Raw genomic sequence first — 56,608 nt, 5'->3', positions numbered from 1 at the left:
GCAACCTCACCGCCGTCGGCGCGAGTGCGAACGTCGTGATGCTGGGTATCGCAGCCCGGGAGGGATACCCCATCAGCTTCTGGGAGTTCACCCGCAAAGGCGCGATTGTGACCGCGTTGACGGTGGGGGTCGCGGTGCCCTACGTGTGGTTGCGCTACTTCGTGTTCGGCTGACCGGGCCGATTCTGCCTTGTTCCTGGGAAACCATCCGCCCCGCGTTTGATCGGTTTGGCCGCGGGTACGTCCGCCCCACCGCAGCGGCATAACGTCAGCCGGCAGCCCGGCAGGTGGCACCAAGCGCTGAGGCACGCTGCTCAGCCGAAGACGACCGCGGCGGCCAGCGCCGCACCGAACACCACTGTCGGGGCGGCCATGCCTGCGACGAACCCCAACCCGAAGCGGCGCCCGCCGGCGGTGAAGGCGAGCACGACTTTCACCAGCAGGTTGGACCCGAGCGCGGCGGCGATCGCGACCAATGCGGTGTCGACGCTGATATCGCCTTTGGCGGCCAGGCTTGCCGCCGCGACCGAACCGGCGTGTGCGTCGGCGAGCCCCGCTGCGAACGCGGCGAGCACCGCGCCCTGCGGCCCCAATACGTCTGCGCCCCAACGTCCGACGAGCAGGGCCACGGTCAGCACCGCGGCCAGGATGAGAGCGGGTCGCAGTGCGAACGGCCGGGCGGCCGGCGTGGACCCGGCCGCACCGTCGGGCGCCGGGGCCTGGCGGCGGTCCTGTGCGGCGCTCCGGTACACCGCCAGCGCCACGCCGACGAGGACGACGGCTCCCGCGACGGCGGGAAGCCACAGCCTGCGCAGCACGTCGATGTCGACCAGGCCGATCACCAGGAGAAGTTGGGCAAAGGTGGCGCCACTGGCCAGCAGGGCGCCCGCCAGCGGTGCGCGTAGGCCGGCATCGGTGCGGCTGGCCCGGCCCATGGACGCCGTGGTCGCGCTGGCCGACACGAAGCCGCCCGCCAAACCGGTGACGAGGAGCCCGCGCTGGGGACCCAGGGCGCGAACACCGATGTAGCCGAGCCAGCCGATGCCGGTCAGCAGCACGACCAGCAGCCACACCTTCGACGGGTTGAGAACCCCATAGGGCCCGATCTGTCGATCCGGCAGCAGGGGCAGAATCACGAAGGCGACCACGAAGAACTTGATGGCGTCCTCGAGTTCGATCTCGCTGACGATTTCCCGGGCGAACCGATGGATCCGGGTTTTCGACACCAGCAGCAGTGTCACGATCACCGCGAGCGCCACGGACACCGCGGGACGGGTGTAGGCCAGGGCGCCGAGCAGGTAGGCCACAAACGCGGCTATCTCGGTGGTGGTTCCGGGATCGTCCTGGCTGGTACGGAGATAGGCAAGAGTGAAAAGCGCTGCGACGCAGACCATCCCGGCGACGACTGCCCATGTGTTGAAGCTGGCCGCGACCGCGCCGGCCAGCGACAGCAGCGCGAACGAGCGCGAACCGGCGGGCAGCCGGCGGCTGTGGCTACGTTCACGCTCGAAACCGAGCAGCAATCCGATGGCCAACGCCACCAGGAACGGCTCCAGCTGCTGCACGTTCACAGCGAAGCCCCCCGCAACACCGTCACCGGGCAATCCTATGGCGAGGTCGTGCGGCCCGGTAGGAGTGATCGCGTGGCGCGGGCCGCGCCGTCACTGTCCCGGAGCCGGGCGGGATGCTTCGGCGGCGGCCATGGGTTCGGTGGCCTGGATGCTCCGCTGCTGCTCGTGGCGTTCCGCGCCCCACCCCGCGTACCCCAGTGCCACGGCCAGCGCGGTGTACACCGCCGCTTCTGACCACATGAAGCCAACGCCCCAGCGCCGGCCGAGGAAGACAGGTTCGTTGATGATTCCGCGGGATGTCGCCACCGCATATGCGGCGTGGGCGTAACCCAGGGCGGCGAACGATCCCGAAAAGAACTTGCACGCTTCGCGATTCATGGTGGGCTCCTATCCTCGAGCGGTATTACTTGTGCGGCCGGGTGCAGCCGTTCACGTATCAACGGGAATTCGGTGTGCACGTGCCGGTCCATCGCGCTGGTGAAGTCCGCCGAGAAGTACATCCGCAGAAGCGGGTCCAACAGGCGTCCCGGACCCGTCCATCCGGCCGTAATCGTGTGGCGAACATCCACGCTGCCGGCGCGGTCGGTGACCTCGATCGTCAGCCAAGCCGGCAGCCGGACGCCTTTCTTCATCTGCCACACGATCTTTCGGCCGGGTTCGGCCTCGATGACCACCGCCGTCATCCGGAGGCGATGCTTACCGATGAACTCGTCCATGAACACCGCATCACCTACGTGGCCGGATCGTCCCGCGCCGACTGGGTGCAGGTGAAGATGCACGCCGGGCCACCACTTCTGGTACGCCGCATCGGTCCAGTCGGACAGGAACCCGGTGACCTCGGCTGCGGTCAACCCCGGAACCGTTACTTCGGATCGGATCGTCAGCACCGTGGGACCTCCCGCAATATCACGTTCCATCAACACTATTGCCGCTGAGGTGACGACATGAGTCCGCTGTCCTCTCCGCCCCGGGGTCCTCAGCGTCGGTGAGGGTGAAATAGTTCTCTTCCTCCTGCAGGAAGTGCAGACGCAGCAACGCGTGCAGCCCGTAGAGGCAGGCACGAAGGTCGTCGAGCTGGTCGAACTGGACGGCTCCGGCGTTTCGGGCCAGTTCGAGATGGTTGCCGATCCGATCGGTCAGGCGATGGATCTCGGCATGTGTCCTGCTCATGGTGGCGGTCGCTTCGGTGCTGCCCAGGGGTCCGGCCAGTGCCGGGTAGAGGTCGTTCTGTTCGGCATCCTCGTGGGGCAGCAACTGGTCGGTGAGGAACCGGTAGGCACGGTCGAGCGCGTCGATGGCCGGGCCGTCGCGCTGGCTGTCGAGTTGGGAGGCGGCATCGCGAAGCTGGGAGAGCGCGTCTCGCAGGACGTCGTGTTCGGCGGCGAATCGGAGCAGAAGGGCTTCGGTCTCGTGAGGAAGTGCAACCCCGACCGCGGGGTTACCGCGAAGCGCGCGTAACGCATTCAGGATCACGGCGACGTCGATGGCCTCCTGCAGGAGCGCGCCTGCCGCGGGCGGCAGCCAACCGAACGCGGCGACGCCCATTGCCAGCAACGACAAGGTCATTCCGACGACCGCGCTCTGCACCGCGATGTGGCGCGACCAGCGGGCGATATCCATCGCGTCGGCCAGACGATCCAGTCGATCCGTGGTCAACACGATATCGGCGGCTTCCGATGACGCGGTGGCGCCGCGTGCGCCGATGGCTACACCGACTGTGGCCGCCGCCAGGGCGGGGGCGTCGTTGACGCCGTCGCCCACCATGACCGTCACCGCCTTTTCCCGTTCGGCGCGTACGGCGGACACCTTGTCCGCGGGGCTTTGATCCGCGTACACCTCGTCCAACCCGAGGACGGTGCCTACCTCGCGCGCGGGCGCGGCCCGGTCGCCGGTCAGCATGACCAGCCGGGTGAAACCCGCCGCGCGTAGCCGGCGCATGGTTCGGGGCGCGCTGCGGCGCAGCGGATCTCGTAGCAAGACTGCGCCGATCACATCGGCGTCGACACCGACCCACGCAATAGCGGCGGTATCGAGGCTCGCGCGGTTGACCGCCGCGCGCGCCCACCCCGCTTCCGGAACGGCGGTGGCGAGTTTGCCCACGGATACCTGCGCGCCATCGACGGTGGCGGCGACGCCCCGCCCCGGTTGCTCGATCATGTTGACTGGCAACGACAACGGTATTTCCTGCGCGAGCGCTTCGGTGACGATCGCCTCGGCCAGCACATGGGGGGACATCTGATCGACGGATGCGGCCAGGCGCAGAACCTCCCTGCGGTCGTAGCCGGGCGCGGGCAGGACATCGACCACGACAGGGCGGCCGGCGGTGAGCGTGCCGGTCTTGTCCATCACCAATGTTTGTGCATGCCCCAGGTTTTCGAGTGCGCCGCCGCTGCGGACGACGACACCATGGCGAGATGCGCGCGACAATCCGGACACGATCGCCACCGGCGCGGCCAGCAGCAGTGGGCACGGGGTCGCCACCACCAGCACCGCCACCGCGCGGACCCATGAACCGCTGGCCAGCCCCGCGGCGGCCGCTACCGCCAGCGCCACCGGCAGAAAAGCTGCCGCATAGCGGTCAGCGAGCCGAACGATAGGTGCGCTTTCGGAGCCTGCCTGCTCGGCCAATCGCACGATCCCGGCGTAGGTGCTGTTGGCGGCGGTGGCCGTCGCGCGGATGTCGAAGGCAGTGGCGGCATTCACCACACCGCTGCGGACCGGCTCACCGATCGCACGTTCGACCTGCAAGGGCTCACCGGTCAGGACCGATTCGTCGAGAATCGCCTCGGCGCCCTCGATGCGGCCATCCACCGGCACCACCTCGCCGGGACCGACCACCAGCACGTCACCGACCGCGACGTCCACCAGTGGGACGACCGTGATTGCGTCGCCGGTCTTGCGCCGTGCAAAACGCGGCGCGTGCTCGAGCAGGGCCCGCAGATCCTTCGATGCTCGGCGCTGCGCGGCAGCATCCAGAAAGCGGCCCGTGGACAGCATCACCGCGATCAAGGCGCCGGCCACATACTCGCCCACCCACAGCGTGCCGACCAGGGAGAGCACGGCCAGCAGATCAACCCCGGCACGGCCCCGGTACAGCGAAAGGACAACCCAGACCAGGGCGGGCACCACTGCGGACAGTGTTCCCGCGACCCAGATGCCGTCGGCGATCCCGCGCAGGCCGATCAGCCAGGCGAGGCCGCCCAGCAGCAGAGCCGTCACCGTGACCGCCAACAGAACCGGCTCGACCAGCGGCCGGATCCGAAGCCACAACGGCCGCTCGGCGCGCGCGGTGTCACTCACGGCCCGGCCCCGGCACGTTCGCGAGCGGGCACGGCAGTTCGGATCACTTGCCCTCCTCGAGCCTCTTGCCGTCATCCTCATGACGGCCGGGCCGTGCGTTAAGAGGACAAGGTCACCATCTTTGAGCGCTGAAAGAACTTGTGTTCGGCGGCGACGAGTCGTGTTGCGTGGCAGGCTCGCTGAGTGCCCACACCGAGCGTCGCCCCCGCGGTTCTGGTCGTCGAGGACGATCACGCGCTCAGTGCGATGCTGGCGGGGCTGCTGACCGAGGAGGGGTATCGCGTCGACACCGCATACGACGGACAGCAGGGGTTGCATCGCGGGCTGACGGGGGATTACGACGCTTTGATCGTGGACCGTGGACTGCCGGTGATGGACGGCGCGGACCTGATCGCGCTTCTCCGGTCGAAGGGGATTGCCACACCTGCGCTGATCTTGACGGCGCGCGGAGCGGTGGACGATCGGGTGGAGGGCCTCGATGCGGGCGCGCAGGACTACCTGGTGAAGCCCTTCGAGGTCCCCGAGCTGCTGGCCCGGGTGCGCGCGCTGCTGCGGCGAATCGACAACTCCGCCACCGTCGTCGCCGCAGGCGGACTGCGGCTGGACCGGGTGACCCGCCGGGTGTCGGGGGCCGGCACGGACGGCCGGGATGTCGAGTTGTCCGAGCGGGAAGCCTCCCTGCTGGCGACGCTGATGTCCGCACCCAAACGGGTGTACAGCCGGGCGCAGTTGCTCGACTTGGTGTTCGAAGGCGCCGAGTCCGGCGGGGCGGTGGATCTCTACGTGCACTATCTGCGGCGCAAGCTCGGCAAGCAGGTGATCCGCACGGTCCACGGCGCCGGCTACCGATTCGGGTACGAATGACTCCGGCGGGTGATCTCGCCGTGGTGCGGCGGGCCGGCCGCATCGCCGCGATTCAGGCGTCGGTTGCCCTTGCCCTGGTGCTGCTGGTCGTGGGCGGGGTGGTGTTCACGGTCTATGTGCGTGCCCAGAACCGTCAGATCGACGCCGAGTTGCGGACGTTGGCCATGTCGGCTGACGACGCCGGCGACCCGCCGCCGGATATGGAACTCGCACTGCGCGAGAACAACGGTGAGGTGTCGGTCAGCGATGGCGGGCAGCCCGGCGTTGCGCTTCTGTCCGGGCCAGCGGGGTTCGGCGACCTGCACACCGAGGGGCGCCAGTACCGAACGTTCGTGGTGGACCGGCCCGAGGGTCGGGTGGTGGCGATGATGGATCTCGCCCCCTACCACGCGGGCCGCAACCGTCTGCTGATGTCGGTGGCCTTCGCCGAACTGGCCGGCATCCTGGCATCGATCGCGGTGGTGGTGTTGTTCACCCGCCGGTCGGTGCGCCCGCTGGCCCAGGCGTTGGCGTTGCAGCGCAGGTTCGTCGCGGACGCGTCGCATGAACTGCGGGCGCCGTTGACGGTGTTGCACACTCGCGCCCAGATACTGGCCCAGCGGGCCGGCGCCGCGGACGCTCAGGCGGTCCGCGCCGACGCCGAGGCGCTGGTCGCCGACACCCGGGCGCTCAGCGACATCGTCGACGATCTGCTGGCTTCGGCGACGATGACGGCCGGCGAGTCGCCACGCGACCGGGTCGACCTGGCCTCGGTGGCAAACGACGTCTACCACAGCCTGGCGCCATACGCCGACGCACTTGGTGTCAGTCTGCGTTACGAAAAGCCAAGCAGTACAGGTTCTTTCGAGATCATCGGCTCCAGTGCTGCATTGCGCCGGGCGCTCACCGCGCTGGTGGACAACGCCTTGAGTCACGAGCATTCCGGCGGGGTCGTCGACATCCGTCTGAGCCGGCACGGCTCGATGATCAAGGCTGAGGTCGCCGACGACGGTGTCGGCATCGACCCCGACGCGATGGCCACGTTGTTCACCCGGTTCGCGCGCGGCACCGAGCACACCACACGCACCCAGCGGCAGTCGTACGGGATCGGGTTGGCGCTGGTGCGTGAGATCGCCCATGCGCACGGCGGGGAGGTGAGCGTCGAGTCGACCTCCGGGCAGGGCGCGACTTTCACCCTGACTCTTCCGGCCGCCCCGGTCGGCTAGCGGGGTGCGCGCGCGTCGATTGCCAGCCGCTCGCCGTCGTGGCGAGACAGCACCAGATCCAATCGTGATACCCGGGCGGTGAGCGGACCGCGCAGCCGGATCGCGTCGCGTACGTCATTGGGCCACAGGTACCGCCACGCCGAGTAGCTGTTGGTCATCTCGTACACGTTGAATCCGGCCTCGATGAACGGGCGCAGGACGTCCACCGGTCGCAGCTGCCGGTCGGGCCACCATCGGGGCGAGAGTTCGACGACGATCTCCGCGTCGTCCCGCAGGGTGCCGATGATGTTGCGCATCCCGGCCAGGACATCGGGTTCGGCGCCCTCCACGTCGATCTTGATCAGCCGCGCCGACGTGATCTCGCGGAACGTGAGGATCTCCTCGAGCGGCTTGGCCTCGATCGTCGACTCGGCGTGCAGGCCGCGCGACGGCAAGGTGGTCGACATTCCGGCGTTGTTCCGCGGACCGGCGTACACGGTCAACGTCCCCGACTTCGCGGCTGCTGCCATATTCACCTCACGGATGCGATCGCGATGGCCGCTGACATCGACGTTCTGGTGCAGATCGTCGAACATTGCCGGCGATGCCTCGACCGCCACGACCCCGCCGTGGGCGCCCACCGGGCCGGCCGCGAGGAGTGAGTAGTAGCCGATGTTGGCGCCGACATCGATGAAAACGTCCCCGTCACCGAGCCGGCTCGCGATGAACCGGGTCAGGTCCGGCTCCCACTCGTGGAAAACCCAGATGTAGGTGGCGATGAGATCGGGCAGCCGGCACATCATGGTCGCGTCGAAACCGGTGCGTCCCGGCAGCTTCACGGCGTGCCCCAGACGGCCATAGCCGCGCAGCAGCAGTGACAGCGCCGCGAACACGGGTATCAGCAACGCGGCCCGGAGCACCCTTTCTGCGCGTGGAACTGATTGCTTGGGAGTGCCGAGCCGCCGTGCAACGTTGCGCATACCGCATGCCGTCGCGACAACCATCAGCTCCAGAGGTGACCGGGTCGAAACCATGCGTTACAAATTCATGTCGCATTCTTTGAGCCCGCAAAGAACATCCGAGCGGCACCGGTGGCGGGGCATCCGAAGCTGCCAGATCGTGCCAAAGGCGCAGATTCCCAAGCAAATTCGCGGCGAATTTGCCAGACAACTCACGCCCATCGCTCAGGTTATTGTCAGCCCCGCCGGACGCGGGCCCCACCGCGTGCGGTGCCGGCCCAATTCTTCGAGGTTTCAAAAAACCGGCTGTGAGCATGCAGTCATGGACTCACCCGGTTCCGCGCTACCTCGCGCCGTGGCCGCATCAGGTGCGGTAGCCGAGACGCCGGCTGCGCGCAGGGGTATGGCGACCGCGGAAAGCCATTGGCAGCGTTGGACGATGGATATGCAGATCATCGTCACGGACCCCGATGCCCTCGCCGCCGCGCGGTGCGCGGTGGACGCGGAACTCGACGCCATCGACGCTGCGGCCTCACGATTCAACCCGGATTCGGAGATCAACGCCCTCACGCGGTCTGGTCGGCCGACGAAGGTCAGTGAACTACTCGCCGAACTGCTCGGCGCGGCGCTGCTGGCGGCACAGCAGACCGATGGCGACATCGATCCGACGATCGGCGCTCGCCTGATCGATCTCGGTTACGACCGTGACATCGCTGACGTGGATTCGTCTGCGCCGCTGGCGATGTCGGTCAGTCAGTCGGCCGACTGGTCGATGGTCAGCCTCGACGGTCGAATGGTCGCGGTGCCGCTCGGGGTGGTACTCGACCTGGGGTCGACGGCCAAGGCGGTCGCCGCTGATCGCTGTGCGGCACAGGCGCACCGGATCACCGGCGCGGGCGTGCTGGTGAATCTGGGCGGCGACATCGCGACGGCCGGTGCTGCTCCCGACGAAGGGTGGCAGGTGCTGGTCTGCGACGGCGACGACCAACCGGCGGCGATGGTCGCCTTGTCGCCGGGCGTGGCATTGGCCACGTCCAGCACGCTGCGTCGCCGATGGCGGCATGGGAAGCGGGCGATGCACCACATCGTGGACCCGCGGTCCGGGTGGCCGGCGGAGCCGGTGTGGCGCACGGTCAGCGTCGTCGCTGCAAGCTGTCTGGCGGCCAACACGGTGAGCACCGCGGCGGTGATCCGCGGCTGGCGTGCCGTCGACTGGATCCGGGCACAGCGGTTACCCGCTCGGCTGGTGGACAGCGACGGGATCGTGCACACGCTCGGCGGCTGGCCGGCGGAGAATTCGGGTGGGCGGAGATGACGGAGAACGCGAGGCAGGCGACTATGTTGCGGCTGCACATCGATTGGACACGCTGCGACGGGCGCGGGCTGTGCAGCGAACTGCTGCCACAGCTGCTGAGCCGCGACGATTGGGGCTATCCGCGCAGCCGCGACAATTCCCGGGAACCCGCCGTGCCCGGGCCGGTGGTGAAGTACGCGCGTCGTGCCGTTGCCCGATGTCCGCGGTTGGCCCTGACTCTGGTCGAGGACGCCTGACGACGGTCACTGCCCGGTTCCCATCCGGTAGCCCACGCCCCGCACGGTCAACACGAACTTCGGTTCGGCGGGGTTGTCGCCGAGTTTGCGCCGCACGTGCCCGACATGGACGTCGACGAGGTGGTCGTTACCCACCCACGGTTCACCCCAGACCTCGTCGATGAGGTGCCGACGGGTCCAGACCACACCGGGCCGGGAGGATAGTGCGGCCAATATGTCGAACTCGGTGCGGGTCAACGAGATCGGTTGTGCGTCGACGAACACCTGACGACTGGCAACGTCAATGGAGAGCGGTCCGAACACCCGCGGCGGCGATTCGGTATGCGGTTCGCCGGCGGGTGCGGCAGGCACGGCCACCGAGCGTGGGCGGCGCAGCATCGCCCGGATCCTGGCGACCAGTTCCCGGGGGCTGAACGGCTTGGTCACGTAGTCGTCGGCTCCGACCGATAGTCCGACGATGGTGTCGACTTCGGTGTCGCGGGCGGTCAGCATCACCACGTATGCGTCGGAGAACGTCCGCAGCTGGCGGCACACTTCGAGGCCGTCGATGCCCGGCAGGCCGAGGTCGAGCACCACTACATCTGGATCGACCTGCCGTGCCACGTCCAGCGCTTCGAGCCCGGACAGACACACCGTCACCTCGAAATGCTCTCGTTCCAGATAACTGGCTACCACCTCGGCCAGCGGCTTCTCGTCGTCCACCACCAGGGCGCGATAACCCGGGTCAGCGTTGTGCGGGGCTGCCTGCGATCTGGGGTCCATGTCTTCATCGTGCCGTGCCGCTGAGCCGGGTTGGGGTCTTGGGACAATCTTTACCGAACCAACACCGAACCCGCCTCGGCCCGGCGCGCTCAGCCTGGCTGGCCGAGCCGACCGCCATGACTGAAACGTGCTGCCCGGCGGCCGATTCGGTGGTCGCGACCGCGGACGCGCAATGGCGGCCCGGCCGGATGAACCGGCTCGGCGTAGAACACCCGTTTGGTGATCTCCACGAGAATCAGGTAGGCGACGGTGAGCAGGGCCAGCGCGCCGTAGAACTGCCACGGCAGCGGTGTGAAACCGAGCGTGCGGGCCACCGGCGAGATGGTCAGCACGACACCGACGGTGATGGCGGTGACGGTCGCCGCGGACAGTAGAGCCCCTGGCCGGCTACGTAGGAACGGCACCCGCCGGGTACGGATCGCAAAGATGATCAGTGTCTGGGTGGCCAGCGACTCGACGAACCATCCCGTTCGGAACTCGGTGGGACCCGCGTGCAGCACACCGAGCATCAGTCCGAACGTCATGAAGTCGAACAGCGAACTGATGGGTCCGAACGTCAGCATGAATCGACGGATGAACGCGATGTTCCAGTGCGACGGTGCGTGTAGCTGCTCCTCGTCGACCCGGTCGCTGGGGATGGCCAGCTGAGACGAGTCATAGAGCAGATTGTTGAGCAGGATCTGGCTGGGCAGCATGGGCAGGAACGTCAGAACCGCCGAGGCGGCGGCTGCCGAGAACATGTTGCCGAAGTTGCTCGATGTGCCCATCAGGACGTACTTGATGGTGTTGGCGAAGATCCGCCGGCCCTCGGCGACGCCGGTGGCCAATACCCCGAGGTCCTTCTCCAGCAGCACGACGTCCGCGGCGTCCTTGGCGACGTCGGTGGCGGTGTCGACCGAGATGCCGACGTCGGCGGAGTGCAGCGCCAACGCGTCGTTGACGCCGTCGCCGAGGAATCCCACCGACCGCCCGGTTCGCCGGAGCACCGTGATCAGGCGGGCCTTCTGCTCCGGTGAGATCCGGGCGAACACGTTCGCGCTGCGGGCGGCCGCCTCGAAACCGGCGTCGTCGAGGGCGGCCAACTCGGCGCCCGACACCGTGCCCTTGGATGCCAAACCGAGTTCCGCACAGACCGTTTCGGCGACCGTCGCGTTGTCGCCGGTGGCGACCTTCACCTCGATGCCCAGTTCGGCCAGCCGAGCCAACGACTCGCGGGCCGCCGCCTTGGGTGGGTCGGCGAACACGAGGAAGCCGTCCAGCGTCAACCGGGTCTCATCGGCCTGGGTGATCGTGGACAGTTCGGGAGCGGGCCTGCCGGCGACCGCGACCACGCGCCGGCCCTGACTGAACAGCCGGTCCAGCAGCGGTCTCGCGGTGTCCGGCACTGCCGCGCAATGCGCGAGAACCTGTTCAGGGGCGCCCTTGACGATCAGTGCCCGGTTGCCGGCGTCGTCGATCAACGCCGAGGTGGCGCGACGGGTGTGGTCGAACGGAAGTTCGGCGATCCGGCGGGCGCCCTTGGTGACCACCTGCCGTCCCGCGTCGCAGTCCCATAGGGCGGCGTCCATTTCGTTGGCACTTGTCCCACCGCATTCGGGGTCGACATCGGTTGCCAGTAAGCCCTTGCGCAGCACCACATCCGAAACCGCACCGGCGGGGTCGACGGCCTCGATCAGGGTGATCCGTCCCTCGGTCAGGGTGCCGGTCTTGTCGGTGATGAGGATGTCGATGTCGCCGAGATCCTCGATGCACACCAGCCGCTTGACCAGAACCTTGAGTTGGGCCAGCCGTCGCGACCCGGTGGCCAGGCTGGTGCTGACGACGGCGGGCAGCAGCTGCGGTGTGATGCCGACGGCGATCGCCAGGGCGAACAGCACCGAGTCGATGAGTGGTCGGCGCAGGAGCAGGTTGATGGCGAGGATCATCACCGTCAGCGTGATCGCCACGTGCAGAAGCAGATACGAGAACCGGCGCAGGCCGATCTGGAAGTCGGTTTCCGGCTGGCGCTCACCGAGTCCGGCCGCGATCTTGCCGAATTGTGCCTTCAGTCCGGTCGCGTAGACCACCGCGGTCGCGTCCCCGGCGGACACGACGGTGCCCATGAACGCCAGATCGGTGAAGTCCGCCATGGACGCGTCGCGGGGTGCCGGTGTGGCGGACTTCTCGGCGGCGGTGGATTCGCCGGTCAGGATGCTCTCGTTGCATTCGAATCCGTTGACGGTGATCAGCCGCACGTCGGCGGGCACCAACTCGCCGAGGGTGAGCGCAATGACGTCCCCGGGGACCAACTCGTTGACATCTCGCTTGACGTACTGACCGTCGCGGCGGACCACCGCGTGATGCCGAACCCTGGAGTGCAATGCGGCGGTGGCCCGTTCGGCGCGGTACTCGTTGAGGAATCCCAGCCCGATGCTGACGACCAGGATGACACCGATGATCAGGGCCTGGGTGGAGTCACCGAGGAAGAACGACACCACCGCGGTTGCCGCCAGAAGCGCCAGAACCGCGTTGTTCAGCTGTCGCCGCAGAACCGCCCAGGCGCTGACCCGATGTGTCCGAAGCGAATTGGGGCCGTAGCGGTCCAAGCGGGCGGCGGCCTCGGTATTGGTCAATCCCTGGGCCGAGGTCTCCAGTTCGTCGAGGACAGCGGCCAGCGGCGCCGCGGCGATCGCCGCGGCTGTCAGAGCCGCGGCGCCACCGAGTTCATCGGGAACGGTTGCCGTCACCAGCTCGCGCCGATTCCAGGAACAGGCGACGCTCGGCCGTGGCGATGGTGCGCCGGGCCTGCCCGACCGCATCGCGCACGGCCGCGTCCGATTCGTCGAACAGTTCCGGGCACACTGCCGAGTCACGATCGACACCCAGCATCAGCTGGGTCAGATCGTTGCTGCCGATCGATACCCCGTCGATGCCCATTCCCACGTACTCCGGCAGCCAGTGCACCACCGACGGCACCTCTGCCATCACCCAGCGGTGCAGCCCGCGCTGCCGGCCCAGGGGACTGGCATCGACGTAGCGGCTCGACATCGTGAAAACCTCCAATTATTCGACCGGTCACACGGCCAGGACGCAGATCTCCTTGGCCCGGGCCACGGAGTGGGCCTGTGGGCCGGTGGTGTCGACGCGATGTGCGTCCGTCCAGGCGTCGTCGCCGCGATCGGCGAGGGCGACGGCGATCTCGGGTGTCACCTGCGACGTGGTCTGGGTGCGCTCGCTGACTCGGGTGACGGTGGCATCCAGCGGGGCGGTGCAGGCGAACTCGATCTCCACCGCGCCGCTGTCGGCGGCCACCCGCCGGGCCAGTTCGCGGTGGCGGTGGTCGAGCCAGGTGCCGTCGAGTACCACGCTGCGGCCCTCGCACAGCTTCAGGTGAGCTTGGCGGAGCACACTGTCGTAGACAGCGCCGACGTTCTCGCGGCTGTACAGGCCGTCGTCGAGCACCCCTGGTACGCCGGCGATCTCGCCACGCCGGACCATGTCGGCGCGCACATCGTCGGTCGAGATCACCTGAGCGCCGATCTCTTTTGCCAACGACTGCGACAGGGTGGTCTTGCCGGTGCCGGGGCCACCGCCCACCAGGATCAGCCGGACCGCCGCGGCACGCAGATGGTCCAGGGCGATCTCCAGATGGCGCCGCGCGTCGTCGGCGGCGCTCCCATCCTGCTGGGTGTGGCGGATGCAGTCGACCTTGGCGCGAACGACCGCCCGGTAGGCAATGTAAAAGTGGCACAGTGAGTCCGGCGCGTCGTCGCCGGACAGCTCTCGGTAGCGCCGGAGAAACAGGGTGGCCAGATCCGCCCGGTCCAGGAATTCCAGATCCATCGCCAGGAATGCGGCGTCGTCGATGACGTCGACGTAACGCAGGTGGTCGTCGAACTCCAGGCAGTCCAGCAGTGCCGGTCCTTCCGGCAAGCAGAAGATGTCGTCGGCGCGCAGGTCGGCGTGGCCGTCGACGATCTTGTGGTCGCCGAGACGACGAGCGAACAGCACTGCGCGCCCGGCTATGAATTGATGTGAGAGTCTTGCTATTTCAGCGACCACATCCGAGTCGATGCCAACCTCGCCGTTCTGGGCGTACCGCTGCAGCTCGACCAGGTTCTCCTGCCAACGTGTGGCGATCGCGTCCACCCGGCCCTGGGCGTCCACGTCCCGTCCGCGAGGAGCCGCGGCGTGGAATCGCGAGAGCACCAGCGCGACCGCCGCGAGCTGATCCTCGACCGGTTCTCCGTGGCGCACCATGGTCGCCAGGCGCCGGTCGTCGGGATGGCGGCGCATGACGATGACGGGTTCGGGGTCCCCGCCCGGGGCGCTGAAGTGTGCGACGCCGAGGTAGCTGTCGGGTGCCAGGCGGCGGTTGAGCGCCACCTCGCTGGCGCAGGCGTGTTCGCGCTGCTCGAGGGTGGAGAAGTCGAGGAAATCGTTGACGACGGGCTTCTTGATCTTGTAGGCCCGGTCTCCGATCAAGAACACCATTCCAGTGTGGGTTTCAGCGATCCGCGGGTGCCATCCCATACTGTCGATCCTCGCCTCCCGACCCCGGCGAACACAGCGGTACTCAGGCCACTGCGTGTGGGTGCAAGGTCCCTGCCCGCAGAGCACAAAGGCCTTCAAGCTAGGTCCCCAGCCAGATGACTTCCGGCCCCTGGCACGCGCGCCGAACGGACATAGGGTTGTCGCAGACAGAAGGCGGTGATTGCCGATGGTCATGTCGACGCTCGATCCCCAGGTGATCGCGAACGCGGTGGAGTTGGCGTGCCGGGCGCCCTCGGTGCACAACAGCCAACCGTGGCGGTGGGTCGCGCAAGGGCCTTCGCTGAAACTCTTTCTCGACGCCGACCGGGTGCCGCACGCCACGGACCGGTCCGGCCGGGAGGCCGTAATCAGTTGCGGCGCCGTGCTCGATCATCTGCGGGTGGCCGTCGCCGCCGCAGGCTGGCAGGCGATCATCGCGCGGTTTCCCAATCCGAACGAACCCGAGCACCTGGCGACCATCGATTTCAGTCCGTTGGAGTTCGTCACCGACGCTGTCCGCAGTCGCGCGGACGCGATCCTGGCCCGCCGCACCGACCGGCTGCCGTTGGCGCCGCCGCCGGACTGGACGTCCTTCGAGTCGGTGCTGCGAGCCACGATCGATACCGACCGCGTGGCGATTCGGGTGCTGCCTGAGTCGGTGCGTCCGCAGTTGGCCCAGGCCTCGCGGCTGACCGAGTCGCTGCGCCGCTACGACGCCTCGTATCACGCTGAATTGGCCTGGTGGACAGCCCCGTACGAGGTATCTGACGGTGTACCGCACAGCAGCCTGGTGTCGGTCACCGAGCGTGATCGGGTCGATGTCGCCCGGGTATTTCCGGCGGCCGAGCACGCCGACCGGCGTCCAGAGGTCGATCGGGACCGCTCAACGATCCTGGTGCTCACAACGTTCGGTGATTCGCGCCGCGACGCCCTGGACTGTGGCGAGGTGCTCTCCGATGTGCTGCTCGAGGCAACCCTCGCGGGCTTGGCCACCTGCACGCTGACCCACATGACGGAGTTGGCGGCCAGCCGAGACGTGGTCCGTGCGCTCACCGGCACCGAGGACGATCCGCAACTGCTGATCCGCGTCGGGCTGGCGCCGGTGATCGCGCCGTCACCCCCTGCCACGCCACGCCGGCCGCTGTCGGACGTGCTCGAATTTCGCGGCTGAACCTTCGGTATCGGCCACAGGACGAACGGAGCAAATCATGACCACCGCGCCCACGACACCGCCGCAACATCCGCGGCGTGTCTTCCGAGATCGGCGAGAAGCCGGTCGGGTTCTGGCCCACCTGTTGGATGGCTACCGCGGCCGGGGCGGCATTGTGGTGCTCGGGCTGGCTCGCGGCGGCGTGCCGGTGGCCTGGGAGGTTGCGGCCGCACTGGGCGCTCCTCTGGATGCCTTCATCGTGCGCAAGCTCGGCGCACCGGGCCACACCGAATTCGCGATGGGTGCGCTGGCGTCGGGCGGGCGGGTGGTGGTCAACGACGACGTCATCCGTGCGTTGCGGGTGACACCGCAGGAATTGCGCGACGCCACCGAGCGGGAAGCCCGCGAACTCGCTCGGCGCGAAGGCGCCTACCGTGGCGGACGTCCACCGCTGGACGTGACGGGCAAGACGGTGATCCTCGTCGATGATGGCCTGGCCACCGGGGCGAGCATGCTCGCCGCCGTCCAGGCCTTGCGGGAGATGGAACCCGCCGAGATCGTGGTCGCCGTTCCCGCGGCGCCGCAATCGACCTGCCGCGAATTCGCCTCTCTGGTGGACGATCTCGTCTGTGCGTCGATGCCCACCCCGTTCTTGGCGGTCGGCGAGTCCTTCTGGAACTTCGAGCAGGTCAGTGACACCGAGGTGCGGAATCTGCTGGCCACTCCGACCACCGGAATCGGCACCGCGCGGTTGCGCATCGCGGAAACTCCCGCTGAGGTGATCGGCCGCTGCGCGGTCGACGCCCCCTCGGGCGTGCCGCCGCGGGAAGCGCTGGAGGAGATGGTCGGTGATGCGCGGGTGGTGCTGATCGGGGAGAGCTCCCACGGCACCCGCGAGTTCTACGAAGCGCGCGCCGAAATCACCAAATGGCTGATCGAGGAGAAGGGCTTCTGCGCGGTGGCAGTTGAAGCCGACTGGCCAGACGCCTACCGGGTCAACCGGTATGTCCGCGGCCGCGGCGACGACGACACGGCCGAGAGTGCGTTGAAGGGGTTCGAGCGATTTCCCGCCTGGATGTGGCGCAACACCACCGTCCGGGACTTCACGGCCTGGCTGCATGCCCACAACACCCAGTGCCGCAACGACGGCCGGCGCGAAGCCGGCTTTTACGGACTGGATCTCTACAGTCTGCATCGCTCGATGCAGGAGGTGATCGACTACCTGGACAACGTCGACCCGGTCGCGGCGCAGCGGGCGCGAGAGCGCTACGCCTGCTTCGATCATGCCGGCGGAGACGACGGTCAGGCATACGGGTACGCCGCCGCGTTCGGTGCGGGGATGTCCTGCGAGGCGGAGGTTGTCGAGCAATTGGTCGAACTGCAGCGCACGGGCCTGCAGTACGCGCGCCGCGACGGACTTCTCGCCGAAGACGAACTGTTTTATGCACAGCAGAATGCACAGACCGTTCGCAACGCGGAGGTCTACTACCGCTCGATGTTCGGGAGCCGGGTGTCGTCGTGGAATCTGCGCGACCAGCACATGTTCCAGACGTTGAGAGCGTTGCGCGCGCATCTGCACCAACGCAACGGTGAGCCGGCCCGAATCGTGGTGTGGGCCCACAACTCCCATGTCGGTGACGCCCGGGCAACCGAGGTGGGCGCCGACGGGCAGCTGACCCTGGGGCAGCTGGTACGGGAGGGGTACGGCGAGCAGGCGCTGCTGATCGGATTCACCACCTACTCGGGCACCGTGACCGCCGCGAGTGAATGGGGCGCCATGGCCGAGCGGAAAGTGGTTCGCCCCGCACTCAACGGCAGTGTCGAGGAACTGCTGCACGAGGTCGACCGACCGGAGTTCCTGGTGTCGCCGCTCATCAGCCGGGAAGCGGCCGGGCCACTGGACACGGTGCGCCTCGGCCGGGCGATCGGGGTGATCTATCAACCCGCCACCGAACGGCAGAGCCACTACTACCACGTGCGGCCGGGCGAACAGTTCGACGCGATCATTCACATCGACCGCACAACGGCCCTGGAACCGTTGGAGCTCAACAGTGTCTGGGTCGCGGCGCAGACACCCGAGACCTACCCGACCGGCCTGTGAGCGCCCCCGTGATCGTCACGGTGACGATGAATCCCGCCCTCGACATCACCGTGGACGCCGAACGCGTGGGCCCGACCGACAAAGTCCGTTGTTGCGCCGATCGTTACGATGCCGGCGGCGGCGGACTCAATGTCGCCCGGTTCGCGCGGGCGTTGGGTGCTCCCGTCTCCGCCGTGCTCACGGCGGGCGGCCCGATAGGAGCGCGCCTGGTCGAGCTCCTCGACGACGCCATCGTGCCCAACACGTTCATCGCTCTGCGCGGCGACACCCGGGAGAGCTTCACGGTCAACGAACGCTCTACGGGTAGGCAGTACCGGTTCGTGTTGCCCGGACCGGTGCTGACCACCGACGAGCAGCAGCGCTGCCTCGAGGTGATCGACGCCAGTGCGACCGGCGCCGCGTTCGTGGTCGCGAGCGGCAGCCTTCCGCCCGGCGTTCCCGCCGACTTCTATCAACGGATCGCCGACATCTGCCGCACGCGGCAGGTCCGGCTTGTCCTCGACACCTCGGGTGGAGGCCTCGAGCACATCACTTCGGGTGTGTTCTTGCTGAAACCCAGTGTGCGAGAACTACGGGAGTGCGTCGGCAGCCCGCTGGTCACCGAGGGTGAGCAGATAGCCGCGGCCCGGCATCTGATCGATCGAGGCGTCGCCGAGGTGATCGTGGTCTCCTTGGGCGCCGACGGTGCCTTACTCGTCACGGGGGATCGGTGCCGGCGTTTAGCTCCGGTTGCCGTTCCCACTGTCAGCGGTGTGGGCGCCGGGGACGCGATGGTCGCCGGCATCGTGGTCGGACTGTCTCGCGAATGGGGGATGGAGAGCGCGGTTCGCTACGGTATCGCCGCCGCGACGGCGAAGCTTCAGACACCGGGCACCTCGACATTCGACAAAGCCGACGTCGACCGTTATCTCGACCAGGTTCCGGCTCCGACGTCAGTGGTCGCTCAGTGCAGTGACCTCGGGCTCTGACGACACCACAAGGCGCACAGCACAAAGCAAGGGGCTCATGATGATCGAGACGACGCAGGGGACGGCCCCGGATGCCCGTCGCGGTATTCCGACCTGGCTCAACTGGTTTCTGGCGCTGCTGACCATTCCGGCTGCGGTCGTGGTCATGCTTGTTGCTTTCGGCGCCGTGATGGGCATCGCGCGGTGTACCGACACGGCGGCCTGCCCACACATGGGTCCAGGAGAGTTCTGGTTCGGGATCCTCGCGTACGGCCCGCCTGTGGTGGCGCTGCTGACGATCGTCGCGTCGGCGTTCGCCGCGAATCGCAGGTACGGAATCGTGGTTCCGCTGTTGGGGCTGGGACTCCTGCTGGCAGACGCCGCCATCCTGGCGATCACCTTTCGGCCGTAGGTGCCGCCGTGGACGTTCACGCCGCTGAACTGTCTGGTGCCGTCGTCGTAGGGGTCGACGGCTCCCCATGGTCTCTGAACGCGCTCACCTGGGCGGTGCCCGAAGCCGTCAGCCGCGGCGTGACGTTGCGGCTGGTTCATGCCGTTCCGACGGCTCTTCCGGGCGCGTCCGGCGGTGAGTGTGACTGGGACGCAGTACTTGTCGAGGCCCAGGATGTGGTGGACCAGACGCATCGTGATGTCGGTGTCGAGACAGCATCGGTGGTGGGATCACCCGCCACGGTGCTGGAGCGGGAGTCCGCCGGCGCCGCGATGGTGTGCATCGGCGCCCGGCCACCGCACGTGGCTGAGGGACGGCTGTTCGGCGCAACCGCGAGTCACCTCGCCGACCACGCTCGGTGTCCGGTGGCCATCATCCGCAGTGGCGACGACGGCCGGGCACGCGTCGGGGGCGTGGTGTCAGTGGTGCTGTCCGATGATCCCGACAACGACGATGTCGTACACCTGGCCATGCAGGAAGGACGATTGCGCGACGCCACCGTCCGGCAGATCGATCGGCGGGTGGACAGCTGGATTCGGCGGTATCCCGATGTTCACGTCGAGATCGTATCGGCCGGCACCGGGTGGGTGGGCAGCCACGATGAGGATCCGCATGAACGGAAGATCGGTCTCGCGGTCGTCGGCGCTTCGGATGCGGACACCCTCACTTCGCTCAGCATGCCCAATTGCCATCCGATCCTGGGCTATCCGGACTGCTCGGTCCTGCTGGTGAGGCAGGCAGCCCGGCCCGCTGATGTGCCGTTCGGCTAGTAGCCGCCGTGTTCGTGGGTTGGGTGATCCAGTTTCGCGACGAACACCGCCGCCTGGGTGCGTCGCTCCATTCCCAGCTTCGCCAGGAGCCGTGACACATAGTTCTTGATGGTCTTCTCGGTGAGGAACATCCGGTCGGCGATCTGTTTGTTGGTCAGGCCCTCGCCGAGCAGAGTCAGTAACGACCGTTCCTGGTCGGTCAGGCCGGACAGCGGATCGGATCTCATTGTCGCACCGCGCAACTTGGCCATCAGCGCCGCGGCGGCCCGGTTGTCCAACAGCGAGCGCCCCGCGCCGACGTCCTTGACGGCCTGGGCCAACTGCATACCCTTGATGTCTTTGACAACGTATCCGCTGGCGCCGGCCAGGACCGCGTCCAACATGGCCTCGTCGGAGGTGTACGAGGTCAGCATCAAACAGCGCAGGTCGGAGAGCACGGACAGCAGGTCCCGACACAGCTCGACACCGTTACCGTCGGGCAGCTGCACATCGAGCACCGCGACGTCGGGCTTCGCCGCGGGAATCCGTGCCATCGCCTGGGCGACGGAGCCGGCCTCACCGACGATTTCCAGATCCGGATCCGCGCTCAGAAGGTCGATGAGCCCGCGGCGGACCACCTCGTGGTCATCTACCAGAAAGACTTTCACCATGCCGGCCTCCAGAAATCGGGGATCAGTGTTTTGCGCGGTCTACAACAGGTTCTGCGGCTCGCAGACCAATACCGAGCAATCGGCCTGCGCCAGCACCGCATTTCCGGCTGCGCCGAGCAGTTCTGCGATGCCTTCGCCCCGTTCGTGGGCCACGACCAACAACTGGATCGAGTCCCCATGCTTGAGCAGGTAACTCAACGAGTTGCCGTGCAGCGCCACTGTGGCGACGTCCACCTCGGGATACCGTGCGCGCCAGCATTTCAGGCGACGCTCCAGTGCCGCCCTGGCATCTCGGTTTCCGGCGGCAACGGCGTTGCCATCGTGGATGTCGGGGTAACGCGACCGCCAGGTCGTCAGCACCCGCAACGGCGCACCGCGCGAACGAGCCTCATCGAAGCCGTGGCGCAGGGCCGCGTCACTGGTTGACCCGTCCAGTTCGACGGCCACACATCGCTGGGTCGAGGCCACCGGGTCATGCCCCCTGACGACGGCTACCGGGCAGTGCGCTGCTGTTGCCAGTGCAGTCGCGGTGGACCCGATGTGCCGGTCGCGGAAGTGGTTCAACCCGATGGCACCCACGCAGAGCATGGCGGCACCTCTGGACGCGTCGAGCAACGCCGCCACGGGATGTTGCTGCACGATCTCTGCCTCGATCTTGACCGGTCTATCGGTCGACTCGACGGCGGCGGCGGTGCAGCGGACCGCGGTTTGGGCCGCAGCGAATTGGCGGGCGATCCGTTGTGCATCGTCGGTGTCTTCTCCGGAGTCGACGGCATAGACCAAGCGCAGGGGAATGGCGCGCCGGACCGCTTCGTCGACGGCCCAACAGGCCGCCTCGGTGGCCCATCGCGAACCGTCCACGCCCACGACCACAGACGGCGCGACACGCTCTCGTTCGGGCATTGGCCGGTTCCTGTCAACTTGCCGGGATGATTCGACGCTATCGTCAGAAACTGGCCTCACGCAGGGGCGAAAGTCCCTGTCGAAAGGCCACTAGTCCTCTCCGACACCCCGTCGAGCTCGTGGTCCGGTGGTGGAAATCCGCAGGGAGAACGGTGGATCGGGGCAACTCCGACGGGACCGTGCCGGCACACCACCGGTCATCAACTTTGGGGACTTGCGGCTCTGTTTCACCGTGCACACGACCGGCATCGTCGGTGCACCAGCATCATGCACCGAAGGCGGTGGGCGGCGATGACGACCAATTTCCCTGACGACGCCACCGTGCGGGCAGCCTTGGATTTGGCCGCCCGTGCCCCGTCGATCCACAACACCCAGCCCTGGGAGTGGAGAGTCGGCCCGCACAGCATCAACCTCTATTCGCGCCGCGAGTTGCGTCTCCCGCACACCGACCCCGACGGCCGCGACCTGATCGTGAGCTGCGGGGCCGCCCTGCACCACGCCACTGTCGCCCTGGCAGCACTGGGCTGGCGCGCCTCGGTCCATCGGGTCCCGAATCCTGACCAGCCCAATCACCTGGCGTCAGTGCAGGTGCATCGCGGATCGCCGGGCGAGGCCGATATCGCCATGGCGGCGGCCATTCCCCGGCGGCGAACCGACCGGCGTACCTACAGTTCGTGGCCGGTCGCGATGGGAGACGTCGCGCTGATGGGTGCGCGTGCGGCGCGCTTCGGCGTCACCATGCGCCGGGTCGAAACGACAGGCGAATTCGCCGAATTGGTGGAGCAGGCGGCGCGCCGGCATATCGACGACACCGGTTACGTCGCCGAGTTGATGGCATGGAGCGGGCGTTATGCTGCGGCGGAAGGTGTTCCTGCGCATAACGTTCCACCGATAGACGGCGCTGCTGCGGTGCCTGGCCGGATTTTCTCCGGTACCGCACTCGACCAGCCCGACGAAGCCTCGGCGGCCGAAGACAACGGTGTGCTGCTGGCCTTCGGGACCGTGATCGACGATATCGCGTGTCAGTTACGTGCTGGTGAAGCCGCCAGCGTCGTCATGCTCACCGCGACCGTTCAGGGTCTGGCCTCGTGCGCGGTGTCGGAGGTGCTCGAGGTCCCCGATACCCGAGAGGCCTTACGGGCGGACGTGTTCGGCAGTGAGCAGTTTCCCCAGATATTGCTGCGAGTCGGGTGGTCACCCCTGAACGCCGACCCGTTACCGGCCACGCCGCGGCGACCGTTGGCCGATGCCCTGCGCCGCCTGGACGGCTCGGCGTTCTTCGGTTAGGGCACTCGCCACACCCGGTCACGCCTCGGGAAGGGCCCCCGGCGCGGGGACTTTTGGCACTTGTTGGTGGCGGGCTTGCGCGCGGATCGTGGGGACAGATCGGAAGGAGATCACCGATGACGAGCGCAGCCACGTATTCACCTCTGGCACACAAACTTCTTGCCATCCGAGGCCCGGTCGCCTCGGTGTACTACGACGACTCCCATGACACACAGGATGCGGCCGAGCGCCTCGGGGTTCTCGAGCGGGACGTCGCGCGTGAGTTGGAGCAACAGGGCGCGCCGCAGGCGCTCGTCGCGTCGGTCACCCGAGCGATGAACGAGCGGCCGGCAACTGAGCATCGGAGTGGGCGCGGGTTGATCGTCGGCCCGGACGGGGTGGCGGTCGACGAACACCTCGTCGTGCCGCCTGTCACCCCGGTCATCCGGGCCTCGGAGCTTCCATACGTCGTTCCGCTCGTCGAGAACGGATCGGTCTCGGGGCCTTATCTGGTCGTCGTCGTCGATCAGGTCGGCGCCGATCTCACGCGCTACCAGGGAAAGTCGACCTTCTCGGAGACCGTCGTGGGGGAGGGTTTTCCGGTCCACAAGGCGGCCTCGGCGGGCTTGAACGCGTGGGGAGATTCGCAACATCGGGTGGAGGAGGAGGTGCGCAAGAACCTCCGCGCGGTCGCCGAGCGGCTCACCGCGGAGATGGACGACCACTCGCTGGACTTTATCGTTCTCATCGGCCAGGACCGCGTGCGGGCCGAACTGGTGTCCGAGCTTCCGCATCGGGTTGCCGACCGTGTCGTCCAACCAGGAGTCGGGTCTCGCCAGACCGGGGTGGACCGTGTTGTCCGGGTGGCCGTCGGCCAGGAGTTGAACAACAGGCGCAACGTCCACAGCGGCAGGATCCTGGAACAGTACGATGCCGAAGTCGGGCGTGGATCAGGTCTCGCGGTGGCCGGGCTCGCGGCGGTGACCGCGGCACTGCGCGATCGTTCGGTCGCCACGCTGATCATCGGACAGATGCATGACGAAACAGTGCTTGCCGGCGACGATTTGACGCTTCTGGGTTCCGATCCCGAGACGCTGTCCGACTTCGGTATCGCGCCGACCCATACCCTGCGAGCCGACGAGGCGCTCCCGTATGCGGCGCTGGCCATCGGCGCCGACCTCGTCTGCGCTCCAGAACATCTGCAACTGACTGATGGCGTGGGCGCGTTGCTGCGCCACGCGCCGATTCAGGGCTGACGACGGACTTCGGCGAGAACAGCCTCGACGGCCGCGGGCACAGCGTCGGCGACCGGCGGTGAGAGCCCGACCCCATGACTGACGTCCTCGATCTCGACGGTGAGCACCACCAACCGCCGAGGAAGTCGGCCAAGCGCCTGGCCCAGAGCGTAGATCTCCGGCAGCCCAAGTGAATGCGAGCTCACCACCATGGGCTCGTGGTCGTCGCCGGGAATCCAGTGCCGAATCCTTCCGGCGACGGCGTCGGGTCCGCTGGCTGCGTCGACGACGACGACCAGCGGCACATCCGCCCACGCGTCGAGGATCTGTCCGGGATCGGACGCCGCCGAGAGCACCTCGACGCCCGGTGGACGCCGGCTGGCGACTTCGGCTGCGACCGCGAGGCCGACCCCGTCGTCGGACCGAAAGTCGTTGCCGATGCCGATGACGAGGGCGCTGCCCGTCATGCCCGATGGATGTTCAGCGTCAGGAAGTGTGCCGAACACGAGATGCACGGGTCATGATTGCGAATGGACTTCTCGCACAACGACGTCAATGAGGCGTCGTCCAGTGACAGGTTCGCGGCCACGAGCTCGGCCATCTCGTGCTCGATCGCACCCTGGTTCTGCGAGGTCGGCGGCACCAGTGTCGCCGCGCGGACCAGTCCGTCACCGCCGATCTCATACCGGTGATACAGCAGCCCTCGCGGGGCCTCACTGACCCCGTGCCCAATGCCCGCGCGCACCGGCACGTCGACGAACGGCCTCGGCGGGCGCTCATATTCGGCGATGATCCGCAGTGACTCTTCGATGGCGTAGACCACCTCGACGGCGCGAACCACGATGCTGCGAAACGGGTTTCGACACACCGGGCCCAGCCCTGCGGCGGCGGCAGCCTCGCGGGCGACCGTCGACAGCGTGGCCGAGTTGAGCGAATACCGTGCCAGTGGACCGGTCAGGTACCGGTTGCCGTCCAGCGTCGCTTGCAGGGCGGTGGAATGCTCGACCTGCGCTTCGACGACGTGGGCACTGAAGTCGGCGACGGCGAATGCCGGACCGTCGCTGCGCGCGATGACGCCGTTCTCGATGGGATATCGGTCACCGTCGGACAGCGAAAGAAATTCGTGGTCGAACTCGACATCGGGAAACTCGAGGTCGGCGAGCGCCCGCACGGTGTCCAAGGCGTCGTCGAGCGAGCGCCGCAACATCTCGGTCAGTGGTTCGAGGTCGCGCGCGCGGGGGACCGAATAGAAGCCGCCCAACCGGACGTTGATGGGGTGAATTGCTCGCCCGCCGACCACTTCCATCAGCCGGTTGCCGGTCTTCTTGATTGCCAGACCGCGATTGACGAGGTCGGGATGATCCTTGGCCATGCTGATGGCGTCCGGATACCCCAAGAAATCGGGGGCGTGCAGCAGAAAGATGTGCAAGGCGTGACTGTGTATCCATTCGCCGCAGTACATCAGCCGGCGCAGGGCGGTGAGTTCGGGATCGATCGTTATCCCGCAGGCGTTTTCGATCGCGTTGCACGCGCTCACCTGGTAGGCGACCGGGCAGATGCCGCACACCCGTGCGGTGAGGTCCGGCGGCTCGGTGTAGGCCCGGCCGCGCAGGAAGGCTTCGAAGAAGCGCGGCGCCTCGTAGATGTTGAGCTCGACGCTGTCCACGGCGCCGTCGACCAACGTGACATGCAGTGCGCCTTCGCCTTCGACACGGGTCAAGGCGCCCACGGACAGGGTGCGTGTCTCAGCAGTCATCCGTCATTCCGTTCGGCGGCGAATCGGGTGACGTTGAATGTCGAGAAGACGCGCTCCACGCCTGCTTCCGACATTCCGTCACGGTTCAGCAGTGGGATCAGGGCCGCGGTGTTGGGTGTCGAGGCGGGCCCGAAACAGCCGTAGCAGCCGCGGTGATGCGCCGGGCACAGTGCGCCGCAGCCGGCATGGGTCACGGGACCGAGGCATGGAATGCCCTCGGCCACTGCGACACACGTGACGCCCCGCAGTTTGCATTCGGTGCAGACTGTCTTGGCGGGCAACCGCGGTTCACGTCCCACCAGCAGCGCTGCGAGCGTGTCGAGGAGCTGATTGCGGTCGATCGGGCAGCCCTGCAACTGGTAGTCGACCTGCACGTGCGCGGACGCCGGGGTGGATGTTGCGAGGGTGTCGACGTACTCGGGCTTTGCGTAGACGACCGAGGCGAATTCGTCGATGTCGGCGAAGTTGCGCAGCGCCTGGATGCCGCCTGCGGTGGCGCAGGCGCCGATCGTGACGAGGATGTGGGACTGATCGCGAATCTCCCGGATACGTCGCTCGTCTGCGGCGGTGGTGATCGACCCTTCGACGAGTGACACGTCGTAGGGCCCGGGGATGATCTCGCTGGATGCTTCCAGAAAGGTTGCGATGCGCACCTGCCCGGCGAGGGTGAGCAGTTCGTCCTCGCAGTCCAGCAACGTCAGCTGGCAGCCGTCGCAGGAAGCGAACTTCCACACCGCCAGTGAGGGAGGTCCGCTCATCTACAACTCCTTCACTGCGAGTAAGGGCTGGGCGGCGTCATATCCGACGACCGGTCCGTCCCGGCACAACAGCAACGGGCCCAACTGGCAGTGGCCGCACCAGCCGATCCCGCATTGCATGTTGCGTTCGAGGGATACTCGGATAGCGCTGGCGGGCAGTCCCTTTCGGATCAGCTCGATAGCGCAGTTGTGCATCATCACTTCGGGGCCGCAGAGGAAGGCGGTGGTGTTCTGGGCCCGCAGCGGCAATCTGCGCAGCGGTTCGGTGACGAAGCCGATCTCACCCGACCACCCCTGCACCGGCACGTCGACGGTCAGATGCACATCGATCGCGTCGCGCTCGGACCACTGCCGCAACTCGTCACCGAACAAGAAGTCGTCGCGGGAGCGGGCGCCCGCGATCAGGGTGACCGTGCCGTAGGCGTCCCGGTCGGCAAGGATTCCGAGCACGACGGGGCGCAGCGGGGCCAGGCCGACACCGCCGGCCACGATGACCACATCGCCTCCGGCCGCGGCCCGCAGACCCCAATCCGTGCCGAACGGACCGCGGATCCCGACCACCGCGCCGGGCTGCGCGTCGTGCAGCGCGCGGCTCACCGCGCCTACCGATCGGATCGTATGGGTGATGGTGGCGTCGGTGCCGGTGGTGAATCCGCTGACGGAGATGGCGATCTCGCCGATCCCGAACGCGTACATCATCATGAATTGGCCCGGCAGCGGCGCTGGTAGCGGCCTGCCCACCGGTTCCAGCTCCACCGTTGATGAATCGCGGTTCTCGGATACCCGGCGGCGCACGCGGTACGGGACCGGGCTCATCGCGCGCGGTGATGTGGGGAAGGCTGCCGTGTCAGTCGTCGCCATCGCGCTCCTGAGCCAGGGTGTGCATTTCTTGGGTGATGTCGATTCCCGTCGGACACCAGGCGATGCACCGTCCGCAGCCCACACAGCCGCTGCTGCCGAACTGGTCGTGCCAGGTCCCCAGTTTGTGTGAGATCCAATGTCGGTATCGCGACGGTCCGGATTGCCGCACGCTGCCCTCGTGAACGAACGTGAAGTCGAATTCGAAGCACGACGCCCAGCTCGTCCAACGTTCGGCATGCTCCCCGGTGAGGTCGGTGGTGTCCGTGACGCTGGTGCAGAAGCAGGTGGGACAGGCCATGGTGCAATTGCCACAGGTCAGACACCGACTGGCGACCTCGTCCCAGTGTGGGGACTCACGAGAGGCGATCAGAAGGTCACGTAGATCTGTCTCGGGCATCTGCCGACCCATGCGGTGCGCGGCCTCGGCGACTTCGGCTCTGGCCGAATCGATCTCATCCGGTGCGGCGTCCCGGTGGGGGAGCGCCGCGAGGATCTCCGCGCCGTCGGCACTGCCGACGTCGATGAGGTAGCGACGGCCGTCGCCATCGACGCGTTCGGTGAGTGCGAGGTCGTACCCCGGCCCTACCCCGGGTCCTGTTCCCATGGATGCGCAGAAGCAGAGGCCGCCGGGTTCAGTGCAGTTGACGGCCACCACGAAGATGCGTCCGAGCCGCCCCACGAATCCCTCGTCCGGATGGCTGCCCTTGCCCAACACTCCGTTGAGGATCGCGATCGCCGCGAGGTCGCAGGCCCGAACCCCGAGGAAGGCATACCGTGCTGGATCCTCGGGTTCGGTGCCGTCGGACGACCACAATTGCTGCCGCGGCGGGTGCGGGAACTGCTTCCACGACTGTGGCCCCGCCGAATGGCCGAAGGCTGCGTCGTCGTCGCGGCGGCGCAGCCGATAACTCCCGGGTGCCACGTCGACGCCCCAGCCCACGGGTAGCTCGCCGGCCGAGGTCAGCTCCGCCAGCACGATCGCATTCTCCGACACCGTGGGGCCGACCACCCGGTAGCCGCGGTCGATCAACGCGGACACGAGTTCGGTCAACCCGGCGGCGTCGATCACCGCGTTGGTCATGGGGTAATCGTGCGCGTCCGACGGCAGCCGGGCGCATGGTCTTGGGTCCTCAGTCGAGCGTCAAAGGTCCTCACTCGCGTTCGGCTGTGCCAGGCGACGACACCCACAACCCACCTCACCGCGGTATCCGATAAAGGGCTGCGCCGGCGGTGATTCCGGCACCTGCCGCGATCAGGATCACCAGACTGCCGCCGTCAAGCTCGTGGGTTGCGCGATCGAGAGCCGCCGCCAGCGACGCGGTGTGCATGGCATCGTCGTCGGCGACGACGATGCGCTGAGCCGGCACCCCCAGCATGTCGGCCAGCGCCGCGCGGTATCCCGGCCAAGCCGGCGCGGCGACTATCGCGTCGACGTCGGCGATCGTGCGTTCGGACGCGCGTAGGCAGCGCGCAGCGGCGTCGGCGGCGGCAGCGGCGAAGCGATCGTCGCGTGCCGTGGAGTGCCGAAAGCGCAGAATGTTCTTGTAGTCGACGAGACCAACTGTGGCACTATATGTTTCACCACCGTCGGGGATGCTCGCCCAGTGCACCTGTTCGATTCCGTCATCGTCGCCGGTCCGGCTGCACAGCAGTGCCGCGCCGGTGGGGGAAAACGGGAAGTGTTCGCTCATGCCATGGCCCGGGTCGGCGTCGCTGGCCACCACCATCGCGCAGTCGATGGTCCTCGACGTGAGGAAGCCGTCGACGATCTGCAACGCGGTGAGGACACCGCACGCACCATTGGCGACGTCGAAGGAGAATGTGCCGTGCGTGCCCGTATGCGGATCTTCGGGATTGGCGCCGACGTCCTCCTGGATCAACGCCGCGAGCGCCGGCTCGCCCAGATTTCGGTCGCGGTAGATGCCCGCGTTGATCAGTAGGTCCACGTCGTGCGGTCCTCGGCCCGCCATCCGCAGGCAATCCTGTGCGGTGCTGACCGCGAGGTGCAGGGCGCTGTGCCGGTGACGCCACCGGCTCTTGCCCACGGCGACCTGTTCAATCACGGTGCCCATAATGATCCACCATCTCGTCGTCGAGTGTCAGCATGACCACGCCGATTTCCAGTCCGGACGCCAGCGAGATCAGCGCTATGGTCTCGCCGGGGCGAATGCGATTCGCTTCGAGTTCCTCGACGAGAGCCACGGTGTGGGTGGTCGATGCGGTGTTGCCGTATCGGTCGACGGTGATCACGGCGTCGTGGCGGGGACTGTCACCGAAGTCGTCGGCGATCTTGGCCATTCCCTTGCGTATCGCGCGGGCCGACGTCTGGTGGGTGATCACGTGATCGATGTCGTGTATCGAGATGCCGACCGTATCGAGCACCTCGTGCAACAGCAGTGGGGTGTCCGACATCGCGGCCCGATGGATGCCGCGCGCATCGGTGAACATTCGCCCACCCGGATCTGGTCCCTTGGGATACGCCAGGCACAGTCGGCTGTAGTCGGCCACGGTGGTGAAGCCGGCCAGGCTGATGCCGGCCGAGCCGGCCGGTGCACGCTCGAGTAGAAGCGCCGCGCCGGCGTCGCCGAGCGTCAGGCACGCCAACTCCTTGCTCATGATCGACCGGATATGACGAGCCGCATTCTGGCCGAGCTGCGAGATGTACTCACCGCTGACCACCAGTGCACGCTCGATGATGCCCTGTCTGATCCAGTTGTTCGCGATCGTGACTCCGGTGAGCGTTCCCGCGCAGGCATTGGAGACGTCGAAGGTCATCGCCGTCGGGGCGCCGATCCCCGCCGCCACCGCACTGCTCATGGTCGGCTCCAGCCACTGGGTGAGACCATCGCGAAACTTGGTGATGCTGCAGCTGATGACGGCGTCGATCGACTCTGCCGGTCGCTGAGCCTTGGCCAGGCAATCCAGTGCCGCCGCGGCGGCGAGCGTGTAGGAGTCCTCATCGCCCACTGACACCCGGCGCTCACGGATCCCGGTCAACCGTTCCAGATCGATGTGCGTCTGGTGGCGCGTGGTCGACATCAACTCGTCGGTCGTGAGGTGGGTGGTGGGCAGGTGTCGGCCTGCGGCGGCCAGCCTGGTGTGAAACGGCGCTGTGTCACCGTCTTCCGACGGTTCCATCATCAGCCACCGCTTGCGCGTCATTGATCCATAGTGATTCGGGCCGTAGTGACCTGATAGGGATCATTGGGCATCGACGGCCGGGACCTTGTGCCCTTGCCGGTCCGCTGTGGTGGGCGGATTGTGATGGTGGTGGAACAACTGACCACCTTGGATGCCGGATTCCTCGAGGCCGAGGACTCAGATCGGCATGTGAGCTTGGCGGTCGGCGGTATCTCGGTCATCGAAGGCCCCATGCCGGACTTCGCGTCCCTGGCGGACAGTGTCGCCGAACGGATTCTCAGTGTTCCCCGGTTCCGGCAGGTCGTACATACGCATCTACTCGACCTCGAGCCCCCGGAATGGGTGGAAGACCCCAATTTCGATCTCTCCCATCACATTCACCGCGCGGCGCTGCCCCATCCGGGGGACGACCAGTCTCTGTACAGGTTCGCCGCCGACGTGATGGAGCGACGCCTGGACCGCGACCGCCCGCTGTGGGAGTGCTGGATCATCGAGGGCCTGGCCGACGGCCGGTGGGCGGTCTTGATGAAGATCCACCACTGCATCGCAGACGGCATCGCGACCATGCATCTGTTCGCCGGGCTCAGTGACGACGGGGAAGGCGAAACGTTCGCTACCGAGATTCGCGCCGCCAAGGACTCGACAGATCACCGTGGCCGATTCGCAGGAGTCAGTCTGAATCCGCTGGATTGGGCATCGGGCTTGTGGCAGACCGCTGTCGGCGTGACGAACGCGGCATCGCTGGCTGTCGAGGGCGTCATCGAGATCACCGGTGGCTTGCTACGCCCGGCCAGCCCCTCGTCGCTGGCCGGTCCCCTTCGCAAGATGCGCGGTTACAGTGCTGCGCGGGTGAGCCTCGACGAGGTGACGGCGATCTGCCATGAATTCGGTGTCACCGTGAACGATGTTGCGCTGACCGCGATCACCGACAGTTTCCGGGCAGCGCTGGTTCGACGGGGCGAACAGCCACGACAAAACTCGTTGCGGACGCTGGTGCCGGTGTCGATCCGCTCCAACGACGCGCGAGAGATGATCGACAACAGGGTGTCGATCATGCTTCCGCGTCTCCCCGTCGAGAAAGACGATGTGGTCGAACAGCTCCGCGAGGTGCATGCCCGCCTGACGAGTGCGAAGGGCAGCGGGCAGCGCCAAGCCGGCAGCGCCCTCATCTCGACGATCAGTTTGCTGCCGTTCCCGGTGACGGCGTGGGCGGTCCGGGCGCTGACCCGATTGCCGCAACGCGGCGTCGTGACGGTCGCCACGAATGTCCCTGGACCGCGCCAACGATCGAAGATCTTGGGTCGAAAAGTCCTCAGTGTGCTCCCGATTCCGCCCATTGCGCTCCAACTTCGCACCGGCATCGCCATTCTCAGCTATGCGGACAGTCTGGTGTTCGGCATCATCGCCGACTACGACGCGGCTCCCGACGTCGACGAGCTGGCGCGGGGTATCGAGCAGGCGGTCGCGCAGTTGTCCGCGGCGGCCAAAGCTCTCGGCTAGCCCTCTGGGAGGCACCCGTGACACCACAACCCTCGCTCCGTGACGGGGTGCGCATGTTCAACAAGCACGTGCTGAATCCGGCAATGCTACATCTGGCGGGTCGTAAACACTGGTATGCCAGCGCTATTCGACATACTGGGCGGGCCACGGGCAAGAGCTATGTCACCCCGGTGGTGGCCAATCCGGTGGCGGATGGATTCATCATTCCGCTGCCCTACGGCACGGGCGTCGACTGGCTGCGCAACGTGCTCGCGGCGGGCCGGGCAACGATCACCTCCGGCGGCCGGACCTATGACGTCATCACTCCGGAGATCATCGACGCGGCCTCGGCCGCACCGAAGCTGTCGCCGCGACACCGGCGGGCCTTCCACCGTTTCGGTATCGACGACTTTCTTCAGGTCACGGTGAAGTAGGCGAGCGATCGTGGACTATTGCACCGGTGCAGGGGACCTTTGGCCGGTACGGGCTCCGGTTGCTCGCAATAGTGTTGTCTCACAGTCCCAATAGGCAAGGAGTTCGTGTCATGACCGAAACCGGGAAACAGGCCACCGTTGATTCACCCGCCGCTGATCTCACCGAAGAGTTGCATGAGTCGGCCAAAGCGGGACAGCACGCGGCCGGACAGGCGTTGCGGAAGTTCCGTGACGCGGTGGACGATGCAATCCCCGAATCCGTTCAGCCGCTGCGCGACAAGATCGTGCAAGCTGCACTGGATTTGGCCGACGACCTCGTTTCTGCCCAGTACAAATTTCACCGCAGTCTGCTCAACACCGCAGACCGCGCGCTGACCAAGTCCGACGCCGACCGCTGAGCGACGCCGCGCGGGTTTCTTCGTGGGGGCGTCACGGTGGATCACCAGGCAGGGCGGGCTCACTCTCCGCACGATGTTTCACCCCCCGCAGGATGGCCCGCGTCACGAAGGCCTTTGGCGGCGCGATGAGTTCGGCGCCTACAACGGCTCCGGGCCGTCGCAACGGCACCCGGGTGCGGATCAGCAGTCGGGTGCCGTTGTCGCCGTGCCCCGCCACGTTCAGCGACCACACCGCATCCCAGAAGCTATCGCCGCCTCCCGTCCGTAAGACGATCGATCGCCCCGCCTGGATCTCAACGACCGTCACCACGATGCCGTCGTCCAGGCCCAGCCATCCCCGGGGCGCCAGGCGGACGGTGTCACCCACGGCGAGGTGCTGCCATTCGGGGTGGATCCGATCGGCGTCCTGGTAGTCCAACCCGGCCAGGGTGTGCAGCGTTTCGTAGGCGTACAGACCAGCGCGGTCGAGACCGATCTGGACGAGCCACGGCCACACCGCCTCCGGCGGCCTGTCGATCGTGATCCCTTCGGTCGTCACCACCGCAGGTTGACCCACCAGGCTGTCGCCCGGCAGCGGCATCGCGCACTCGGCTTTCGTGGTGCCCCAGTTCCGGAAGAATTGTCTGGCCGCGAGGAGGATTGCGGCAGTTGCGCCCAGGCGAGCAATCGCTGTCATGGTTCAACTCTGCGGCGGGGAGTCCCGGCGCGGTAGGGCCGGTCGACCTCGATGTGGCCGATCGGCATCGACGAACGACCCGGCCGGCCGGGACTTCAAGCTCTCATGCCCGCCGACGGGCGAACGATCAGATCGCCTGTCGGGCAACGGTCTAACCGGCCGACGACTGCGATCGACTGCGCCGGCCCCCTTCTCGGCGTTGCCCAGATATTTTCAGCAACGATTTTGCCGTGGCGTCGTCGGCGTCGGTGCGGGCATTTTGCGCAAAGTGGTGGGCGCTCACCCTTTCCCGAGCAAGATCGGACTGTCACAATGCGGGAGATGCACGTCGGGAAGCGCAGGGACGGGTTTGATCAGCGAAAATAGGCCTGGGACGCAGTTCGGCCGGGAGCGCACAGGGGATGTGCGCCGGATTCATGATCAGCTCGACGAGCTGGCCGCCGACCGCGACCAGATGGGACTGCTGCTGCAACTGGCGATCGAGATCAGCTCTGATCTCGAGCTGGAGCCGACGCTGCACAGAATCATCAGTGCGGCGCTGACCTTGACCCGGGCGCGCTACGGCGCCATCGGCGTGTGGGGTCCCGACGGCATGCTGACCTCGTTCGTCCATGACGGTATAGATGAGCGCACCGTTGATCGGATCGGTCATCTTCCGGTCGGCAAGGGACTCCTCGGTGCGCTGCGGGAACGGACCGATCTGTTACGGCTCGACGATCTGACCCAACATTCGGCCTCGGCGGGGTTCCCCGACGGGCACCCGCCGATGCGCGCGTTCCTGGGTATTCCGATCCGTATTCGCGACGACAAGGCGTTCGGCAGTCTGTACGTCGCGGACGATCGGCCCGGGCGCACGTTCAGCGAGTCGGACGAGGTGACCGGGCGCGCATTGGCGTCGGTGGCCGCGGTCGCCATCGACAACGCCCAGCTGTTCGACGCCACCCGGATCGCGGCCTTGTGGACCAGCGCGAGTCGGGAGATCACGGCAGCCGTGTTGTCCGATGGGCAGCCTATCCTCAGGCCGTTGCAGCTCATTGCGGTGCGGGCGTGCGAACTCACCGAGGCGGAGCAGGCCATCGTGCTCTTTCCCGAGGATGCTGACCTTCCTGACGACGAGGTGGACACGCTCGTGGTGTCAGCGGCGGTTGGTCGATATGCCGACGATGTTCTCGGCCAGCGCGTTGCGGTCGACGGATCAACCAGCGGCGCGGTGTTTCGTTCCGGCGAGCCGGTGATCACCGAGACGTTCCGCAAACCGATCCAGTCGTTCACCGACATCGGTGAACGGCCGGCGATCGTCGTGCCGTTATGGGCAGATGGACACAGCCTCGGGGTGCTTGTCGTCGCACGGAACGTCAACGCTCCACGCTTCAGCGCCAAAGATCTTGACCTGGTGCGGGATTTCGCCGGCCACGCAGCTATCGCGCTGACGATTGCCCGGGCCCGGCGTTATACAGCTGAGCTCGCTCTGCTCACCGAACGGGAGCGCATTGCCCATGACCTCCATGACCAGGTGATCCAGCGGGTGTTCGCGGTCGGGCTGGACCTGCAGGGGGTGATCGCCCGGACCCGAGATCCCGAGATGGCCCAGCGGCTATCGCGGTCGATCGATGAGCTGCAGGCCGTCATCACCGAGATCCGGTCGACCATCTTCAATCTGCAGCATCCGGTCGATTCGAGTGGTGGATTGGCCGCGCGGATTCACAACGTGTTCGAGCAGTTGACCAACAACCGGGACGTCGCCGCTTCGCTGAGCCTCAGCGGCCCACTGAGCATTCTCAGCCCCGACCTCGCCGCCAACGCCGAAGCGGTGGTCACCGAGGCCTTGAGTAATGCGGTCCGGCACTCGGGCGCCGCGGAGATCACGGTGAGCGTCGCGGTCGGTGATGACCTGACGATCATGGTCACCGACAACGGCAAGGGGATTCCAGCGGACAACAGACGCAGCAGTGGTCTACGTAACCTCGCCCGGCGCGCGGAGTCGGCGGGCGGGATCTTCACTCTGTCCGACGCTGAGAGCGGCGGAACGAAATTGGTGTGGAAGGCTCCGCTCACCTCGGAATGACGGATCATCCAGTTAGATTGCGGGACTGTGTATTACAGAGATCGTATCCGGGCCGTGCTCAAGACTCCTTGGTCGGCGTGATCGCGGCGAGCATCTCGGCGATGTCGGCCTCGGCGCGGGCCTTGTCGAATCCGACCCGGTGCAACGTGCCGCCGTCCTGCTCGGCTTCGCGTAGTGCGAGCAGCATGTGTTCGGTGCCGATGTAGTTGTGGCCCAGGCGAAGTGCTTCGCGGAAGGTCAGTTCCAGAGCTTTGCGGGCACCGGAGTCGAACGGAATCAGGGCCGGTACGTCGTCCGTCCGCGGTGGCAGAACGATGGCAGCTCGCAGGGCGTCCGGGGTGATCTGCTGGGCACGCAGCAGGGGAGTGGCCAGTGCGGCCGGATCAGTCAGCAATCCGAGCAGCAGGTGGTCCTGCGTGATCTCGGCATTTCCGGCCCCGTGGGCCGCGTTCTGGGCTGCGACGACGGCGCCGCGGGCTCGCGGGGTGAACCGGGCGAACCCCTGGGCGGGGTCCAGATCGGCGGCGTCGAGGTTGGTCATCTTGGGCACGAAACGCTTCTGTGCCGCCTGTTTGGTGACTCCCATGCTCTTGCCGATGTCGGTCCACGAGGCGCCCGACCGGCGGGCCTGGTCGACGAAATGCCCGATCAGGTGGTCGGCGAGGTCACCGAGGGCCTCCGCGGTCAGCACTGCGTCGGCAAGTTGGTCGAGGGCGTTGGTGTGGCCCCGCTTGATGCCGTCGATCAGGTCGTCGAGTCGGATCGGGTAGGCAATCCGGGCTGGTTCTTCCATCCGTCAACCATAGGTTGACGGATGAGCTTCGTCAACCATGGGTTGACGGTTCGCATCCAACGGAGCGGGTACCCGCACACCATGCCAACGAGCGTTACGCGTGACATCGACGCGCCACGGGAACGAGTCTGGGAAGTGCTGGCCAACGGGTGGACCTACTCGCAATGGGTGGTCGGTAACAGTCGGATGCGCGCGGTCGACGCCGACTGGCCGGCGCCGGGCGCGCGAATCCTGCACTCGATCGGCGTCTGGCCGGCGGTGATCAACGACGAGACCGTGGTGCTGCGCTGCACGCCGCAGGAGGAACTGGTACTACTGGCACGGCTCGGCCCAGCTGGCGCAGCACGAATCACTCTGCGGCTCAACGATATCGAGGGTGGCTGCCGAGTGGAGATGGCGGAGGTGGCGGTGGAGGGGCCGATAAGGTTCTTGCCGGACCGGCTACAACTCCTCGGGTTCTGGCCCCGAAACCACGAATCCACCTGGCGGCTGGCGAACCTCGCCGCGGATCGCGAACCGGCCGAATTCGACCCGAACTAGCCCGGCCGTTCGGCCGGCGGCAGGGAATCGCTCGGTCCGGGCTTCCCGATTCCGCCACGGGCGGCGCGAGGCGACATAAACTCGCGCCATGGCAGGCCCGCGCAAGTCCGACGAGCGGCCCGACGTGAGCAAAATCGACAACCGGGCGCCGTCGGTGCCACGGATGTTCCTCGATCGCGTCGCGGCCACCCCCCACACCGAGGCGTTCCGGTATCCCGACAACGACGGGTGGACCAGTGTCACCTGGGAGCAGGTCGGTGAACGGGTCGAGTTGATTGCCGCGGGGCTGATCGCCCTCGGCATCAACCCCGAGGACCGGGTGGCACTGGCGGCGGGAACCCGCTACGAGTGGGTGGTCGTCGACTTCGGCATCCTGTCCGCGGGTGCGGCCACGACAACGGTCTATCCGAGCACCAACGCCGAAGACACCGCGTTCATCGTCGCCAACTCCGGTAGTCGCGTTGTCGTGGCGGAGAACCAGTCTCAGGTCGACAAGCTGACTGCCAACCGTGCCGACCTGCCCGCTGTCGAGAAGGTGGTGATCATCGACGGCACGAGCGACGACGACTGGGTGATCACCCTCGAGGATCTCGAGCAGCTGGGCAAGCAACTCCTGGCCGACAACCCCACCGCGGTGACCGAGCGGATCGACGCGATCCCGCCCGAGCAGCTGGCCACCCTGATCTACACCTCCGGCACCACCGGCAAGCCGAAAGGTGTGCGCCTGCATCACGAGGCGTGGACCTACACCGCCGCTGCGCTGGATTCGCTGCAGGTGTTGTCCGACAAGGACCTCAACTATCTGTGGCTGCCGCTCGCGCACTCGTTCGGCAAGGTGATGCTGGCCATGCCGTTGGTGATGGGTTTCCCCACCGTCATCGATGGCCGGGTGGACAAGATCGTCGAGAACCTGGCGATCATCAAGCCGACGTTCATGGGTGCGGTACCGCGGATCTTCGAGAAGGTGCACGGCCGGATCACCGAGACGATGGTCGAAGAGGGCGGCGTCAAGAAGCGGCTCTTCGACTGGGCCACTGACGTGGGCCTGCAGGTTTCGCGCGCCCGGCAGGCCGGTCACCGGGTCGGACCACTGCTGGCGTTACAACACAAACTCGCCGACAAGCTGGTGTTCAACACGATCCGGCAGCGGTTCGGTGGCCGCCTGAGGTTCTTCATCTCCGGCTCGGCCGCGCTGGACCGCGACATCGCGCAGTGGTTCGATGCCGTCGGGGCCATCGTGCTGGAGGGCTACGGCCTGACCGAGACGTCCGCGGCATCCTCGCTGAACCGTCTGCATGCCTATCGGTTTGGGACGGTCGGCTGGACACTGCCGTACACCGATGTCAAGATCGCCGCCGACGGCGAGGTGCTGCTCAAGGGGCCGGGCGTGATGAGCGGCTACCACGACCTACCCGAGGCGACTGCGGAGGCCATCGACGCCGACGGATGGTTCCACACCGGCGACATCGGCGAACTCGACGCCGAGGGCTATCTGCGGATCACCGACCGCAAGAAGGACATGTTCAAGACGTCGCAGGGCAAATATGTTGCGCCCTCGGCAATCTCGGCGGCGTTCAAGGGCATCTGTCCGTTCGCGAGCGAGATCATCATCTATGGCGAGGGCAAGCCGTACTGTGTCGCGCTGGTCAGCCTCGACGCGGAGGCCATCACCGAGTGGGCGGATCGCAACGGCATGGAGGGCAAGACCTTCGAGGAAGTCGCTCGGGACGAGAAGACCAGGGAAATGATCGAGGGGTACGTGGAAACCCTGAACAAGCACCTGAACCGGTGGGAACAGGTCAAGCGCTTCGCCATCATTGACCGCGAATTGACTGTCGAGGCAGGCGATTTGACGCCGAGCCTGAAGCTCAAGCGCAAGGCGGTCGTGGAGAACTTCCACGACAACATCGACGAGCTATACGGCTGACCGTGTGGCGTTGCGGCGTGCTGCTGGCCGCCACGGCCGCGTTGTCGTTCGGCGTGGCGCCCGCGCGGGCGGACGTCCCGGTGCCGCAGCCCGGCGCGTCATGCCCGGCCGAGCTGACGGACGTGATGACCCGGCTGCCGGACGTCGGCGATTTTCTCGTCTGCCAGGCAACGGGCATGTGGGCCCCGGTGCTCGCCCCGTTCGATCCGGCCAGTCGCTGGCTGAGCTACGGTGCTGGAATCACGTTGCACGGTCAGGGATTTCGCAATCCCAACCTGCGTTCGGGGCAGTGGACCGCCGCTCCGCTGGACCCGTCCGCGGTATGCAGTGCCGATCAGGTGACCGTGATCGGTCCGGGAGAGTTAGCGCCCGTGGTGCATTCGCCCGGCGAGTCGGGTCAACCCCTGCACCTCGACGTGCTACCGAAGCTTTTCACCATCACGATGAACGGTGACTGTCTGTGGTCCGAGGATCAGCCGCCGGGACTGGGGTGAGACCACTGTTTCGGCTGGCGGTGTAGGACGTCTTCGCCAGCAAGGGCCGTGGACTGGTTCTCCGCACTCGGTCGCAGTGATGTGTCACCGGGCGATGTGCTCACGACGGCGTCGGCCGGACCGGCGTCGACGTCGGCTTGTGGGCCAAGTGGTCCCCAGGGGCGGGGGGCCGGTGGCCCAAGGGGGTGGCCACTTCGCGTAACCCACCCCTGGAGACCCGCTTGTGACGGTCGGCATTCGGTGTGTTTGCGCTACCGGGCCCCGACCGGTCGGCTGTGTTCTCAGCGTCGTCAGAAATGTACGACACCTGCGGTGGCCGGCGGCCGACTTCGACAGAAATATTGACGATTTGGTAAGAGTGTGTGCGGCGGCGGTGCCTCAATGTGTCGGCGCTTTGGTGGCGGTGACCGGCATGGGGGCCGGTCCAGGCGCCGGGGGCGGGGCGGCAGTCGTTTGCGCGGTGGTCGAGACGCTGTGAAGGTCCGGAGGTGGCGTCGGCTTGTAGAAGAAGACCGCCGCGACCGCAATGGCCGCGACGACGACCGCGGCGCAGGCGACGATCACCCCGGCGACGCTGGTCCGGCGTTTCAGTTTTCTGATGACCCTGGTTGACCCCCGCATAGCGCGGACCGTAGCGGATCGGCGGCGACCCGTGGGGGACCAGACAGCACTGTCACAGGCACGAGGAAGCGTTCCCGCAGGATCGATCTCAGGGCTTTATCCCCATGTCACCGGTAGTTCGACAAGTCCGTGGGACAGGGAATGAAAGCCGGCGGTCATCGTCGCCGGATCAGCGCACAGCGCCAGGGTGGGGAAGCGGGGAATGAGCTGGGAGTAGACGGTCTTGAGTTCCAGTCGGGCCAGCGCCGCACCGAGGCAGTAGTGCAGGCCGTAGCCGAAGCCGACGTGGGCCGCGCCGCTGCGGTTGAGGTCCAGCCGGTCGGGATCGGTGAAGACCTCGGGGTCGTGGTTGGCCGCTCCCGGGTCGAGCAGGACCAGATCTCCCTCCCGGATCGTCACGCCGTCGGCGTCGATGTCGGCGCGGGCATAGCGCGGGACGCCGACGCCGCCGGTCATGCCGGCGCGCAGGACTTCCTCGACGGCCTTCGGGATGAGGTCCGGGTTGTGCAGCAGGGTCTGCCACTGGTCGGGATTGCTCAGCAGCAGCAGGCACCCCACCCAGATCTGGGTCACGGTCGTCTCGTGACCGGCGAAGAGTAGCTGCATCGCCAGCGTGGCGATCTCGAAGTCGGCCAGGTCGGGCTCGTCGCACAGACGGGAGATGACGTCATCGTCCGGGTTCGCACGCTTGGCGCCGACCAGTTCCATGCCGTAGCCGAGCAGCGACTCGAGCCCCTTGAGGGAGACGTCGTCGTCGGGGGAGAACGCGGCGTCGTCCACCCAGAGGCGGAAGCGGTCCCGGTCGGCGTACGGGACGCCGAGCAGATCGCAGATCACCAAGATGGGCAGTGGCTGGGCCAGGCTGGTCAACAGGTCGGCCGGCGGCCCGTGGCGGTGCATGTCGTCGAGTAGGGCCGCGCACAGACCTTCGACCTTCGGCTGCAGGGTGCGCATGTGCCGGGGACCGAAGTGCGGCTGCAGTAGTTGGCGCATACGGGCGTGGTCGGTCGGCTCGGAATCGAAATCGCCGATCGGGCCGCCGAACAGCGCCGAGGTGCGGCTGCGCGGGGCCTTCGCGGGGTCGCGGTGGGTGCGGCCGAGGAGTTCGTTGTCCATGAGGCTGCGCACGAGTGCGTACCCCGTGACCAGCCACGCCTCGTCGCCGACGGCGGTCAGGACTTTGTGGATCGGCCCGGTGCCCTGCAGCGCGAGAAGGTCGTCGGGGGAGCGCAGCGGGTGGCTCTGACGGAACGGCAGCTGGGCGGTGGCGGTCATGCTGGGAGCGTACGACTGACCGCGACGGTGCGGACCATTTTTAAGACTACTGGTCTTGTTTGCCTCGGCTTTAGTATTCAGCGATGGCTCACACCAATCGTCGCAGCTTGAGCACCGTCGCCGGGTTGTTCGCCGCGCCGGCGGCGATCGCGGTCTGGCTCGCCCCGATTGCCTCCGCCGACTCGGCATCCTGGAACGGCGAGTACGCGATCACCTTCATCGTCGGACCCAAAGCCGGAACGAGTATGGCCGCCGGTCAGCCCGAACAACAGCACACCGAAACCTATGGCTTCCAATCGAATTGCACGAATGACAAGTGCACCGCCACGATCACGAGCGGTCCTCCGCCGAGCAATCCGACTGTTCCGCAGCCCGTTCAGTTCACCTGGGATGGGTCATCGTGGACGCAAGCCAGCGACTTTCAATGGCAGTGCCTGATGCCCGACGAGACGGTCCAGTGGAACCCGGCCCACGCTGAGGTGCGGTACACCCCGCAAGCTGACGGATCCCTATCCGGCACCATGCACACCGAGATCATCAGCGGCGCGTGCCAGGGCACTGTCGATATGAACATGACGGCTGAGCGCGCTTAGCAGGTCCGGATCGAGACCGGCCCGGCGATAACGCCGTATCGGCAAGCCCGCGAACAGAATTCACAACGGGCGCGGGGTGAGCCCGGTCCGTGCGTTGCTGACCTGCTTCGCGCGCCGCGGCCGGGCGGCTGACTGCCGCCTGCCGCACACGGTTGCGAGCGCACCCGGAACTATGGCCGAAATGCCCTACCCGCCCTGTAGGCAACGGGTGTTGGTTGAGGTTATGACTAGTTCAGAGCGGTGGATCGGCTGGGTGGCAGTAGGCATCGGCGTCTGCGCGGCGGTGTCGGCGTTTGTGGTCAGTTCGACTCAAATCGGGCAGGGATTCGCGTTCGGTTTCGGATCGTTCATCGCCTTCTTCGGGGCGCTGTCGGTGCTCGCCCACAACCGAGCTCCCGACCATTGGGGCTTACTCGTAGTCGGCCTGGCCATGTTCGTCGCTCCGTTCATCGGCAACGGCTTCAACTATGACCAGGGAGCGTCGTGGACGTGCTGGGTGGCCGGCGGCCTGGCCACAATCCTCGGCGGCGTCGGCTGGCTTCATGACAAAACGCCGACCGAGTACGGAGTCAATGAGTTGGGCGACAGCCAACGGCTTCGGCACCCCTGGAGCTACCTGATCGGTCGGCTGGCGTTGGGTGTGAGCGTCGCGACCGTGCTGTTAGCTCTTGTCTTCCGGTCGAGCGCAGCCGGGACCGCGGTGACCGTCGGTCTTGGCGGCATGATCGCTGTGGTCGCGGTTTGGTCGCTGCTCGCGTCGGAACCTACCCACGATTTCCTGACACTCGCCATCGTGGGATTCGCGCTGCTCTTGTCGCCGTGGGCAGCTGGATTCACCGGGGAGAGCACTGCTTGGACGGCCTGGGTGGCCGGTGGACTCGCCGCAGCGCTTGGCATCGCTGGTTACCTGCGAGACGAGCGCATGGACTTCTCCACCGCTGTCCGCGATGATTCGGCCGCGCAATACCGGAAACAATTCCCGTAACGCTGCCGATGCGGCCCGGGATTCGGTGGTGACCGTCTCGGCCCGCAACGGTCGGCCGCGCTTCAGGGTTTCGGACGCGAGGATCCAGAGTGCATCAATCGTGGTGCGCGATACTGGGATTGAACCAGTGACTTGGGGTTTGCTGAAACCACCGCTTACCTGCAATGGAAGTGTTCTCACCTGCAGACACGCGAAAAAAGTCTGGAACCGTGAGGAACCGCGAGGTACGCTGAGGAACCCCCACGAGTCCACGGGGAGTCTACGGCAGTCCACGCAGGAGGCCACACAGTGACGCGTCGCAACCAGGATCGGGGAGCGTTCGGGAGCGTTGCGCAGCTGCCCAGCGGGCGGTGGCAGGCGAAGTATTTTGGCCCGGACGGCTCGAAGGGGCGTCGGTACACAGGGCCGACGACGTTCGGGACAAAACGGGAGGCGCGCAAGTTCCTGTCAACCGTGGAGGCGGACATCATCCGGGGCAAGTGGTTGCCCCCGGAGGATTCGGCAGCGGTCGCGCCGGGCGCCAAGACATTGACTCTCAAGACGTATGCGAACACGTGGCTAGAGCAACGTGACCTCAAGACGCGCACCGCCGAGCACTACCGGAAGATCCTCGACAACAGCATCATCGATAAGCCCATCGGTGGGATGCCGCTGCGGTCGATCACTGCCGACGACGTACGGGCGTGGTACGCGAAGCTCGACAAGAAAGCCCCGACTCTGCGCGCGCATACCTATGGGTTGTTGCGCACCATCATGGGGACCGCTGTCACTGACGGGAAGATCCCCACGAACCCGTGCACGATCCGGGGGGCCGGGTCGGTGGAGCGGGCAGTCACGATCCGCCCGGCGTCCCTTGATGAACTCGCGAAGCTGGTCGACGCAATCGAACCGGCGCGGTACAAGGCCATGATCCTGTTGGCGGCGTGGACCGCCTTGCGGTTCGGAGAGTTAACCGAGCTGCAGCGTAAGGACATCGACTTGGACGACGCTGTAATCCGGGTCCGCCGGGGTGTTGTGCGCACCGAAAGCGGATTCGAGACCGGCGCCCCCAAGTCTGTTGCCGGATCCCGTGACGTGGCGATCCCGCCCCACTTGATACCGGCGCTGAAAGATCACCTCGTGGAGTACACCGAACCCGGGGGAGAAGCCTTGCTGTTCCCCGCCGAGGGCGGCGGGCACCTCGCGCCCAGCACGCTCTACCGCAGGTTCTACAAGGCCCGTGAGGCTGCCGGTCGGCCGGATCTCCGGTTCCACGATCTACGCCATACCGGCGCGGTCCTCGCGGCACAGACCGGTGCAACGCTCGCGGAATTGATGAGCAGACTTGGACATTCGACCCCGGCGGCGGCGCTGAGATATCAACACACCGCCGAGAACGCCGACAAGCGGATAGCGGCAGCCCTGTCAAAGCTAGTCACCGACACGCCGTGAGGATGCGCTAGGAACGACCGGGAAGCTGCTAGCTTCTGCTCCGACAACTCAATGGACAGGATGCCCGGCCAAGCAATAACCGGGCGAGCAACGACTCTCACAACGCACGCGTTGACGTGCGGCCCCCTGTTCGTGACAACTCGGCCCGTGGCAAGTCGAAACATCCCTTGAAGGGGGCTGTTTCGCGATGCCCAAAGTGCTGCCGACCCGACGCATCTGGGTCACTCAGAACGACGTCGCCAATCACCTCGGCGTGACCACTCGCGCGGTGCGCCTCATGGTCGCAGAAGGGCGCCTGACGCAGTACAACCTGCCGGGCAGTAGGACCGCGCGATTCGACCTCAACGAGGTTGACGCAGCGATGACGCCGACGGGTGGTCGGCGAGTCTCGTGACGGGGCCGGGGCCGACGGACCGGCCCATCGTCGACCCGTCGAACGCGATCTGTTTGTGCGAGCACGGTTTAGATGGTTGGGCCGCTTTCAGCGCCATAGGCCCGGATGGCGTTGAGTCGTTTTGGCTGGTCCAGCTGGACCTGCCTGAAACCGCCAACACCGGCTACCTCAGTCCGGTGCACGAGCAGCCAGGCCCGTTGCCGCACTCGACTCTCGATCGCATATGGAATCGCTGCGGCCGGCCGACCAAGGAGGGCCATCCTTGCCGCGCCCGGGTCAGTGAACCAGGCACTCCATGCCGGATCCACAGCACCGGGATTACCGCATGAAGCCGCCGACGTTTCTACGGGTGGTGGGGTCCGACGTTGGGGAGCACGGTCCCGCCGGTGCGCTGGTGCTCGCGCTTGTGCGGTATGTGCTTGACCTCCCGGGGGAACGCAGCGGCCGAATCCTCATCGACGGCGAGATGTGGTGGCAGGCCACCTATACCGAGATTGGTGCTGCGGCGCTCGGTGGCATGGGCAAGTACAGCGTCGGCCGGATCATGGTGGCACTCGTTGAATCCGGCGCGTTATTGGCCTGTCAACCGAGAAGCGCCGCCGGTGTGCAGACCCGGGCGTACCGACCTGCAAAGTGCGATTCCGCACCACCCCTGACCAGCAGAGTGCGAAATCGCATCAGTCCCGACCTGCAAAGTGCGAAATCGCAACGGGGTGGTGCGAATTCGCAACACCCCGGTGCGAATTCGCAACAGGGGTGTTGCGATTCCGCACTTTCTTCCTCTTCTGTTGAAGAACTAAGGGAAGAACTAGACGAACAGGGAGAAGGCGCCCGCGCCCCCGCGGGGCATGTGCTCGCAGCTCCGCTCGGTGACATCACGCCGCCGGATCTTTTCTGCCCCAAACACATGCCCGAAGGCCCGAAGGGTGAGAGCTGCCCGGGATGTGGGGATCAACGCCGGATCAACGACCGGTGGAACTACTCCGCGATCGGGGCCGAATACCGGCACCGGCAGGCCGTTGTGGACAAGGCGATTCCGCAGGGAGCGAGAGCCGAGGCGCACGAAGCGGGCCTGCGGCGCCTGTACAGCGATCCCAGCCGGGCCAGAACCACGGCGCAAATCCTCGGGCAGCTGCCGGGACCGCCGCAGGGTGCCCTGCCGCCAACGGGGGCAGACGACTGATGGCGAAGAAACGAGCCGCCGCGGCGCAGCAGCAGCGGCGGATTCACCCGGACCAGCTGCGGTGTTGGGTGTGCGGCGAGGACGTCTTGCTTGGACAAACGGATCGGCTTGGACGCAGAACACATCTGCAATGTCAGCAGGAACTAGAGCCGGGCGAACGCATTGCGGGGCTGGACAGCTTTTTCGCGCCATCGCACCGGAAGGGCGGTGACGACCATGCCTAGTCCCGACCAGGTGCCGCTGATCACCAAACCGCAGCTGCGGTTCCTGCAGGCCCTTCTGCGCGAGCATGTTTCCCCCGGCCGGGACTCCGAGGCCCGCGACCGGCGCCTGAGGTTCCTCGAAATCGCCTGCGAACGGCGCATCGACAGCACCACGGAATTGACCAGAGCCGAAGCGGCAACTTTGATCGACGGCCTATCTGCGCTCACGCCGCCACCGGAACCACCCGCCGACTGGGAGGTCTGACATGGCCCTGTCGTCGCCGCTGCCGTTCGTCGACACAATGGTTGCCCAACCCCGCAAACCCGAAAGGTCCAGCGCGCTATCGCAGCAGCGTGAAACCGCCGAAAGCGCCGGCCGCCGGGAACGCTGGGAAGCTGCGCGCGAGTCCCGCGACGCCGCCATCATCGACCTGGCTGACGAAGGCGCCACCGTCGCAGAGATCGCGGCAGCGGCTGGCCTGACTGAGGCCAAGGTGCTCCGCATCCTCGACGGCAGCTGAACGTGCGACACGAAACCGGGGCGCCCGGCGAAGATCGCTGGCCCGGCCGAAAACCACCGAAACCTCGCGAAACCTGTTCGGCCCAGGGATGCGACCGCACACGAGACACAAACGGCCTGTGCGCAACCCACTACCAACAGGCATCCCGCAACCCCGAACGCCTGCTAGAACCCCTCGACGAACCCGAACCACCACCACCGGCAGAACCGTTTGCCCTCGTGCGATGGTGGATCGATTCGGGCTGGCGACATGAACCACACGCCTACGCGCGGTACTTCACGAGCCGCGCCGACGCCGAAAACGCCGCACCCACCGACGGCGAGCCGTACGCCATCGTCGACATCTCCCGCAGGGCGACCCGCATCCCGACCATCGACACCGTGTTGCGCGCCACCGCATCCGGCACAACCCCACCCCCACTCCCAGTCCCCGTGAAACGAAACCGAAGGCCACCGTCATGACCACACCCGATCCCTTTACCGCCCAGGTTTTCCGGCACCGCCCGTTCACCCCCACCGAGATAAGCAAGGGCCGGGAGATGGCTTTAGACGCGTGGGAAGGCTTACAGCTCGCAAAATTTTGGGCCATCGCCCGCAGCATGGACCCACCCGCACCCGAAGGCACCGAACCGACGCCATGGTCGACCGCATCGACAACGACCGTCACCGACGCCGAACAAACACTGCGCTGGCTCAAAGAGAACTGAAATTCACAGCGCGCTGTTGAAATAGATTCCAGCGCAACACAATTATGCGGCGCGCCAATCCTGGCGTCCACGGAAAACCCCGCATACCGTGAGAAACGTCCCGGCCTGGACGTGAGCGCGCTACGCGCAACAGTCGCCCCACCGGAACGCGCGATCCGGAGAACCCGGGCCTGAGGGGGGCACCCCAACGGCCCGGGGGAACCCGGACAAGGGGTTGATCGCCCCCACTTGCTACACCCCGGACTTGGGCTGATCGCCCCCTCTGACCGGCGTCCCCTTTTCGATGCCCGAAAGCCCAGCACCCCTGGGTAATTCGGCGTTGCCCGGAAGACGACCACGCCATGTCACTCAATGCCGCATCCGCAATTTCAGGCCAGCTCGAACAACTTGAGCGCCGCACCCAAAACCAGCGCAACAACCTGCTAGAGCGGCTCGCAGACGCCAAGGCCCAAGGCCGGCGCGACATGAACACGGACGAAATTCGCGCACTCCGAGACATCGAGGCACTCGAAAACCGCTGCGCAGACCTACGCGAAGAGGCCGCCCGCGCCGGCGACTTCTCCGCACTGAGTCAGCGCGTCAACGCCTCAGGAAACACCATGACCGCCGCACGCCACATCGACGACCGTGACCTCACTTACCGCGCAGGTGACCGCCGAACCTCGTGGGTTCGGGACCTGACCCGACACTCCCTCAACCGCGACGACGACGGCAGCAGCTATCGGCGCCTGCAGGAACATGCCCGCCAGGTCGCAGACCACCACGCCTACGCCGAATTCCGAGACCTCAGCCGTGTCGATGGCCAGGGGGGGTACGCGGTGCCCCCGGCATGGCTGATGAACCAGTACGTCGAACTGGCGCGCCCCGGCCGCGCGTTTGCGAACTTGGTGCAGCGCCAGCCACTCCCAGGAGGCACGGACTCAATAAACGTGCCAAAGGTGTTGTCCGGCACCGCTGTTGGGATCCAGAACGGCGACAACACTTCCGTGACGGACGTGGACCTTACAGATACGTTCATCAGCTGCCCGGTCCGCACCATCGCCGGTCAAGAGGGCGTCGCGATCCAGCTCATCGACCAAAGTCCGATTGCATTCGACGATGTGGTCTTCCGCGACCTCATCGCCGCCCACGCCGCCGCCACCGACCAGCAGGTGCTCTACGGCACCGGCAGCAACGGCCAGGTGCTCGGCGTCGACTACACCTCCGGTGTCAACACCGTTGCCGTGGGTTCGGTGACCATCCAGGGTGTCTATTCGGCGATTGCGAATGCGATTCAGACGGTTCACACAACGCGATTCCTGCCACCGACGGCCATCGTGATGCACCCCAGAAGGTGGGGTTGGTTCTTGAGCTTGCTCGATTCGACCGACCGGCCGTTGATCCTGCCGTATGCGTCGAACCCGATGAACGCGGTTGGCATCCTCAGTGAGGTTGACTCGCAGCAGATCGTGGGGCAGCTCGCTGGGTTGCCTGTGATTACTGACCCCAACGTGACCACGACGGCGGGCAGTGAATCCGGCGGCGGCACCGAAGACATTATTTATGTGCTTCGTGCGCAGGATCTGATCCTCTACGAGTCGGGGATTCGGGCGCGCGTGATGCCTGAGGTCAAGGCCAGCACACTCACCGTTTTGCTTCAGGTCTATTCGTACTTGGCCTTCACTGCCGCCAGATATCCACAGTCCATCGTGACTGTGACCGGCCTACCGACGCCGACGTTCTAAAAGGCTTCCCCGGTCCGCTGTCCGACGCAGTGGCCGGTGGAGAACCGGGTGAGCGCGGGACCGCCCATAGTCACCGCAGCTCCCCCGAGGGGGGCGCTTGTCATCTCCTTCAAAGTCGCCACGCGCCCCCCACCCAAACGGGAGAGGTGACACGTCATGGCCGGTGAATTCGGCGCCGACGCTGCCGGGTGGGGCGATGACCTCGGCTCCGAGGTGGACGTTGACGAACACGTGCCCTCGGTGATTCCTCTCGGCGGCGGTCTAGTTCTGCGGGTCGATCAGGCGAAATTCCGCAAAATGATGAACAGCGCGCCGATTCGCGCGCAGGTAGACGAGCGCGGCCGGCGGGTGGCGGCGGCAGCGAACGCCATGGCGGTCACCAAAGGCGCGCGCTACGAATACCAGCCCAGTACGCACCCCGATAACAAACGTGCTCGGGGCAAGGTTCGGGCAGCGAACTACAAGGCCGTTGTGGACAACCGCGCCCACAGCACCCTGTTGAAAGCGGCTGCCGCACATACGGATCCCAAGCTACACCGGGACCTCCCATGACCGGGCCAACCGCACCCCGGTTTCTGTCGACGACGCGACCGCCGCCAACCGAACGACTGGCGGAGGCCTACTTCGCGCCCCTGATGGCGCCGACCCCGGTAGGGACGCGTCTCCCACGCCCGGCGCAGACCGCCGACACCATCAACGGGTTCCTGCGCATCGAATCCGGCGGAGGTGTCCTGCGGCCGGCACCGGGCCTCGAACAACTCATGTGGGACGTGTCGCTGATCCTGCACGCCTACGCCCCCAACAGTGATGAGGCGTTGGCGGAGGAACTGATCGGTTGGGCGTTGGCTTGGGGTTCGAACGCGCAAGGCACGACGACCGCGGTCGGTTCGGACAACTGGTACGTGGCGTATTCCACGGGTGCGGCGCTGCCGACCAGGCAGGCAGATCCGCTGGTCAACCTGACCCGGTATCGGGCGTCCGTCTCGTGGCGTGTTCCGGGCCTGCCCGTCATCGGTGACTCATTTGTGCGCGAATCAGCACCCGCTGCATCGGCTCTGACCGGTCCGAGACCGACCCGACGCAAAGGGGATTCGCGATGACCGAACCACACGACGGGGGCACTGAAGGCGTCGCCTGGGTGGACATCGCCGGTAGCGCGGCAGGCCTCATCGAAGCAATGGAAAAGGTGGGCCGGGAGGCATCCGGCCGGTTCGCCGCAGCCTTCAAACAAGGGCTGGGAAGCGAATTCGGTCTAGGAAACCTGACGCAGCAGCTCGGGTCCGCATCCGGGTCGATGGAGCATTTGGGCATTGTCGCCGGTGCCACCGGTGGCCTCGTGGTCGCCGGGATGGAAGCTGCCGGGGAAGGCGTCGAAGGCCTCATCGACATCTCGAAGGAGCTGGTCAAAGGCCTGTACGAAATCGGCGAAACGTGGGAAGGCGTCAACAGGAAACTGCAGGCCACCACGACCGCGACCGGCGAGGATTTGGAAGGCCTCAAGGATGTAATCGGAAGCGTCGGAGCACACACCGCAGCGTCTTTCGAGACCATCGAGGCGGCGACGGCGGTCCTCGCGCAGCGGACCGGCCTGCGCGGCGGCGCGCTGCAACAGCTGGTGACTGACTTCGCAGACGCCGGTGAAATGCTCGGCAAGGCCATCGACCCCGGGGCGTTCTCGGCGGCCATGGCCGCTATGAACGTTCCATTCTCGCAAGCGGATCAGTGGCTAAATTCGTTGTTCAACATCTCGCGGCAGACCTCGGTGCCGCTGGGCGAGCTGGTTACCACACTGCGGGAGAACGGCGCCGCGCTCCACGAGTTCGGTTTGGATGCGATGCCGGTGGCGTCGCTCTTGGCGCAGATGCAGGCCAACGGCATCAACGCACAGCAGGCGATGCGCGGATTGCAGAGTGTCAGTAAAGAGGCGGCGAAGGACCACGAGACACTCGCGCAGTATCTGAAAACCGTTGTGGCCGGGATGGTCGCGGCGAAGGACACCGGGGATCGGATCGCCGAAAACGGATGGGCGGCGAAGCTGGGCCGGGGCGCGGTCCAATTCGAGGCCGCCGTTGATCAGGGCATTCTGTCGGTTGAATCCTTGGGTAGCGCATTCGACAACCTGCCCACCGATGGCATATCAGACGTGTACGACAGAACCGCCACCCTTAGCGACAAGATCGCGGAGCTCGGCCATGAAATCAACGTTGATTTGATGCCGGTCGGTGAAGCGATCACCGAAAACCTGGGTGGCGCGTTCGACAAACTGTCGTCTTGGGTGAACACCCACGGGCCCGAAATCGTTGACTGGATTACCCACGTTGGTGATGCCGCGATCTGGGTGGGCGGGCAGATCGCGGCAGCCGCCGGTGACCTCATGGACGCCGCCGGCGGTCTGGAGTCGGCGTACGGGTCTCTCACCGGTGACGACGCCACGCAGAAGGCCGGTGACCATCTCTCCGACCTCGGTAGGCACCTGTCCGATGCCGGTCAGCACACCGACGCGCTAACCAAGTCGTTCGATGACTTGATGGCGAAGGCCCGCGAGCAGATCACTGTTGTTCAGGATCTGCAGGACGCGGTGAAGGCAGGCCCCGACGGCAAGGGTGTGCAGCTCACCGATTCGGCGAACCTCGAACGGGACCTGGACGCGCTGCGACAGGCCGGGGTGGACATCAGCAAGGGCGACGCCGGGCAGCTCGAGTTCACCGCCGATACCCCGGAGAACCAGAAACGCGTTCGCGAGTTTCTCGAGTCTCTCGGCGCCAAAGACGTTGACGTTCCGATCGTGCCCCGGCCGACCGGACCGGACGGGCCGGGAACGCCGCCACCGGCAGACCCGAAATCGTTGTTCGGGATCCCACCCGATGGCATCAAGGTCCCGGTAGCACCGGAGATGAAAATCCCGGACACCGCAGGCACGCCGCCGGGCGGTTACCCGTCCGGGCAGTTCATGCCCGGCGCCCACAACTTCGGCGACTGGTTGTATCGACTGCTCGGCGGGGCGCCGATCTGGGCACCCGACCAGCCCGAACCGCCGACGCCGCCACCGCCCCCAGGTGTGCCCGTTGATCCGTCGAAAATTCTGCAGGGCGGCGGTAGTCAACCGCCAGCGACGTTGCCGGGTCTGCTTCTGCCGGTGGCGCCATCGGCGTACAAGCTGCCGGTCGGCCAGATTCTCGACGGCGCCGGGATCCCCACCGCCAACCAAGGCCCGCAGGGCGTGGTGGTCCCGACCAGCCTGACCGTGCAAACAGGCGACCAGCTCGACCCCGACGGACTCATGGGCAAGGCCGGGATCGGCTCGAAGTATCTCGGGCAGATCCCCGACGGCAGCGAAGGCGTGGTGCTGCCCACCGCGTTCGACGTCAAAGACAACGAACAGAAGAGTCTGTCCGACCTCATGGAATCCATCGGGATCCCGACGGAAAACCAGGGCGCCGACGGGGTCACCATTCCCACCTCGTTCACGCTGCCCACCGGTGGCCCCGCCGCGGCGGGCGTGCCCGGTGTGATCCCCGCAGGCAACACTACCGGCGGGTCCGGGGTGAACTGGGACGCCATCGCCCAACACGAGAGCGGCGGCAACTGGTCGCTGCCCTCGGACAGCAAGGGCCGACCGTTCCGGGGTGGCTTGCAGATCCTTGACTCCACGTGGCAGCAGTTCGGGGGGACCGCCTATGCGCCGACCGCCGACAAGGCCACCAAGGAACAACAGATCGCGATAGCGGAGAAGATCCTCGCCGGGCAAGGCCCCGGCGCGTGGCCCAACACCTTCAAGTACGGCGCGCCATCCGGCGCACCCGGTGTCGGTGGCGGGTCCTATGCCGGTATCGCTGCGACCGACAACGGATCCACCAACCTCCCACGCTATGGCGGGATCCCCGGTGCACCGTCCGGTGTCGGTCAAGACGTGCTCGCGTTCATGAAACAGGTGATGGACCAGTTCAACGCAGCGGCCGGCGCGCACCTCTCGGTCACGGCCGACTATCCCGGCGGACCGACCGGCCACCCCGACGACGGCGCCGACCACAGTGTTCGTCGCGCCCTGGACATCTCGGGCAGTTCGGCGGAGATGGACGCGTTCGCGGCAATGATCGCCAACAACCCCACCCTGCGGGACGCCACCCGGCAACTGATCCACAACCCCGACGGCGACGGCGGCAGCACCTTCACCGACAACATGAACATCATCGGCGGGCACCTCACCAACGGGTGGCAGACCTACGGCTCCGGTGGTGAGGGAATGCCCGGCCACGCCAACCACGACCACTGGGCCTTGCAGTACATCCCCGGCGCGGCAAGCGCGGCGACCGGAACCGTGGCCCCGGCCGACTACACCCCCGGCACCGGTGGGCAGGTTTTCACGGTGGGTCGGATCACCCGCGACGACGGCAACCCCACCACCCCGGCACCGACCGCACCCGGCGCACAGTTCAACTCGGTGCCGCCACCACCGAACATCCCACAAGCGGCACCCGGCGCCACCAACACCATCGACACCCCATTCGGCAGTTTCCAGCACAGCTGGGACATGCCCGACAAGGGCGCGAGCATGACCCCCGAACAACGGGTGAAGCTGGACACCTGGCTCAACAGCTACACCGACGCGCTAGAAGCTGCGACCGACGCCACCGACGCCGTCACCCGGGCACAGCAGCGAGTCGACAAGGCCCTAGCTAAAAAGAACGATGCCGACGCCGCAGTGCTCCCCGGCGACCCCGACACCACCAATGCGGCTGCCACGGCCGATCAGGAATATGTAGACGCCACCGAGGCACTCGCGCGGGCGAAGCGTCACGCTGCCGACGAACAGAACCGCCAAAACCTCGAAGCCGAGAAACCGGCACCGTGGGAATCAACCAAGAGCAGCAGCAAGGAACGGCCTGATCAGAACGCCGAAACACTCGGCAAAGGGTTCCTAAAAGGCGTCATGCAAGAGCTCGGGTTCCCCGACGTGTTCGCCAAGTCGCCCGCTGACTGGGGCATCACGAAGTTGTTGACCGGCGGCGCCGGTTACGGATTGAACCTGCTGCAAAACATGGGCCAGACCAACACCGGCCTGTACGCGCCCGGTGGCCCACTGGCCTCACTGGCAGGTCAAACACCCGGCGGCAGTAGCAGCGGGGGCACCGACGGCGGTCTCATGTCGTTCGCCGAAGGCGCCATCCCCGGCCTGAAACAACTGATGCACTCGGTCACCAACGGCAACCCGGCCGTGACCCCGTCAACGTGGAACAGCGGTCCACCCGCCCCGGCATCAAACACACCGGCCGGTATCGGCTCATCTAGCCCGGTGAACATCCCCGCCGCAGCAGCCACCGGACCCGGCACCACCACCAACTCAAACCTGACGATCGCCAACACCTATCAAGGGTTCAACCCAACACCGCAGGTCAAAGACCAAGTCGCGCAGATCGCGCACACCACGAGCGCGCCCGCCATGGCAGGCGGGGCAGGTATCCCGCTATGACCGAAACCAGCACCACACCGCCGACCGTGCGACGCGTAGGCGAATGGCACCTAGTCACCGCCAACAACTATCAGGTGTCCATCGGGCCTGACGCCCTCGTGATGCTGCCCCGGCACATTCACCCGCGCGAGATCCCCGACTTCATCTCTGCCTTGACCGTCGCCGCCGCCGTCGCCAACGCCGTCTACACCGGCAACATCGAAGCCGCTAAGGACGACGACCGCGCACTAGCCCAACGCAACGCCTACGTCACCGCAGGCGGTACACCGGCCGGAACAGTCCGAATGCAGGTCGCACAACGCCAGTCCGAACAGGCCACCATCGGCCGGCCGAAACGACGCGGACGCGGCGCCACCTCAGCTGTCCCGGCATCCGCGAAACCGAAGGTCATCACCCGCCAACAAGCCGCAGCAGCACGCAAAGCAGCAGCACGAGAGGAACAGACACAGTGAGCTTCACCGACGAGCAAGTCGACGAAATTTGCCGGTCCCTGCGAGACAAGGGACTGATCGAATGGGACGAGACAACCCGCGAAGCATCCCTCACACCCGCAGGTTGGGACCACTACTACGGCACCCAGAGATGACCGAACCCGCAGGCCAGGACACCCGCCGGATCCGCTACGGCCCACACCTCCCACGGTTGGGCGTACTCGACAGCACCGGCACCCGAACCGGCCGACAACCACAAACCCGCAGGTCAAACCACCCCGCAGACCAACACACCCCCATAAGCAGGCCAGGGGCGTAGATCCCCCATTGAGGGTCAGGCCCCCACCCAAGACGCCGAAAGCGGGGCCACCACAACACAATTCAACCAACCAACAACACCCAAAACCCAAGCGACACAACTACATCCACCAACACCAGGCTGATCAGTGAACCACCCATGACCATCCAAATCGCCTATGCCACAACATGATTCAACACAAACACCACCCCAAACATGGCCCCTCCCAACCACTTCCGGAGGGTTTGCTATACGCAAGAAACCCCACGAAACAGCCTCTGACCTGCGGAAATAGGGTTAACTGGACGCCTGCCAAACCACGACGGAATAGGCCCCTGACGTGCAGCGATGAAATACCGCAAAGTCTATCGGTGTTTGCTGAGCGCGCGAGCGGCAGGTCGAAATCGCGAGGCCCGCAACCCCTTGTGCCGCAACGGCTTTCACGCACCCTTCGACGTCTGAATGTTGGCTTATGCCAACGGCTTTCACGTTTCGCGATGCTCGAATCTCGCATTACCGCGTGGGGTTTCGGGTGTCTCGAATGTTGGCTATTTTCAACCACTTTCGGGTGTATCGGGTGGTGTATCGGATGGTGTTGATACAGGACACCTTTCGGCCTCTGACCTGCGACGACTTTCCGATACACCTTGGCCGATACGGGTTGAGTTAGAGCGATACAGATGGGTGGCATGTGGTGAGTGGTGAGCAGGACCGTCGGGTGGCGGAGTTGTTGGGTGAGGGTTTGTCGTTTCGTCAGGTGGCGGAGTTGTTGGGGTTGTCGTTGGGGGCGGTGCAGCGGGCGAAGTCGCGGGCCGAAAAGGATGGGGTGCCGCCGGTGCCGGGGGTGCCGGTGCCGGCCGCTGCCGCTGCGGGTGAGGTGGATCCGGCGCGGCCGGTGTTGTCGGATGCGGAGTTGGCCTATTTGGGCTGGTCTCGGGAGCATGTGGCCGGTGGCCTTAACGCGTTGGAGCTGTATCGGCTGCAAGCTTTGGGGTCGTATCGGGATGCCGGTGTGGCGCTGCCGGAGCGGGTGGTGACCAGTGAGCCGATGCCTAAGCATTTCCGTGACGCCTTGATTGTGAAGTTGCGTCGTCAGGGTAAGTCGTTGTCGGAGATTGGGGCGGCGCTGGTGCCGAAGATGTCCAAGGGTGGTGTTTCTCGTGCGCTGGCCCGGTTGGAGGATGACGGCGATTACAACGGCGACGATGATGAGGATGATGTGGCACCGGTAGCGCCGTCGGTGCGGCAGCGGAATGGTGGTCCTGGGCGGTCTGGT

Annotated in this window: 55 protein-coding genes and 1 pseudogene (2 of these 56 cut by a window edge); 33 read left to right on the top strand and 23 right to left on the bottom strand. The window is 66.3% G+C overall.

Features of this window, described 5'->3' with window-relative positions:
- Positions 1-173, top strand: partial view of an SLC13 family permease gene (locus AB4879_RS13845; protein WP_370508039.1) — the end only. The gene continues 1,117 nt to the left of window position 1, outside the view; 173 of the gene's 1,290 nt are visible here — the last part of the coding sequence; its start codon lies beyond the left edge, outside the window; the stop codon is at positions 171-173.
- 140 nt (positions 174-313) lie between these two features.
- Here the strand turns inward: AB4879_RS13845 and AB4879_RS13840 are convergent, their stop codons facing one another.
- The 4 genes from AB4879_RS13840 to AB4879_RS13825 all read right to left on the bottom strand — a co-directional run bounded on the left by AB4879_RS13840 (position 314) and on the right by AB4879_RS13825 (position 4,870).
- Positions 314-1,570, bottom strand: a complete 1,257-nt coding sequence (locus AB4879_RS13840) for an MgtC/SapB family protein (RefSeq protein WP_370508038.1) — start codon at positions 1,568-1,570, stop codon at positions 314-316.
- Positions 1,571-1,660: 90 nt separating this feature from the next.
- Entirely contained in the window at positions 1,661-1,948 is a 288-nt protein-coding gene (locus AB4879_RS13835; protein ID WP_370508037.1) for a hypothetical protein, read from the bottom strand.
- Positions 1,945-2,457, bottom strand: coding sequence for a hypothetical protein (locus AB4879_RS13830; protein ID WP_370508036.1), 513 nt, complete (start codon positions 2,455-2,457; stop codon positions 1,945-1,947). Before AB4879_RS13830 ends, AB4879_RS13835 begins: the two co-directional genes overlap by 4 nt.
- A 19-nt stretch (positions 2,458-2,476) precedes the next feature.
- Positions 2,477-4,870 carry a heavy metal translocating P-type ATPase gene (locus tag AB4879_RS13825; protein ID WP_370508035.1) on the bottom strand — a complete coding sequence of 798 codons (2,394 nt, stop codon included), beginning with the start codon at positions 4,868-4,870 and terminating at the stop codon, positions 2,477-2,479.
- Positions 4,871-5,053: 183 nt separating this feature from the next.
- On the opposite strand from AB4879_RS13825, the gene AB4879_RS13820 reads away from it, so the two are divergent.
- Both AB4879_RS13820 and AB4879_RS13815 read left to right on the top strand, forming a co-directional pair.
- Positions 5,054-5,734: a response regulator transcription factor gene (locus AB4879_RS13820; protein ID WP_370508034.1), complete on the top strand. Its 681-nt coding sequence runs from the start codon at positions 5,054-5,056 to the stop codon at positions 5,732-5,734.
- Entirely contained in the window at positions 5,731-6,939 is a 1,209-nt protein-coding gene (locus AB4879_RS13815; protein ID WP_370508033.1) for a sensor histidine kinase, read from the top strand. Before AB4879_RS13820 ends, AB4879_RS13815 begins: the two co-directional genes overlap by 4 nt.
- Here the strand turns inward: AB4879_RS13815 and AB4879_RS13810 are convergent.
- A complete protein-coding gene (locus AB4879_RS13810) occupies positions 6,936-7,838 on the bottom strand; it encodes an FkbM family methyltransferase (protein ID WP_370508032.1) in 903 nt (300 codons plus the stop codon). The genes AB4879_RS13815 and AB4879_RS13810 overlap by 4 nt on opposite strands.
- Positions 7,839-8,199: 361 nt before the next feature.
- On the opposite strand from AB4879_RS13810, the gene AB4879_RS13805 reads away from it, so the two are divergent.
- Positions 8,200-9,192 (top strand): FAD:protein FMN transferase, encoded by a 993-nt coding sequence (locus AB4879_RS13805; protein ID WP_370508031.1) that lies wholly within the window; start codon positions 8,200-8,202, stop codon positions 9,190-9,192.
- A 23-nt stretch (positions 9,193-9,215) separates the two neighbouring features.
- Positions 9,216-9,428: a ferredoxin gene (locus AB4879_RS13800; RefSeq protein WP_370508030.1), complete on the top strand. Its 213-nt coding sequence runs from the start codon at positions 9,216-9,218 to the stop codon at positions 9,426-9,428.
- 6 nt (positions 9,429-9,434) lie between these two features.
- On the opposite strand, the gene AB4879_RS13795 is transcribed toward AB4879_RS13800, so the two are convergent.
- The 4 genes and pseudogenes from AB4879_RS13795 to AB4879_RS13780 form a co-directional block, all read right to left on the bottom strand.
- Positions 9,435-10,190: a response regulator gene (locus tag AB4879_RS13795; RefSeq protein ID WP_370508029.1), complete on the bottom strand. Its 756-nt coding sequence runs from the start codon at positions 10,188-10,190 to the stop codon at positions 9,435-9,437.
- An 89-nt stretch (positions 10,191-10,279) separates the two neighbouring features.
- On the bottom strand, positions 10,280-12,919 hold the full coding sequence (mgtA, locus tag AB4879_RS13790) for a magnesium-translocating P-type ATPase (protein ID WP_370508316.1): 2,640 nt from the start codon (positions 12,917-12,919) through the stop codon (positions 10,280-10,282).
- Positions 12,894-13,202 (bottom strand): annotated as a pseudogene (locus AB4879_RS13785) (putative PEP-binding protein); the annotation flags it as partial. The pseudogene AB4879_RS13785 and the gene mgtA, both read right to left, overlap by 26 nt.
- Before the next feature lie 42 nt (positions 13,203-13,244).
- A complete protein-coding gene (locus AB4879_RS13780; RefSeq protein ID WP_370508028.1) occupies positions 13,245-14,702 on the bottom strand; it encodes an AAA family ATPase in 1,458 nt (485 codons plus the stop codon).
- Between the two features lie 181 nt (positions 14,703-14,883).
- Here AB4879_RS13780 and AB4879_RS13775 point away from each other — a divergent pair, with 181 nt between their 5' ends.
- The 5 genes from AB4879_RS13775 to AB4879_RS13755 are packed head-to-tail and all read left to right on the top strand — an operon-like array spanning position 14,884 to position 20,121.
- Positions 14,884-15,873: an NAD(P)H nitroreductase gene (locus tag AB4879_RS13775; protein WP_370508027.1), complete on the top strand. Its 990-nt coding sequence runs from the start codon at positions 14,884-14,886 to the stop codon at positions 15,871-15,873.
- Positions 15,874-15,910: 37 nt separating this feature from the next.
- Complete coding sequence (locus AB4879_RS13770) at positions 15,911-17,953, top strand: erythromycin esterase family protein (RefSeq protein ID WP_370508026.1); 2,043 nt, start codon at positions 15,911-15,913, stop codon at positions 17,951-17,953.
- On the top strand, positions 17,950-18,921 hold the full coding sequence (locus AB4879_RS13765) for a 1-phosphofructokinase family hexose kinase (RefSeq protein WP_370508025.1): 972 nt from the start codon (positions 17,950-17,952) through the stop codon (positions 18,919-18,921). The genes AB4879_RS13770 and AB4879_RS13765 overlap by 4 nt, the downstream gene beginning before the upstream one ends.
- Positions 18,922-18,961: 40 nt before the next feature.
- Positions 18,962-19,312 (top strand): hypothetical protein, encoded by a 351-nt coding sequence (locus tag AB4879_RS13760; protein ID WP_370508024.1) that lies wholly within the window; start codon positions 18,962-18,964, stop codon positions 19,310-19,312.
- Between the two features lie 8 nt (positions 19,313-19,320).
- Positions 19,321-20,121 carry a universal stress protein gene (locus tag AB4879_RS13755; RefSeq protein ID WP_370508023.1) on the top strand — a complete coding sequence of 267 codons (801 nt, stop codon included), beginning with the start codon at positions 19,321-19,323 and terminating at the stop codon, positions 20,119-20,121.
- Here AB4879_RS13755 and AB4879_RS13750 read toward each other — a convergent pair.
- Together AB4879_RS13750 and AB4879_RS13745 are read right to left on the bottom strand one after the other, a co-directional pair.
- On the bottom strand, positions 20,118-20,771 hold the full coding sequence (locus AB4879_RS13750; RefSeq protein ID WP_036338467.1) for a response regulator transcription factor: 654 nt from the start codon (positions 20,769-20,771) through the stop codon (positions 20,118-20,120). The two genes, AB4879_RS13755 and AB4879_RS13750, sit on opposite strands and share 4 nt — an antisense overlap.
- Positions 20,772-20,810: 39 nt before the next feature.
- A complete protein-coding gene (locus AB4879_RS13745) occupies positions 20,811-21,674 on the bottom strand; it encodes a universal stress protein (RefSeq protein ID WP_370508022.1) in 864 nt (287 codons plus the stop codon).
- 291 nt (positions 21,675-21,965) lie between these two features.
- Between AB4879_RS13745 and AB4879_RS13740 the strand changes: the two genes are divergently transcribed.
- Together AB4879_RS13740 and AB4879_RS13735 are read left to right on the top strand one after the other, a co-directional pair.
- A complete protein-coding gene (locus AB4879_RS13740) occupies positions 21,966-22,961 on the top strand; it encodes an NAD(P)H nitroreductase (protein WP_370508021.1) in 996 nt (331 codons plus the stop codon).
- A gap of 185 nt (positions 22,962-23,146) precedes the next feature.
- Positions 23,147-24,196 (top strand): hypothetical protein, encoded by a 1,050-nt coding sequence (locus tag AB4879_RS13735; RefSeq protein ID WP_370508020.1) that lies wholly within the window; start codon positions 23,147-23,149, stop codon positions 24,194-24,196.
- On the opposite strand, the gene AB4879_RS13730 is transcribed toward AB4879_RS13735, so the two are convergent.
- From AB4879_RS13730 to AB4879_RS13700, 7 genes are all read right to left on the bottom strand, one after another.
- A complete protein-coding gene (locus AB4879_RS13730) occupies positions 24,187-24,642 on the bottom strand; it encodes a hydrogenase maturation protease (RefSeq protein ID WP_370508019.1) in 456 nt (151 codons plus the stop codon). The genes AB4879_RS13735 and AB4879_RS13730 overlap by 10 nt on opposite strands.
- Positions 24,639-25,931, bottom strand: coding sequence for a Ni/Fe hydrogenase subunit alpha (locus tag AB4879_RS13725; RefSeq protein ID WP_370508018.1), 1,293 nt, complete (start codon positions 25,929-25,931; stop codon positions 24,639-24,641). The genes AB4879_RS13730 and AB4879_RS13725 overlap by 4 nt, the downstream gene beginning before the upstream one ends.
- A complete protein-coding gene (locus tag AB4879_RS13720; RefSeq protein ID WP_102806622.1) occupies positions 25,928-26,689 on the bottom strand; it encodes an oxidoreductase in 762 nt (253 codons plus the stop codon). Before AB4879_RS13720 ends, AB4879_RS13725 begins: the two co-directional genes overlap by 4 nt.
- Entirely contained in the window at positions 26,690-27,550 is an 861-nt protein-coding gene (locus tag AB4879_RS13715) for an FAD/NAD(P)-binding protein (protein ID WP_370508017.1), read from the bottom strand.
- Positions 27,537-28,631 carry a 4Fe-4S dicluster domain-containing protein gene (locus tag AB4879_RS13710; protein ID WP_370508016.1) on the bottom strand — a complete coding sequence of 365 codons (1,095 nt, stop codon included), beginning with the start codon at positions 28,629-28,631 and terminating at the stop codon, positions 27,537-27,539. Before AB4879_RS13710 ends, AB4879_RS13715 begins: the two co-directional genes overlap by 14 nt.
- 115 nt (positions 28,632-28,746) lie before the next feature.
- Positions 28,747-29,622 (bottom strand): 3-oxoacyl-[acyl-carrier-protein] synthase III C-terminal domain-containing protein, encoded by an 876-nt coding sequence (locus AB4879_RS13705; protein ID WP_370508015.1) that lies wholly within the window; start codon positions 29,620-29,622, stop codon positions 28,747-28,749.
- Positions 29,606-30,712, bottom strand: a complete 1,107-nt coding sequence (locus AB4879_RS13700) for a 3-oxoacyl-ACP synthase III family protein (RefSeq protein WP_370508014.1) — start codon at positions 30,710-30,712, stop codon at positions 29,606-29,608. The genes AB4879_RS13705 and AB4879_RS13700 overlap by 17 nt, the downstream gene beginning before the upstream one ends.
- A gap of 108 nt (positions 30,713-30,820) precedes the next feature.
- On the opposite strand from AB4879_RS13700, the gene AB4879_RS13695 reads away from it, so the two are divergent.
- From AB4879_RS13695 to AB4879_RS13685, 3 genes are all read left to right on the top strand, one after another.
- Complete coding sequence (locus tag AB4879_RS13695; RefSeq protein WP_370508013.1) at positions 30,821-32,191, top strand: wax ester/triacylglycerol synthase family O-acyltransferase; 1,371 nt, start codon at positions 30,821-30,823, stop codon at positions 32,189-32,191.
- 53 nt (positions 32,192-32,244) lie between these two features.
- Positions 32,245-32,604, top strand: a complete 360-nt coding sequence (locus AB4879_RS13690; RefSeq protein WP_370508315.1) for a nitroreductase — start codon at positions 32,245-32,247, stop codon at positions 32,602-32,604.
- A gap of 110 nt (positions 32,605-32,714) precedes the next feature.
- Positions 32,715-33,002 (top strand): hypothetical protein, encoded by a 288-nt coding sequence (locus AB4879_RS13685; RefSeq protein WP_036338437.1) that lies wholly within the window; start codon positions 32,715-32,717, stop codon positions 33,000-33,002.
- A gap of 31 nt (positions 33,003-33,033) precedes the next feature.
- On the opposite strand, the gene AB4879_RS13680 is transcribed toward AB4879_RS13685, so the two are convergent.
- Complete coding sequence (locus AB4879_RS13680; protein ID WP_370508012.1) at positions 33,034-33,678, bottom strand: SRPBCC family protein; 645 nt, start codon at positions 33,676-33,678, stop codon at positions 33,034-33,036.
- 454 nt (positions 33,679-34,132) lie between these two features.
- On the opposite strand from AB4879_RS13680, the gene AB4879_RS13675 reads away from it, so the two are divergent.
- Positions 34,133-35,743: a GAF domain-containing protein gene (locus AB4879_RS13675; RefSeq protein ID WP_370508314.1), complete on the top strand. Its 1,611-nt coding sequence runs from the start codon at positions 34,133-34,135 to the stop codon at positions 35,741-35,743.
- Between the two features lie 58 nt (positions 35,744-35,801).
- Here the strand turns inward: AB4879_RS13675 and AB4879_RS13670 are convergent, their stop codons facing one another.
- Positions 35,802-36,536: a Clp protease N-terminal domain-containing protein gene (locus AB4879_RS13670; RefSeq protein ID WP_370508011.1), complete on the bottom strand. Its 735-nt coding sequence runs from the start codon at positions 36,534-36,536 to the stop codon at positions 35,802-35,804.
- Positions 36,537-36,617: 81 nt separating this feature from the next.
- Here AB4879_RS13670 and AB4879_RS13665 point away from each other — a divergent pair, with 81 nt between their 5' ends.
- The 3 genes from AB4879_RS13665 to AB4879_RS13655 all read left to right on the top strand — a co-directional run bounded on the left by AB4879_RS13665 (position 36,618) and on the right by AB4879_RS13655 (position 39,497).
- A complete protein-coding gene (locus AB4879_RS13665) occupies positions 36,618-37,076 on the top strand; it encodes an SRPBCC family protein (protein ID WP_370508010.1) in 459 nt (152 codons plus the stop codon).
- Between the two features lie 88 nt (positions 37,077-37,164).
- The gene (locus AB4879_RS13660) at positions 37,165-39,003 is read left to right on the top strand and encodes a long-chain fatty acid--CoA ligase (protein WP_370508009.1); all 1,839 of its coding nucleotides are present in this window, start codon (positions 37,165-37,167) and stop codon (positions 39,001-39,003) included.
- Positions 39,004-39,020: 17 nt separating this feature from the next.
- On the top strand, positions 39,021-39,497 hold the full coding sequence (locus tag AB4879_RS13655; RefSeq protein WP_370508008.1) for a hypothetical protein: 477 nt from the start codon (positions 39,021-39,023) through the stop codon (positions 39,495-39,497).
- A gap of 378 nt (positions 39,498-39,875) precedes the next feature.
- On the opposite strand, the gene AB4879_RS13650 is transcribed toward AB4879_RS13655, so the two are convergent.
- Positions 39,876-40,118, bottom strand: a complete 243-nt coding sequence (locus AB4879_RS13650) for a hypothetical protein (RefSeq protein ID WP_102806634.1) — start codon at positions 40,116-40,118, stop codon at positions 39,876-39,878.
- Between the two features lie 96 nt (positions 40,119-40,214).
- Positions 40,215-41,393, bottom strand: a complete 1,179-nt coding sequence (locus AB4879_RS13645; RefSeq protein ID WP_370508007.1) for a cytochrome P450 — start codon at positions 41,391-41,393, stop codon at positions 40,215-40,217.
- An 83-nt stretch (positions 41,394-41,476) separates the two neighbouring features.
- Between AB4879_RS13645 and AB4879_RS13640 the strand changes: the two genes are divergently transcribed.
- The 7 genes from AB4879_RS13640 to AB4879_RS13610 all read left to right on the top strand — a co-directional run bounded on the left by AB4879_RS13640 (position 41,477) and on the right by AB4879_RS13610 (position 46,703).
- Positions 41,477-41,986, top strand: a complete 510-nt coding sequence (locus tag AB4879_RS13640) for a hypothetical protein (RefSeq protein WP_370508006.1) — start codon at positions 41,477-41,479, stop codon at positions 41,984-41,986.
- Positions 41,987-42,209: 223 nt separating this feature from the next.
- Positions 42,210-42,971 (top strand): SPW repeat protein, encoded by a 762-nt coding sequence (locus AB4879_RS13635; RefSeq protein WP_370508005.1) that lies wholly within the window; start codon positions 42,210-42,212, stop codon positions 42,969-42,971.
- 288 nt (positions 42,972-43,259) lie between these two features.
- On the top strand, positions 43,260-44,402 hold the full coding sequence (locus AB4879_RS13630) for a tyrosine-type recombinase/integrase (RefSeq protein ID WP_370508004.1): 1,143 nt from the start codon (positions 43,260-43,262) through the stop codon (positions 44,400-44,402).
- Between the two features lie 187 nt (positions 44,403-44,589).
- Positions 44,590-44,796: a helix-turn-helix transcriptional regulator gene (locus AB4879_RS13625; RefSeq protein ID WP_370508003.1), complete on the top strand. Its 207-nt coding sequence runs from the start codon at positions 44,590-44,592 to the stop codon at positions 44,794-44,796.
- Between the two features lie 325 nt (positions 44,797-45,121).
- Entirely contained in the window at positions 45,122-45,979 is an 858-nt protein-coding gene (locus tag AB4879_RS13620; RefSeq protein WP_370508002.1) for a hypothetical protein, read from the top strand.
- A 216-nt stretch (positions 45,980-46,195) separates the two neighbouring features.
- On the top strand, positions 46,196-46,447 hold the full coding sequence (locus tag AB4879_RS13615; protein ID WP_370508001.1) for a hypothetical protein: 252 nt from the start codon (positions 46,196-46,198) through the stop codon (positions 46,445-46,447).
- Position 46,448: 1 nt separating this feature from the next.
- On the top strand, positions 46,449-46,703 hold the full coding sequence (locus AB4879_RS13610; RefSeq protein ID WP_370508000.1) for a hypothetical protein: 255 nt from the start codon (positions 46,449-46,451) through the stop codon (positions 46,701-46,703).
- A 262-nt stretch (positions 46,704-46,965) separates the two neighbouring features.
- Here the strand turns inward: AB4879_RS13610 and AB4879_RS13605 are convergent, their stop codons facing one another.
- Positions 46,966-47,109: a hypothetical protein gene (locus tag AB4879_RS13605; RefSeq protein WP_370507999.1), complete on the bottom strand. Its 144-nt coding sequence runs from the start codon at positions 47,107-47,109 to the stop codon at positions 46,966-46,968.
- A 51-nt stretch (positions 47,110-47,160) separates the two neighbouring features.
- Between AB4879_RS13605 and AB4879_RS13600 the strand changes: the two genes are divergently transcribed.
- From AB4879_RS13600 to AB4879_RS13570, 7 genes are all read left to right on the top strand, one after another.
- Positions 47,161-47,409: a hypothetical protein gene (locus AB4879_RS13600; RefSeq protein ID WP_370507998.1), complete on the top strand. Its 249-nt coding sequence runs from the start codon at positions 47,161-47,163 to the stop codon at positions 47,407-47,409.
- A gap of 341 nt (positions 47,410-47,750) precedes the next feature.
- Positions 47,751-49,133 carry a phage major capsid protein gene (locus AB4879_RS13595; protein ID WP_370507997.1) on the top strand — a complete coding sequence of 461 codons (1,383 nt, stop codon included), beginning with the start codon at positions 47,751-47,753 and terminating at the stop codon, positions 49,131-49,133.
- A 156-nt stretch (positions 49,134-49,289) separates the two neighbouring features.
- Positions 49,290-49,685, top strand: coding sequence for a hypothetical protein (locus AB4879_RS13590; protein ID WP_370507996.1), 396 nt, complete (start codon positions 49,290-49,292; stop codon positions 49,683-49,685).
- Positions 49,682-50,233 carry a hypothetical protein gene (locus AB4879_RS13585; protein WP_370507995.1) on the top strand — a complete coding sequence of 184 codons (552 nt, stop codon included), beginning with the start codon at positions 49,682-49,684 and terminating at the stop codon, positions 50,231-50,233. Before AB4879_RS13590 ends, AB4879_RS13585 begins: the two co-directional genes overlap by 4 nt.
- A complete protein-coding gene (locus tag AB4879_RS13580) occupies positions 50,230-54,603 on the top strand; it encodes a transglycosylase family protein (RefSeq protein WP_370507994.1) in 4,374 nt (1,457 codons plus the stop codon). Before AB4879_RS13585 ends, AB4879_RS13580 begins: the two co-directional genes overlap by 4 nt.
- Positions 54,600-55,055: a hypothetical protein gene (locus AB4879_RS13575; protein ID WP_370507993.1), complete on the top strand. Its 456-nt coding sequence runs from the start codon at positions 54,600-54,602 to the stop codon at positions 55,053-55,055. Before AB4879_RS13580 ends, AB4879_RS13575 begins: the two co-directional genes overlap by 4 nt.
- Before the next feature lie 971 nt (positions 55,056-56,026).
- Positions 56,027-56,608: the 5' portion of a hypothetical protein gene (locus AB4879_RS13570; RefSeq protein WP_370507992.1), read on the top strand. It continues 27 nt past the right edge of the window; only the first 582 of its 609 coding nucleotides appear in the window; its start codon is at positions 56,027-56,029; the stop codon falls past the right edge of the window.

The sequence above is a fragment of the Mycobacterium sp. SA01 genome, assembly GCF_041287105.1.
Lineage (GTDB): Bacteria > Actinomycetota > Actinomycetes > Mycobacteriales > Mycobacteriaceae > Mycobacterium.
This window is presented reverse-complemented; position numbering and strand designations above follow the sequence as displayed.

What these genes read in the sequence shown, in the direction of transcription:
- AB4879_RS13835 (WP_370508037.1), bottom strand. Translation starts at nt 1,948, where the DNA reads ATGAATCGCGAAGCGTGCAAGTTCTTTTCGGGATCGTTCGCCGCCCTG.
- AB4879_RS13815 (WP_370508033.1), top strand. Translation starts at nt 5,731, where the DNA reads ATGACTCCGGCGGGTGATCTCGCCGTGGTGCGGCGGGCCGGCCGCATC.
- AB4879_RS13805 (WP_370508031.1), top strand. Translation starts at nt 8,200, where the DNA reads ATGGACTCACCCGGTTCCGCGCTACCTCGCGCCGTGGCCGCATCAGGT.
- AB4879_RS13800 (WP_370508030.1), top strand. Translation starts at nt 9,216, where the DNA reads ATGTTGCGGCTGCACATCGATTGGACACGCTGCGACGGGCGCGGGCTG.
- AB4879_RS13795 (WP_370508029.1), bottom strand. Translation starts at nt 10,190, where the DNA reads ATGGACCCCAGATCGCAGGCAGCCCCGCACAACGCTGACCCGGGTTAT.
- AB4879_RS13780 (WP_370508028.1), bottom strand. Translation starts at nt 14,702, where the DNA reads ATGGGATGGCACCCGCGGATCGCTGAAACCCACACTGGAATGGTGTTC.
- AB4879_RS13770 (WP_370508026.1), top strand. Translation starts at nt 15,911, where the DNA reads ATGACCACCGCGCCCACGACACCGCCGCAACATCCGCGGCGTGTCTTC.
- AB4879_RS13760 (WP_370508024.1), top strand. Translation starts at nt 18,962, where the DNA reads ATGATCGAGACGACGCAGGGGACGGCCCCGGATGCCCGTCGCGGTATT.
- AB4879_RS13750 (WP_036338467.1), bottom strand. Translation starts at nt 20,771, where the DNA reads ATGGTGAAAGTCTTTCTGGTAGATGACCACGAGGTGGTCCGCCGCGGG.
- AB4879_RS13745 (WP_370508022.1), bottom strand. Translation starts at nt 21,674, where the DNA reads ATGCCCGAACGAGAGCGTGTCGCGCCGTCTGTGGTCGTGGGCGTGGAC.
- AB4879_RS13740 (WP_370508021.1), top strand. Translation starts at nt 21,966, where the DNA reads ATGACGACCAATTTCCCTGACGACGCCACCGTGCGGGCAGCCTTGGAT.
- AB4879_RS13730 (WP_370508019.1), bottom strand. Translation starts at nt 24,642, where the DNA reads ATGACGGGCAGCGCCCTCGTCATCGGCATCGGCAACGACTTTCGGTCC.
- AB4879_RS13725 (WP_370508018.1), bottom strand. Translation starts at nt 25,931, where the DNA reads ATGACTGCTGAGACACGCACCCTGTCCGTGGGCGCCTTGACCCGTGTC.
- AB4879_RS13720 (WP_102806622.1), bottom strand. Translation starts at nt 26,689, where the DNA reads ATGAGCGGACCTCCCTCACTGGCGGTGTGGAAGTTCGCTTCCTGCGAC.
- AB4879_RS13715 (WP_370508017.1), bottom strand. Translation starts at nt 27,550, where the DNA reads ATGGCGACGACTGACACGGCAGCCTTCCCCACATCACCGCGCGCGATG.
- AB4879_RS13710 (WP_370508016.1), bottom strand. Translation starts at nt 28,631, where the DNA reads ATGACCAACGCGGTGATCGACGCCGCCGGGTTGACCGAACTCGTGTCC.
- AB4879_RS13705 (WP_370508015.1), bottom strand. Translation starts at nt 29,622, where the DNA reads ATGGGCACCGTGATTGAACAGGTCGCCGTGGGCAAGAGCCGGTGGCGT.
- AB4879_RS13700 (WP_370508014.1), bottom strand. Translation starts at nt 30,712, where the DNA reads ATGACGCGCAAGCGGTGGCTGATGATGGAACCGTCGGAAGACGGTGAC.
- AB4879_RS13690 (WP_370508315.1), top strand. Translation starts at nt 32,245, where the DNA reads ATGTTCAACAAGCACGTGCTGAATCCGGCAATGCTACATCTGGCGGGT.
- AB4879_RS13685 (WP_036338437.1), top strand. Translation starts at nt 32,715, where the DNA reads ATGACCGAAACCGGGAAACAGGCCACCGTTGATTCACCCGCCGCTGAT.
- AB4879_RS13680 (WP_370508012.1), bottom strand. Translation starts at nt 33,678, where the DNA reads ATGACAGCGATTGCTCGCCTGGGCGCAACTGCCGCAATCCTCCTCGCG.
- AB4879_RS13675 (WP_370508314.1), top strand. Translation starts at nt 34,133, where the DNA reads ATGGGACTGCTGCTGCAACTGGCGATCGAGATCAGCTCTGATCTCGAG.
- AB4879_RS13670 (WP_370508011.1), bottom strand. Translation starts at nt 36,536, where the DNA reads ATGGAAGAACCAGCCCGGATTGCCTACCCGATCCGACTCGACGACCTG.
- AB4879_RS13665 (WP_370508010.1), top strand. Translation starts at nt 36,618, where the DNA reads ATGCCAACGAGCGTTACGCGTGACATCGACGCGCCACGGGAACGAGTC.
- AB4879_RS13660 (WP_370508009.1), top strand. Translation starts at nt 37,165, where the DNA reads ATGGCAGGCCCGCGCAAGTCCGACGAGCGGCCCGACGTGAGCAAAATC.
- AB4879_RS13650 (WP_102806634.1), bottom strand. Translation starts at nt 40,118, where the DNA reads ATGCGGGGGTCAACCAGGGTCATCAGAAAACTGAAACGCCGGACCAGC.
- AB4879_RS13645 (WP_370508007.1), bottom strand. Translation starts at nt 41,393, where the DNA reads ATGACCGCCACCGCCCAGCTGCCGTTCCGTCAGAGCCACCCGCTGCGC.
- AB4879_RS13640 (WP_370508006.1), top strand. Translation starts at nt 41,477, where the DNA reads ATGGCTCACACCAATCGTCGCAGCTTGAGCACCGTCGCCGGGTTGTTC.
- AB4879_RS13635 (WP_370508005.1), top strand. Translation starts at nt 42,210, where the DNA reads ATGACTAGTTCAGAGCGGTGGATCGGCTGGGTGGCAGTAGGCATCGGC.
- AB4879_RS13625 (WP_370508003.1), top strand. Translation starts at nt 44,590, where the DNA reads ATGCCCAAAGTGCTGCCGACCCGACGCATCTGGGTCACTCAGAACGAC.
- AB4879_RS13620 (WP_370508002.1), top strand. Translation starts at nt 45,122, where the DNA reads ATGAAGCCGCCGACGTTTCTACGGGTGGTGGGGTCCGACGTTGGGGAG.
- AB4879_RS13615 (WP_370508001.1), top strand. Translation starts at nt 46,196, where the DNA reads ATGCCTAGTCCCGACCAGGTGCCGCTGATCACCAAACCGCAGCTGCGG.
- AB4879_RS13610 (WP_370508000.1), top strand. Translation starts at nt 46,449, where the DNA reads ATGGCCCTGTCGTCGCCGCTGCCGTTCGTCGACACAATGGTTGCCCAA.
- AB4879_RS13600 (WP_370507998.1), top strand. Translation starts at nt 47,161, where the DNA reads ATGACCACACCCGATCCCTTTACCGCCCAGGTTTTCCGGCACCGCCCG.
- AB4879_RS13595 (WP_370507997.1), top strand. Translation starts at nt 47,751, where the DNA reads ATGTCACTCAATGCCGCATCCGCAATTTCAGGCCAGCTCGAACAACTT.
- AB4879_RS13590 (WP_370507996.1), top strand. Translation starts at nt 49,290, where the DNA reads ATGGCCGGTGAATTCGGCGCCGACGCTGCCGGGTGGGGCGATGACCTC.
- AB4879_RS13585 (WP_370507995.1), top strand. Translation starts at nt 49,682, where the DNA reads ATGACCGGGCCAACCGCACCCCGGTTTCTGTCGACGACGCGACCGCCG.
- AB4879_RS13580 (WP_370507994.1), top strand. Translation starts at nt 50,230, where the DNA reads ATGACCGAACCACACGACGGGGGCACTGAAGGCGTCGCCTGGGTGGAC.
- AB4879_RS13575 (WP_370507993.1), top strand. Translation starts at nt 54,600, where the DNA reads ATGACCGAAACCAGCACCACACCGCCGACCGTGCGACGCGTAGGCGAA.